Annotated in this window: 43 protein-coding genes, 4 tRNA genes and 1 pseudogene (2 of these 48 running past the window's edge); 29 read left to right on the top strand and 19 right to left on the bottom strand. The window is 65.3% G+C overall.

Annotated elements, in window-relative coordinates; all coding sequences use genetic code 11:
- The 4 genes from alaS to QRM89_RS03905 all read left to right on the top strand — a co-directional run.
- A protein-coding gene (gene alaS, locus QRM89_RS03920) for an alanine--tRNA ligase (RefSeq protein ID WP_285447328.1) crosses the window boundary here: on the top strand, window positions 1-1,977 show its 3' portion. Its footprint begins 672 nt before the window's first position; only the last 1,977 of its 2,649 coding nucleotides appear in the window; its start codon lies off the left edge, out of view; its stop codon occupies window positions 1,975-1,977.
- 141 nt (window positions 1,978-2,118) lie between these two features.
- The gene (gene csrA / locus QRM89_RS03915) at window positions 2,119-2,331 is read left to right on the top strand and encodes a carbon storage regulator CsrA (protein ID WP_042598908.1); all 213 of its coding nucleotides are present in this window, start codon (window positions 2,119-2,121) and stop codon (window positions 2,329-2,331) included.
- 85 nt (window positions 2,332-2,416) lie between these two features.
- Window positions 2,417-2,509 (top strand) — tRNA-Ser (locus tag QRM89_RS03910).
- Window positions 2,510-3,546: 1,037 nt separating this feature from the next.
- Window positions 3,547-5,514, top strand: a complete 1,968-nt coding sequence (locus QRM89_RS03905) for a methyl-accepting chemotaxis protein (RefSeq protein ID WP_285447327.1) — start codon at window positions 3,547-3,549, stop codon at window positions 5,512-5,514.
- A 679-nt stretch (window positions 5,515-6,193) separates the two neighbouring features.
- On the opposite strand, the gene QRM89_RS03900 is transcribed toward QRM89_RS03905, so the two are convergent.
- Entirely contained in the window at window positions 6,194-6,895 is a 702-nt protein-coding gene (locus QRM89_RS03900; protein WP_115555845.1) for a pirin family protein, read from the bottom strand.
- A 137-nt stretch (window positions 6,896-7,032) separates the two neighbouring features.
- Here QRM89_RS03900 and QRM89_RS03895 point away from each other — a divergent pair, with 137 nt between their 5' ends.
- Both QRM89_RS03895 and QRM89_RS03890 read left to right on the top strand, forming a co-directional pair.
- Window positions 7,033-7,977, top strand: coding sequence for a LysR substrate-binding domain-containing protein (locus tag QRM89_RS03895; RefSeq protein ID WP_285447326.1), 945 nt, complete (start codon window positions 7,033-7,035; stop codon window positions 7,975-7,977).
- A 44-nt stretch (window positions 7,978-8,021) separates the two neighbouring features.
- Window positions 8,022-9,014 (top strand): DedA family protein/thiosulfate sulfurtransferase GlpE, encoded by a 993-nt coding sequence (locus QRM89_RS03890; protein WP_076035903.1) that lies wholly within the window; start codon window positions 8,022-8,024, stop codon window positions 9,012-9,014.
- Window positions 9,015-9,078: 64 nt separating this feature from the next.
- On the opposite strand, the gene QRM89_RS03885 is transcribed toward QRM89_RS03890, so the two are convergent.
- The 9 genes from QRM89_RS03885 to QRM89_RS03845 all read right to left on the bottom strand — a co-directional run bounded on the left by QRM89_RS03885 (window position 9,079) and on the right by QRM89_RS03845 (window position 14,591).
- Window positions 9,079-9,155 (bottom strand) — tRNA-Arg (locus tag QRM89_RS03885).
- A gap of 96 nt (window positions 9,156-9,251) precedes the next feature.
- A tRNA-Arg gene (locus tag QRM89_RS03880) sits at window positions 9,252-9,328 on the bottom strand.
- A 68-nt stretch (window positions 9,329-9,396) separates the two neighbouring features.
- Window positions 9,397-10,248, bottom strand: a complete 852-nt coding sequence (locus QRM89_RS03875; RefSeq protein WP_285447325.1) for an alpha/beta fold hydrolase — start codon at window positions 10,246-10,248, stop codon at window positions 9,397-9,399.
- Window positions 10,239-11,054 carry a bifunctional hydroxymethylpyrimidine kinase/phosphomethylpyrimidine kinase gene (gene thiD, locus QRM89_RS03870; RefSeq protein WP_192884176.1) on the bottom strand — a complete coding sequence of 272 codons (816 nt, stop codon included), beginning with the start codon at window positions 11,052-11,054 and terminating at the stop codon, window positions 10,239-10,241. Before thiD ends, QRM89_RS03875 begins: the two co-directional genes overlap by 10 nt.
- A 66-nt stretch (window positions 11,055-11,120) precedes the next feature.
- The gene (locus QRM89_RS03865; protein WP_285447324.1) at window positions 11,121-11,600 is read right to left on the bottom strand and encodes a hypothetical protein; all 480 of its coding nucleotides are present in this window, start codon (window positions 11,598-11,600) and stop codon (window positions 11,121-11,123) included.
- Window positions 11,600-12,997, bottom strand: a complete 1,398-nt coding sequence (locus QRM89_RS03860; protein ID WP_011036911.1) for a PhoH family protein — start codon at window positions 12,995-12,997, stop codon at window positions 11,600-11,602. The genes QRM89_RS03865 and QRM89_RS03860 overlap by 1 nt, the downstream gene beginning before the upstream one ends.
- 82 nt (window positions 12,998-13,079) lie before the next feature.
- Window positions 13,080-13,562 (bottom strand): peroxiredoxin, encoded by a 483-nt coding sequence (locus QRM89_RS03855; RefSeq protein WP_042598916.1) that lies wholly within the window; start codon window positions 13,560-13,562, stop codon window positions 13,080-13,082.
- A 38-nt stretch (window positions 13,563-13,600) separates the two neighbouring features.
- Window positions 13,601-13,951: a ribonuclease E inhibitor RraB gene (locus QRM89_RS03850; RefSeq protein WP_016945239.1), complete on the bottom strand. Its 351-nt coding sequence runs from the start codon at window positions 13,949-13,951 to the stop codon at window positions 13,601-13,603.
- Window positions 13,952-13,964: 13 nt separating this feature from the next.
- Window positions 13,965-14,591 carry a glycine cleavage system protein R gene (locus QRM89_RS03845; RefSeq protein WP_011036914.1) on the bottom strand — a complete coding sequence of 209 codons (627 nt, stop codon included), beginning with the start codon at window positions 14,589-14,591 and terminating at the stop codon, window positions 13,965-13,967.
- Window positions 14,592-14,683: 92 nt separating this feature from the next.
- On the opposite strand from QRM89_RS03845, the gene dapA reads away from it, so the two are divergent.
- Together dapA and QRM89_RS03835 are read left to right on the top strand one after the other, a co-directional pair.
- Window positions 14,684-15,592 (top strand): 4-hydroxy-tetrahydrodipicolinate synthase, encoded by a 909-nt coding sequence (dapA, locus tag QRM89_RS03840; protein WP_119959792.1) that lies wholly within the window; start codon window positions 14,684-14,686, stop codon window positions 15,590-15,592.
- Window positions 15,593-15,608: 16 nt separating this feature from the next.
- Window positions 15,609-16,127: a hypothetical protein gene (locus tag QRM89_RS03835; protein WP_012438549.1), complete on the top strand. Its 519-nt coding sequence runs from the start codon at window positions 15,609-15,611 to the stop codon at window positions 16,125-16,127.
- Window positions 16,128-16,203: 76 nt separating this feature from the next.
- On the opposite strand, the gene fdxA is transcribed toward QRM89_RS03835, so the two are convergent.
- From fdxA to QRM89_RS03810, 5 genes are all read right to left on the bottom strand, one after another.
- Window positions 16,204-16,527 carry a ferredoxin FdxA gene (gene fdxA / locus QRM89_RS03830; protein ID WP_011036917.1) on the bottom strand — a complete coding sequence of 108 codons (324 nt, stop codon included), beginning with the start codon at window positions 16,525-16,527 and terminating at the stop codon, window positions 16,204-16,206.
- 216 nt (window positions 16,528-16,743) lie between these two features.
- Entirely contained in the window at window positions 16,744-17,622 is an 879-nt protein-coding gene (locus QRM89_RS03825; RefSeq protein ID WP_285447323.1) for a 2-dehydro-3-deoxygalactonokinase, read from the bottom strand.
- Complete coding sequence (locus tag QRM89_RS03820) at window positions 17,619-18,530, bottom strand: SMP-30/gluconolactonase/LRE family protein (protein ID WP_228943648.1); 912 nt, start codon at window positions 18,528-18,530, stop codon at window positions 17,619-17,621. Before QRM89_RS03820 ends, QRM89_RS03825 begins: the two co-directional genes overlap by 4 nt.
- Complete coding sequence (gene dgoD / locus QRM89_RS03815) at window positions 18,524-19,672, bottom strand: galactonate dehydratase (RefSeq protein ID WP_011036920.1); 1,149 nt, start codon at window positions 19,670-19,672, stop codon at window positions 18,524-18,526. Before dgoD ends, QRM89_RS03820 begins: the two co-directional genes overlap by 7 nt.
- Window positions 19,669-20,307 (bottom strand): 2-dehydro-3-deoxy-6-phosphogalactonate aldolase, encoded by a 639-nt coding sequence (locus tag QRM89_RS03810; protein ID WP_285447322.1) that lies wholly within the window; start codon window positions 20,305-20,307, stop codon window positions 19,669-19,671. The genes dgoD and QRM89_RS03810 overlap by 4 nt, the downstream gene beginning before the upstream one ends.
- A gap of 419 nt (window positions 20,308-20,726) precedes the next feature.
- On the opposite strand from QRM89_RS03810, the gene QRM89_RS03805 reads away from it, so the two are divergent.
- The 12 genes from QRM89_RS03805 to QRM89_RS03750 all read left to right on the top strand — a co-directional run bounded on the left by QRM89_RS03805 (window position 20,727) and on the right by QRM89_RS03750 (window position 45,729).
- On the top strand, window positions 20,727-21,698 hold the full coding sequence (locus QRM89_RS03805) for a LysR family transcriptional regulator (RefSeq protein ID WP_011036922.1): 972 nt from the start codon (window positions 20,727-20,729) through the stop codon (window positions 21,696-21,698).
- Between the two features lie 256 nt (window positions 21,699-21,954).
- Window positions 21,955-24,867, top strand: a complete 2,913-nt coding sequence (locus QRM89_RS03800; RefSeq protein WP_285447321.1) for a TonB-dependent receptor — start codon at window positions 21,955-21,957, stop codon at window positions 24,865-24,867.
- Window positions 24,868-25,204: 337 nt separating this feature from the next.
- On the top strand, window positions 25,205-27,928 hold the full coding sequence (locus tag QRM89_RS03795) for a TonB-dependent receptor (RefSeq protein WP_014507513.1): 2,724 nt from the start codon (window positions 25,205-25,207) through the stop codon (window positions 27,926-27,928).
- 111 nt (window positions 27,929-28,039) lie between these two features.
- A complete protein-coding gene (locus QRM89_RS03790; RefSeq protein WP_285447320.1) occupies window positions 28,040-30,295 on the top strand; it encodes a cellulase in 2,256 nt (751 codons plus the stop codon).
- 103 nt (window positions 30,296-30,398) lie between these two features.
- Window positions 30,399-32,312, top strand: coding sequence for a sialate O-acetylesterase (locus QRM89_RS03785; RefSeq protein ID WP_119959787.1), 1,914 nt, complete (start codon window positions 30,399-30,401; stop codon window positions 32,310-32,312).
- 83 nt (window positions 32,313-32,395) lie between these two features.
- Complete coding sequence (gene galD, locus QRM89_RS03780) at window positions 32,396-34,063, top strand: GH35 family beta-galactosidase GalD (protein ID WP_075287474.1); 1,668 nt, start codon at window positions 32,396-32,398, stop codon at window positions 34,061-34,063.
- A 103-nt stretch (window positions 34,064-34,166) separates the two neighbouring features.
- Window positions 34,167-37,070, top strand: a complete 2,904-nt coding sequence (locus QRM89_RS03775; RefSeq protein WP_285447319.1) for a TIM-barrel domain-containing protein — start codon at window positions 34,167-34,169, stop codon at window positions 37,068-37,070.
- Between the two features lie 91 nt (window positions 37,071-37,161).
- Window positions 37,162-39,525: a glycoside hydrolase family 95 protein gene (locus QRM89_RS03770; protein ID WP_285447318.1), complete on the top strand. Its 2,364-nt coding sequence runs from the start codon at window positions 37,162-37,164 to the stop codon at window positions 39,523-39,525.
- The gene (gene xylB / locus QRM89_RS03765) at window positions 39,522-41,015 is read left to right on the top strand and encodes a xylulokinase (RefSeq protein ID WP_273672808.1); all 1,494 of its coding nucleotides are present in this window, start codon (window positions 39,522-39,524) and stop codon (window positions 41,013-41,015) included. Before QRM89_RS03770 ends, xylB begins: the two co-directional genes overlap by 4 nt.
- Before the next feature lie 36 nt (window positions 41,016-41,051).
- Entirely contained in the window at window positions 41,052-42,392 is a 1,341-nt protein-coding gene (gene xylA / locus QRM89_RS03760; RefSeq protein ID WP_285447317.1) for a xylose isomerase, read from the top strand.
- Window positions 42,393-42,477: 85 nt separating this feature from the next.
- Window positions 42,478-43,905, top strand: a complete 1,428-nt coding sequence (locus QRM89_RS03755) for a sugar porter family MFS transporter (protein WP_014507521.1) — start codon at window positions 42,478-42,480, stop codon at window positions 43,903-43,905.
- A 321-nt stretch (window positions 43,906-44,226) separates the two neighbouring features.
- Window positions 44,227-45,729 (top strand): MASE1 domain-containing protein, encoded by a 1,503-nt coding sequence (locus tag QRM89_RS03750; RefSeq protein ID WP_042598929.1) that lies wholly within the window; start codon window positions 44,227-44,229, stop codon window positions 45,727-45,729.
- Here the strand turns inward: QRM89_RS03750 and QRM89_RS03745 are convergent.
- Together QRM89_RS03745 and QRM89_RS03740 are read right to left on the bottom strand one after the other, a co-directional pair.
- Window positions 45,713-46,147, bottom strand: coding sequence for a hypothetical protein (locus QRM89_RS03745; RefSeq protein ID WP_103701295.1), 435 nt, complete (start codon window positions 46,145-46,147; stop codon window positions 45,713-45,715). The two genes, QRM89_RS03750 and QRM89_RS03745, sit on opposite strands and share 17 nt — an antisense overlap.
- Before the next feature lie 449 nt (window positions 46,148-46,596).
- A complete protein-coding gene (locus tag QRM89_RS03740; RefSeq protein WP_103701296.1) occupies window positions 46,597-46,818 on the bottom strand; it encodes a hypothetical protein in 222 nt (73 codons plus the stop codon).
- A gap of 226 nt (window positions 46,819-47,044) precedes the next feature.
- On the opposite strand from QRM89_RS03740, the gene QRM89_RS03735 reads away from it, so the two are divergent.
- The gene (locus tag QRM89_RS03735; protein WP_285447316.1) at window positions 47,045-48,199 is read left to right on the top strand and encodes an N-acetylmuramoyl-L-alanine amidase; all 1,155 of its coding nucleotides are present in this window, start codon (window positions 47,045-47,047) and stop codon (window positions 48,197-48,199) included.
- 34 nt (window positions 48,200-48,233) lie between these two features.
- On the top strand, window positions 48,234-49,169 hold the full coding sequence (folE2, locus tag QRM89_RS03730; protein ID WP_285447315.1) for a GTP cyclohydrolase FolE2: 936 nt from the start codon (window positions 48,234-48,236) through the stop codon (window positions 49,167-49,169).
- A 385-nt stretch (window positions 49,170-49,554) separates the two neighbouring features.
- On the opposite strand, the gene QRM89_RS03725 is transcribed toward folE2, so the two are convergent.
- Window positions 49,555-49,629 (bottom strand) — tRNA-Glu (locus tag QRM89_RS03725).
- 47 nt (window positions 49,630-49,676) lie between these two features.
- Between QRM89_RS03725 and pcnB the strand changes: the two genes are divergently transcribed.
- The 7 genes and pseudogenes from pcnB to QRM89_RS03690 all read left to right on the top strand — a co-directional run bounded on the left by pcnB (window position 49,677) and on the right by QRM89_RS03690 (window position 55,878).
- The gene (gene pcnB, locus QRM89_RS03720; RefSeq protein ID WP_285447314.1) at window positions 49,677-51,044 is read left to right on the top strand and encodes a polynucleotide adenylyltransferase PcnB; all 1,368 of its coding nucleotides are present in this window, start codon (window positions 49,677-49,679) and stop codon (window positions 51,042-51,044) included.
- A 3-nt stretch (window positions 51,045-51,047) separates the two neighbouring features.
- Complete coding sequence (folK, locus tag QRM89_RS03715; protein WP_285447313.1) at window positions 51,048-51,533, top strand: 2-amino-4-hydroxy-6-hydroxymethyldihydropteridine diphosphokinase; 486 nt, start codon at window positions 51,048-51,050, stop codon at window positions 51,531-51,533.
- Window positions 51,534-51,568: 35 nt separating this feature from the next.
- On the top strand, window positions 51,569-52,384 hold the full coding sequence (gene panB, locus QRM89_RS03710; protein ID WP_042598935.1) for a 3-methyl-2-oxobutanoate hydroxymethyltransferase: 816 nt from the start codon (window positions 51,569-51,571) through the stop codon (window positions 52,382-52,384).
- The gene (gene panC / locus QRM89_RS03705; protein WP_076036829.1) at window positions 52,381-53,235 is read left to right on the top strand and encodes a pantoate--beta-alanine ligase; all 855 of its coding nucleotides are present in this window, start codon (window positions 52,381-52,383) and stop codon (window positions 53,233-53,235) included. Before panB ends, panC begins: the two co-directional genes overlap by 4 nt.
- A 107-nt stretch (window positions 53,236-53,342) precedes the next feature.
- Window positions 53,343-53,723, top strand: a complete 381-nt coding sequence (gene panD, locus QRM89_RS03700) for an aspartate 1-decarboxylase (RefSeq protein WP_042598937.1) — start codon at window positions 53,343-53,345, stop codon at window positions 53,721-53,723.
- Window positions 53,720-55,234, top strand: a complete 1,515-nt coding sequence (gene pgi / locus QRM89_RS03695; RefSeq protein WP_042598938.1) for a glucose-6-phosphate isomerase — start codon at window positions 53,720-53,722, stop codon at window positions 55,232-55,234. Before panD ends, pgi begins: the two co-directional genes overlap by 4 nt.
- A gap of 49 nt (window positions 55,235-55,283) precedes the next feature.
- Window positions 55,284-55,878, top strand: a pseudogene (locus tag QRM89_RS03690) (hypothetical protein).
- 55 nt (window positions 55,879-55,933) lie between these two features.
- Here QRM89_RS03690 and QRM89_RS03685 read toward each other — a convergent pair.
- A protein-coding gene (locus tag QRM89_RS03685; RefSeq protein ID WP_285447312.1) for an alkaline phosphatase PhoX crosses the window boundary here: on the bottom strand, window positions 55,934-57,671 show its 3' portion. Its footprint extends 218 nt past the window's final position; the window shows 1,738 of its 1,956 coding nt (coding positions 219-1,956); its start codon lies beyond the right edge, outside the window; it ends in the stop codon at window positions 55,934-55,936.

The raw sequence follows: 57,671 nt of genomic DNA, 5'->3' as shown, positions 1-57,671 counted from the left end.
CCAGACGGCACCTTGGTGCCGTTGCCGGCCCCGTGCGTGGATACCGGCATGGGTCTGGAGCGGCTGGCCGCCATCCTGCAGCACGTGCACACCAATTACGAAATCGACGTCTTCCAGGCGCTGATCGGTAAGGCCAGCGCGCTGACCGGCATTGCGGATCTGGAAAACAAGTCGCTGCGGGTGATCGCCGATCACATCCGCGCCTGTTCGTTCCTGATCGTGGATGGCGTGTTGCCGTCCAACGAAGGGCGTGGCTATGTGCTGCGCCGGATCATCCGTCGCGCGTTGCGGCATGGCTGGATGCTGGGCGTCCGCCAGCCGTTCTTCAGCAAGATGGTGCCCACGCTGGTCGGGCTGATGGGCGAGGCCTATCCCGAGCTGGTGGTCGCGCAGGAGACCGTGGCGCGTGCGTTGCTGGCCGAGGAAGAACGGTTTGCCGAGACGCTCGACGCCGGCATGAAGATCTTCGATGACGTCGCGTCGCGCTCGCAGGAGATCATTCCGGGCGCGGATGCGTTCCGTCTTTACGACACCTACGGCTTCCCGGTCGATCTCACCGCCGACATCGCACGTGAGCGCGGAATGCGCGTGGACATGGAGGGCTTCGAGTTCGCCATGGAGCGTCAGCGCGAAACCGCGCGCGCGGCAGGCAAGTTCGGTGGCGGCGTGGCGCTGCCTGCGGATCTGGTGGCCACCATGGCGCCGACCATGTTCCTCGGCTATGAAGCCCAGGACGCGGATGCGCTGAAGGTCGTCGCGCTGCTCAAGCAGGGGCGGCCGGTGGACCATGCCGAGGCCGGTGATGAGGTCATCGTGTTCACCGATCGCACGCCGTTCTACGCCGAATCTGGCGGCCAGGTCGGCGACAGCGGTCAGCTCAGCGGCACGGACGTCAGCATTGAGGTCGCCGACACACAAAAGTTCGCCGGCCAATTCCATGGGCATGTCGGACGTATCGCGGAGGGCGCGCTGAAACTTGGCGACGTGCTGTCCGGTGGTATCGATGTGCAGCGTCGTGGCAAGACCATCCTCAACCACTCGGCCACGCATCTGCTGCATGCCGCGTTGCGCGAGGTGCTGGGGACCCACGTGCAGCAAAAGGGCTCGCTGGTGGCGCCGGATCGCCTGCGCTTCGACTTCTCGCATTTCCAGCCGATCACTGCGGAAGAACTCGCAGTGATAGAGCGCAAGGTCAATGCGGAAGTGCGCACCAACCACAGCGTTGAAGTGCACAACATGGCCATGCAGGAGGCCCTGGACTTCGGTGCGATGGCGCTGTTTGGCGAAAAGTATGGCGAGCGCGTGCGCGTGCTCAAGATGGGCGGCTATTCGACCGAACTGTGCGGCGGCACCCATGTCAGCCGCACCGGTGACATCGGCTTGTTCAAGATCACCTCTGAAGGCGGCGTCTCTTCCGGCGTGCGCCGCATCGAAGCGGTGACAGGGCAGGGCGCACTGGACTACGTTGCTGAAGAGGAGCGTCGTCTGGGTGAGGCCGCAAGCCTGCTCGGCGGTAACAGCACCGAGATCGTCGACAAGGTGCGGGCGCTGACCGATCGCCAGAAGCGCCTGGAGCGCGAGCTGGAGTCGCTCAAAGCCAAGCTTGCATCCGGCGCGACCGCCGACCTCGGCGCCAGCGCGGTGGACGTGGCAGGCGTCAAGGTGATTGCGGTGCGCCTGGAGGGATTCGACGCCAAGGCGTTGCGCGAGGCCATGGATCGCCTGAAACAACAATTGGGCGACTCGGTGATCGTGCTGGCCGGCGCTGCAGGCGGCAAGGTCGCCCTGGTGGCCGGCGTGAACGGTAGCCCAACTGGCAAGGTGAAGGCAGGGGAACTCCTCGGCCATATCGCCAGTCAGATCGGGGGCAAGGGCGGTGGCCGTCCGGATCTCGCCCAGGGTGGTGGCGAGGACGGGCCCGCCCTTGCGACTGCGCTCCAAGGCGTGCCCTCCTGGGTCAAGCAACACTTGGGCTGAACACTTGTCCTGCCAAGCCTTGCTGGCTGGCAGGATGTCCCGCTACCATTTCTGGTCTTTATCCCCTTTACCTAGGGCGCGTCTCATTCAGGAGGCCGTCGATGCTGGTGGGATACCCGCCAGTTCCAGGAGATTTGCAAAATGTTGATCCTCACTCGCCGAGTAGGCGAAACCCTGATGATCGGCGACTCGGTCACCGTGACCGTGCTCGGCGTCAAGGGAAATCAGGTGCGCATTGGCATTACCGCGCCTAAGGATGTTGCCGTGCATCGCGAAGAAATCTATCAGCGCATCCAGCGCGGTGACGAGCCGGTTGCGTCCGGTGCGCATCACAACGACGATTCTTCGGACTGATCGATTCAAAAGGGTTTACGTTAGCCCCTCTTACCCGGTATTCTTCGCGGCCTGCCACGAGACACTGCGGCAGGATGCAAAAACTGGAGCGATGCCCGAGCGGCTGAAGGGGCTCCCCTGCTAAGGGAGTATAGGGTCAAAAACTCTATCGAGGGTTCGAATCCCTCTCGCTCCGCCAGTTCAAAAACACCCGCAAATCCCTGATTTGCGGGTGTTTTCTTTTGTGCGTTCGCCAAGTAGAAGATACTGCCCCACCTGCTCCGCGCGCTCGGATGCTCCGTATGGTTGCAGTGGTCAAGGTGATTGTCCAGGCGGGCGGCGCTACCCAACATCACACGTGCAGTGCGATCACTTGCAGGTGATGACCTTATCCACCCGCATGCAGTGTCTGAAGTCGCCTCGGCGCTACTTTCAGGTCTATGCAGGCATCTTGGAGTTGCGGATGGCGTGGTGTCGGCTGCTGTTGCCATGCATTGCTGTGCCGGTGTCGAACGGCATCAGCGCGTGCCGGCGTGCAATGCGGCTGTTCGCTGGGCCCTGGGTATGACCACGCATCGCCTGGCCTTGAGCGCAGGGCCGTTCCTTTTGGCTACATCCGGTGCTCGATCAGCTAAACAGCAAACGCAGCATCGTCAGGCGTTGCTTCTGCTGCACTTGCTCGCCGGCTGATATGGCTGAGATGCCTCCAATTGATGATGGTTTCGGTTTTTAGCGAAGGTCGCTTCGGAATTTCGGCGCAACAGTCTCTGCCCGCAGATTGAGGCTTCCAGCGCAGCTGGCACCGATTGGATGCGTTGCATGGTGGTCGCATCACAGGGTGCCGATGGTGTCTCAACCGCATCCGTGGCACATCACCGCGTCCGATGATCACGCGATCTATTTCCTTGGCGCCCACACAACGATAGTGCGATTGCCGGCTGATGTGGGTGCTTCGTCCTTGGAGCGATTTCATCGCGTTGCGAAGAGTGAACTCACAACGCCAGGGCGGCCTTTGCATGCGCGCCAGCCATGCAGGCCGTCGATGGATAGAAACAACTGATCGATAGGCGGTCGCGAGATAGCGCTACCTAAGCTTCTTCAGTGATGTGATCGGTCCAGAAGAGCCCGGTTTTCGCCTTAAATCATGCATAAACCTGCCTTCGTGCGCGCTCGGAAACGGTCAAGGATTCGATCGGTAAGCCGCTAAAGATGTGACCCACACCACGGAACGTTGGAATGCGCTTGCAGCCGCTTGTTGGACGTCTTACCTCTCTTTGGACCCGAGGGCTGCAGCACAAGGCCACCGCGATGGATCGGGTCATGGCCGTCATCGAGTTCGATCTGGAGGGCCGCATCCTGGATGCGAACCACAACTTCCTCGCCTTGATGGGCTATCGGCTGGAAGATGTGGTCGGCAAGCACCACCGCATGTTCGTGCACCCGAGCGAGCGCGACAGCGATGGGTACCGGCAGTTCTGGGACACGCTGCGGCGCGGCGACTTCCATGCCGGCCGCTATTGCCGCCTGGGCAACGGTGAGCGCGAGGTGTGGATCAACGCCTCCTATAACCCGCTGCTGGATCGCTCCGGTAAGCCGTATCGTGTGGTGAAGTACGCCACCGACATCACCGCGCAGGTGCGCCAGACCGCCGATTTCGAAGGCCGCATCGATGCGATCGACAAGGTGATGGCGGTGATCGAGTTTTCGCTGGATGGCACGGTGCTCGATGCCAATGCCAATTTTCTTGAGGTCATGGGCTACCGGCTGGACGAAATCCGTGGCCAGCACCACCGCCTGTTTGTCGAACCGGCGCAGCGGCAGTCGGCCGAATACCGCGTGTTCTGGGAAAAGCTCGGGCGTGGCGAATTCGATGCCGGGCGCTACAAGCGCGTGGGCAGGGACGGGCGTGAGGTCTGGATCCAGGCCTCCTACAACCCGGTGCTGGACGAGCGTGGGCGCCCTTACAAGGTCATCAAGTACGCCACCGACATCACGCGCCAGGTGGTGGAATCCGCCGATGCGGACGGCCGGATCCAGGCGATTGCCAAGGTGATGGGCGTGATCGAGTTCGACCTGGATGGCCGGGTACTGAGCGCCAATGACAACTTTCTGGCGATTCTCGGTTACCGCGCCGACGAGGCGATCGGCAAGCATCACAGCGTGTTCGTCGATGCTGCCTACAGCGCCTCGGAAGACTACCGTCAGTTCTGGGCCAAGCTGGCGCGCGGGCAGTTCGATGCGGGCCGGTATCGGCGCCTGCGCAAGGATGGCAGCACGGCCTGGATCCAGGCCTCCTACAACCCGATCCTGGATGTATCCGGGCGCCCATACAAAGTGGTGAAGTACGCCACCGACGTCACCGACCAGGTGCGCTCGGCCGAGCGTATGCGCGATCTGGTGCGGCAAACCATGGGCATCGCGCAGAACGTGCAGCGCGAGGCGCACCATATTTCGGCAAGCAATCAGGAATTGGTGAGCCGTGCGGCCAGCCAGTCCGATGCCGTGCAGCAGACCTCCACCAGCATCGAGCAACTGGCCGAGACGGTGCGCGCCAATTCGGAAAACGCCGGCGCTGCGCAACACATGGCCGAAGAGTCAGCCACTGTGGCGCGCAAGGGCGCGCACGTCATTGCCGAGGTCGTGCAAACCACTTCCAGCATTCGCAAGGCGACCGACCGCATCGGCCAGATCATCGAGGTGATCGACGGCATTGCCTTCCAGACCAACATCCTGGCGCTCAACGCGGCGGTGGAAGCTGCGCGTGCAGGCGAGCAGGGCAGGGGCTTTGCCGTGGTGGCGACCGAGGTGCGCAGCCTGGCGCAGCGCTGCAGCGTGTCTGCGCGCGAAATTCGCTCACTGATCGAAGACGCCACCAATCAGGTGGGCGATGGCTCACGCCTGGCCGAGCAGGCCGGCAAGGTGATGCAGGACATGGTCACCTCGGTGTTAAAGGTGACCGCGACCGTGGAGCAGATCGCCGCAGCCAGCCAGGTGCAGGCGCAGGATATTTCCACTGCCAATCAGGCGCTGCAGTCGATCGGTGTGCAGGCGCGTGATCAAGCGCAGATGGTCGACGATCTGGCGCGCTCTGCGCGTGTGCTGGAGGCCGATGCGGACGCGCTGTTCGCGCTGGTCAATGGCGACGAGGTCGGTCAGCCGCCGCAGGATACGCCCGCGGTGGAGGTGCTGGCACGGCGTGCGTGATGCGTGGCGGGCGTTGCTTGTGGGCGCTGACGGGTTTGCTTGCGCATAGGCTTGCGTGCCGGTGGTTGGATGAAGCGCGTGTGCTGGAGCAGTTGCAAGTGCGCTCGTTCTGCTGATCGACCGGTGTGCTCAGTGCTTGGCTAGCGAGTGATGCAACGCGCCGTGTGTGCAGCGCCGCGGCAGTGCGCTGTGCTCGTCGCCGTGTGGCGCGTGTGGTGCGATTTGTCCTAGTGGTGCAGACCTGAAGCGCCCAAATTGCAGGGCAAGCCTGCGCGAAGTGCACGCATGTATCTGCTGCCGTTCGCGGCGTGCCGCGGAATGATTCTCGAATAGCCGTGCGTTGATTCGGATTGCTTGTATCGCATCAAATCGCGGCAATTTCACTGCGCTTTGCCGTGTCGTCGCGCGGCTGATTACTGCAAGAAGCGCATTCCCGGCGGTTCTATCGCCGCTATCGCCGCCAGGCAGGCAAGGCTGCAGCGCAAAGGTGCGGCTCCGCGGCATGACACGGTGCCTACGCCACCTGTCATTCAATCAAGCAGGCATGTTCTAACGCCTGCTGCAGTCGAGGCAGCCGATGCCACAACAAAAACCCGCCAGTCGGCGGGTTTTTGCATTACTGGTGCGCAATCGCCGTGCACGTGACTCCGATGCATCAAGGCCACGCACTGCCAACCACTCACTGCGGCAGGTCGAACACCAGCACTTCGGCATCACGGGCATCGGCCAGCACGATCTCCGGCTCGCCCGTTACCTGCAAGGCATCACCGGCCGACAGCACCTGGCCGTTGACGGTCAGGCTGCCGCGCGCCACTTGCACGTAGCCGAGGCGGCCCTGGGCCAGCGGGTGCTGCAGGCGGCCTTCGCCGTCCAGGATGGTGGCGTACAGGCGCGCATCCTGGTGCAGCTTCAGCGAGCCACCGTCGCCGTCGGGCGAGGCGATCAGGCGCAAGGTGTTGCGCTTGCTGTCGGCGTCGAAATGCTTTTCTTCGTAGCTGGGCTCGATGCCGTTGCGCTCGGGCATCACCCAGATCTGCAGGAAGTGCACCGGGTCGCTGGCCGAGTGGTTGAACTCGCTGTGGGTGACGCCGCTGCCGGCGCTCATGCGCTGCACATCGCCGTAATGCAGGACCGATCCGGTGCCCATGCTGTCCTTGTGCTCCAGTGCGCCGTCCAGCACGTAGGAAATGATCTCCATGTCGCGGTGGGCATGCGTACCGAAACCTTCGCCCGCCTTTACCTTGTCTTCGTTGATCACGCGCAGCGGGCCGATGCCCATGTGGCGGGGATCGTGGTAGCTGGCGAAGGAGAAGGTATGGCGCGAGGACAGCCAGCCGTGCTCGGCGCGGCCACGGGTTTCGCTCTTGCGGACAGTCAACATGGTACTTCTCCTTGGAAAGATTCGAATGAGGCGGAAGGTGCGTTTTGCTTGCCCGTCCCGTTGATGCGTAGTTTGGAGAGGTGCCCCGGGTAAAAAAAGCGAGTAGATTTGACTGCTACCATCGAAAAAATCGAACAATGAAAATCAGCCTGGATGCGTTGCAGATCCTGGACGCGATCGACCGCCGTGGCTCCTTCACCGCTGCGGCGAAGGTGTTGTTCAAGGTGCCGTCAACGATTTCCTACACGGTCGCCAAGCTGGAGGAGGATCTGGGCGTGCAGTTGTTCGAGCGCGTTGGCCCCAAGGCCACGCCAACGCAGGCCGGCCGCGAGCTGTTACGTGAGGGGCGGCAATTGCTGCGCGCGGCGCAGGAGCTGGAAGTGCGGGTGCGGCGGGTCGCCTCCGGCTGGGAGTCGGAGTTCGCCATTGGCCTGGACGCGGTCCTGCCGGCGTCATTGCTGCTGCCGCAACTGCTGGACTTCTATTGCATCGCCGACAGCACCCGGTTGCGCGTGGTGAGCGAGTCGCTCTCCGGCAGCTGGGAGGCGTTGCTGGATCGACGCGTGGATCTGGTGGTTGCTGCTGGCGAGGGGCCGAGCGGTGGCGGTTATGTGGCCGAGCCGATCGGCTCGCTGCGGTTCGTGTTTGCAGTGGCCGCTACGCACCCGCTGGTGGACGCCGGAGTGCTGGGCGTGGCGGAGCTGGCCGAGCATCGCGCGATCGCGGCAGCGGACTCTGCGCGCCGGCTGCTGCCACGCACGGTGGGGCTGCTCTCCGGCCGCGACGTGCTCACCGTGCCTGACATGCAAACCAAATTGCAGCTGCAGTTGGCCGGGGCCGGCTATGGTTTCCTGCCCGAGCCGTACGCGCGCGGCGCATTGCAGGCCGGCGCCCTGCGCGCGCTTGCGGTGGAAACGCACAAGCCGGACGAGACGTTCTACCTGGCGTGGCGTCCGGGCGAGGAGGGCGAGGCGCTAAGTTGGTGGCGGCAGGCGCTGCGCAGCGAGGGGTTATTTGCGCGCTGGCTGGAGCAGCTGGCCGAAACGTATCGTTCCGTCCCCACCGGGCAGCCAGTAGCGTAGCGATAGGCGGATAATGGCCGCTCGCCGTCGCGCCAGGGTGTCGCATGCAAGGCTTGATCGAACAGTACGGATTGGCGCTGGTGTTCGCCAACGTGCTGGCGTTGTCGCTCGGTCTGCCGGTGCCGGCCATGCCGACCCTGGTACTGGTGGGCGCCGGCTATGCCTTGCACGGCGGCAGCGCCGCGTGGAGTGCCGCGCTGGCAGCACTGGCTGTTTCCGTATTCGCCAGCGTGCTGGGCGATCTGGTCTGGTATCTGGCCGGGCGCCGGTTCGGCAATCGCACCTTGCAGTCGCTGTGCCGGCTGTCGCTGTCGCGCGATACCTGCATGAAGAAGACCGAGCGTTTCTTCGGGCGCTGGGGCGTACGCGTGCTGGCGGTGGCCAAGTTCGTGCCTGGCCTGTCAATGGTGTCGGTGCCGATGGCGGGCGCGATGCAGGTGCGGCCAGGAGCATTCCTGCGCTACGACGCGTTTGGCGCGTTGCTGTGGGCCGCGGTGGGGCTTGGGTTGGGCGCGCTGTTCGCCGATCAGGTGCAGGACGTGCTGCACTTTCTCTCCACCCTGGGCTCGGGCGCCGTGCTGGTGGTGGCGTTGCTGTTGGCCGGTTATGTCGGCTGGCGCTGGTGGCGCCGCCATACGCTGCTGCGCTCGCTGGAGACCGCGCGCATTGCGGTCGAAGAGTTGGTGCCGATGCTCGCCGCCGACGAAGCGATGCGGCCGGCGGTGCTGGATATCCGCGCGCAGGGCTTTCGCGATCTGCAGCCGTACACGATTCCCGGTGCGGTGTTCGCCGATGAGCGCGAGCTGGCGCAGATCCTGGCAACGGTGCCGCGCGATCGCAGCGTGGTGATCTATTGCGCCTGCCCGGATGAAGTGTCCGCCGCCTGGTTGGCTGGGCGCTTGCGCGAGCGCGGGTATCGCGATGTGCGTCCGCTACTGGGTGGGCTGGATGCCTGGCGCGATGCGGGGCATCCGGTGGTGTCACTGGTGCCATTGGCCGCGCTTGCGCCGACCGGCGAAGCAGGCGCACTGGCCTGACGCACGGTCCACTGGATCTGATGGGCAAAAAAAACGACCAGCAAGCTGGTCGTTTTTCCAAGAATGGTGCGCCCGGAGAGATTCGAACTCCCGACCGCCTGGTTCGTAGCCAGGTACTCTATCCAACTGAGCTACGGGCGCATGTCTTGTTTGAGTGGTGCAGATCCGCCGCAATGCGATCGAACCTTTGTAACTAAAAAGACAGCGGTTGAAGGCTGTCTTATGTTGTTCTGAAGATGGTGCGCCCGGAGAGATTCGAACTCCCGACCGCCTGGTTCGTAGCCAGGTACTCTATCCAACTGAGCTACGGGCGCCTCGTCAGGAGCGGAATTATGCGGATGCCTGGCGCGTGCGTCAATCCCTTTGTGACGATCCTGTGGCGCTATCGATCGTGCAGCGACGTGCGTAATGCAGCGGCGACCGCGATGGGTGCGCGCATCCACGCGAAATGATCGCTGCGCACGCCCAGCGTTGCGTTGTCGAGCAGGCGCAGCGTCGCGGGCGCCTGCGGCATCTTGGCGCAAAGCGCGTGCAGCGCTGTAGCGGGGCCGAAGCGATCGTGTGCGAACACCACACCGTCGACCGGGCAGGTGACACTGGCCAGTGCCTGCTCCAGATCCCACGGTGCGCCCGCAGCGCGGTAGCGATTGCTGCGGCCGACGCGCGCCCAGTCGGCGATCAGGCTGCGCGCTTCGGTCCCCGCAAAGCGGAGCCGCCGCCCGTGCAGCACGCCTTGCACACGTGCCAGCCATGGCAGGAACCGGTACGCCAATGGCAGCCCATAACGCAGCGGTGACGGAAAGTTGCGCCAGTACGGCGAGCCGCTGGCGACCAGCCACAGGCGCGTCGCATTGCCCGGATGCAACGCGGCATGGCAGCAGGCCAGTTGCCCACCCAGGCTGTGGCCGCCCAGCAGCCGTGGCAGCGGCGGTGACTGCGCAGCGACAATGGCCTGGCTGGCCGGCAGATCATGTTCAAGCAGGGTGCGAAACCCCCAATCGTGGTGACGCGATGCACGCAAGGTGCTGCTGCCGTTGCCACGCCATTCGTGCACGAAGACCGCAATGCCGCGCTCGGCCAATGCCTGCGCGAAGGGCGCGTAATGCCGGGCCGCCACGCCCAATGCAGGTAACCACAACAGGCTGGCGATCGGCTGCGCAGGCGCGTAGTGCAGCAGCTGCCAGCCGTGCCCATCCGCCGCGGTGGCCGTATGTGCGGCGTTGATCAGTCCCATGCGTGCGGCGCGGCACCGAAGTGATCCAGCACCACTACATCGCTCTGGCCCGGACGCTGGCCGTTGGCAATTGCACGGGCCACATAATCGATCGCGGCCTCGCAGGCGTTGAGCAACGACAGGCCCTGACACAACTGCGCGGCAATGGCGGCAGAGAGGGTGCAGCCGGTGCCGTGTGCGTCCAGTTCCAGGCGCGGATGCATGAAGATTTCCTGCGCAACGCCGTCGTCGAACCGATCGATCACGCGCGTGCCTTCGCGCAAATGCCCGCCCTTGAGTAGCACGGCGTTGGCGCCCAGCTCCAGCAACGTAGCGGTCGCATGGTCGGCGGCATCGGGGGTGTCGATACGGCGGCCGGTGAGCAATTCGGCCTCGGGCGTATTGGGCGTGATCAAGCTCGCCAGCGGCAACAGGCGAGTGCGCAGTGCGTCCAATGCGGCGTCTTCGAGCAAACGCGCACCGCTGGTGGCCACCATCACCGGGTCGAGCACCACAAATGGCGGACGGTACTGTTCGAGCAGGTCGGCCACGCAGTGGATGACCTCGGCATTGGCCAGCATGCCGAGCTTGACCGCCTGGATCTGGAAATCGGCAAAGCAGGCATCGACCTGGGCGCGCAGGAATGCCAGGGGCGGCACGTGCACGGCGGTGACACCACGGGTGTGTTGCGCGGTCAGCGCGGTAATGGCGGACAGGCCGTGCACGCGATGCGCGGCGAAGGTCTTCAGGTCGGCCTGGATGCCGGCACCACCGCCGGAATCCGAACCGGCGATGGTCAATGCGGACAGCGTGCTGGGCGTGGTCATGCGGCGATTCTGCACTGCCGCGGCGCGACTGTGCAGACTCCCTTCAACGCGTTGCGCAGTGATCGATCAGGCGTCGCCGTTGATGGCGATTTCCGAAAACGCGCCGGTTTGCGGGTCGTACAACGCGCCCCAGAAGGCAGCGCCGCCATCACAGGCACCCACTGCGGTCGTGGCCGGTTTCAGTGATGGGCTGTCGGGCAGCTTGAACGCGTTGATGTAGATCAGCTCACGCCCATCGACGACCACGCCCACGTATTGCCGGTCGAAGTCACGCGGCTCGGCGATGGTGGGGGTGAGTGCGTCCTGGCGCGATTCCAGCAGTTCGATCTGCTGATGCGTCGGCGCCCAGTAGCCGGTGATCCTGCCCGGTTGGCGTGCCGGGCTGTCGCGCGAGCAGGTGTCCAGCACCTGATCGGCGATGGTCTGACGTGTGATCACCCACGACTGGCCGCTTTTCAGGTTGGTCGGCACGCTGGCCGGCTGCGTGGTTGCGCAGCCAGCCAGGGTGAGCAACGTCAGCGCCGCAGCGCTGCGCAGCGTGGGCATCACAGCACCTCCGAAGCGAAGTCGGCCAGCCGCGAACGCTCGCCGCGCCGCAGCGTGATGTGCGCGCTATGCGGCCAGGCCTTGAAGCGATCCACCGCGTAGGTGAGGCCCGAGGTGGTTTCGGTGAGGTAGGGCGTGTCGATCTGTTCGACGTTGCCCAGGCACACGATCTTGGTGCCGGGGCCGGCACGGGTGATCAGCGTCTTCATCTGCTTGGGCGTGAGGTTTTGCGCCTCATCCAGGATCAGATAACGCGACAGGAACGTGCGCCCACGCATGAAGTTCATCGAGCGGATCTTGATGCGGCTGGCGAGCAGGTCGTTGGTGGCCGCGCGGCCCCATGAGCCGCCGTCCTGGTTGTGGGTGAGCACTTCCAGGTTGTCGGTGAGCGCGCCCATCCACGGGGTCATCTTTTCTTCTTCGGTGCCTGGCAGGAAGCCGATGTCTTCGCCCACGCTCACCGTCGCGCGGGTCATGATGATCTCGCGGTAACGCTGCTGGTCCATCGTCTGCGCCAGGCCCGCGGCCAGCGCGAGCAGCGTCTTGCCGGTGCCGGCGGTGCCGAGCAGGGTGACGAAATCGATCTCCGGGTCCATCAGCGCATTGAGTGCGAAGTTCTGCTCGCGGTTGCGCGCGGCAATGCCCCAGACCGCATGCTGGGTGTGGCGGAAGTCATCCACCAGGCACAGCGTGGCCTTGCCGCCGCCGACCTTGGCCACGCGCAGTTCCACTTCGTCTTCGCCCGGCAGATACAGGTACTGATTGGGATACCAGTCTTCGTCGTCGGCCAGCACGATCTCGTAATGGGTGCGTCCGCGCTCGTTCCAGCTGCGCAGGTCCTCGTTGTGCTTTTGCCAGAAGTCTTCCGGCAGCTCGATCGCGCCGGTGAACAGCAGGCTGAAATCGTCCAGCGCGCGATCGTTCTGGTAGTCCTCGGCAACCAGGCCGCTGATGTAGGCCTTGATGCGCAGGTTGATGTCCTTGGACACCAGGATCACCGGCACATCGGGGTTTTCTTCGCGCAGCGCCAGCACCGAGGCGAGGATCTTGTTGTCCGGCAGCATCGCGCCGAAGGTGCGACCCGGCTCGATCGGGTGGATCTGGAAATACAGCCGGCCGATCGCGGCCTGGCCCTTGAGCTGGATGCCCTGCGGATGACTCAGCAGGATGCCGGCCTGGATCTGCTCGGCGTTGGTGTTCTCCAGCAATTCGTCCAGGAAGCGGCTGACCTGGCGCGCGTTGCGGCTGACTTCGGAGGTGCCTTTCTTGGCGTTGTCGAGTTCTTCGATCACCTGCATCGGCAGGAAGACATCGTGTTCTTCGAATTTGAACAGCGCGGTGGGATCGTGCATCAGCACGTTGGTGTCCAGCACGTAGATGCGCTTGCCTCGGGTCATTGGGTCTTCCAAGTGATGGAGCAGGGGCGAGCCATCACGCCTGCGCAGGCAGGGTGATGGAGGACGCGGGAAACGAGGGGTGTCACTGTTTGGCGTGCGCCTTTACTGCAGCCAGCACGGCGTCGGCATGGCCGGCCACCTTGACCTTGCGCCATTCCTGCACGACCTGCCCCTCGGGCGACAGCAGAAAGGTGCTGCGCTCGATGCCGAGCACCTGCTTGCCGTACATGTTCTTTTCCTTGATCACGTCGAAGGCGCGGCACAGCGCTTCATCGCTGTCGCTGATCAACGGAAACGTAAAGCCTTGCTTGGCGCAGAAGTTGTCGTGCGACTTCACCGAGTCGCGCGAGACGCCCAGGATCTTGGCGCCGGCCTTGTCGAATTCCGGCAGCAGCGCGTTGAAGTCCAGGCCTTCGGTGGTGCAGCCGGGCGTGCTGTCCTTGGGGTAGAAGTAGATCACCAGCCAGTGGCCGGCATGGGCACGCAAGGTGGTCTGGGTGCCGCCGGACAGCGACAGCGGCAGATCGAAGGTTGCAGCGGGCAGTTCCAGTACAGCGTCGGTCATCGTTGCTCAGCCTGAAGGGGAGAGGCGGTCGGTACCGATCAGGCCGGCCCGACGTCCATCCCATCATAAGCAGCCACATGGAAACGTTTGGCGAGTGCGTCGAACGCGGCATTGCGCTGATTCAGCGTTTCCAGGGTGTGGTGTTCTAGTTTGTCCACATGCAGGAAGTACGACTCTTCGTCGTCACCATCGTCCTCGTCGCGTTCGCCGAGAAAGATATCGATGACGCGGTAGCCGTCCTTGGTCAGTTGCTCGGCCAGCTGCTGCAGCGGTTGCTGCGCCGGATCGGCAAAGAAGTATTCCCAACGCAACGGGCCGTCCAGGTTCCAGTCGGTTTCCGAGCGGATGTGGTCGAACATCTGTTTCAGCGCGGACATCGCGATGGCCATGCGAACTCCTGTCTTAAAACTTCATCGGGTCCATGATCGCGTCGAGATTGAGGTGATCACAGAATTCCAGGAAATCATCGCGCAAGGCTGCGATGTGCATGTTGGCCGGCACGCCGATGGTCACCTGCGCAGAGAACATCTCCGCACCGGTCTGCATCGCGCGGTAGCGGGTGCTCTGCAGGTTCTCGATGGTGATGCCCTGGCGGTCGAAGAAATCGGCCAGCTGGAACAGGATGCCGGGCTTGTCTGCGGCGATCACCTCGACGATATACGGCAGCAGATTGGATTGCGCCTGCTTGGGGCCGGTGCGGTACCACACCAGCTTCAGGCCTTCTTCGCGTTCGAGCCGCGTCAGCATGGCTTCGAGCTTGGCAACCGAGTCCCAGGAGCCGGTGGCCAGCGCGGTGACCGAGACATCGCGCCCGACGGTGGCCAGGCGGGCGTCCACGAGATTGCAGCCGCTGTCGGCGATGCGGCGGGTGACGGGCAACAGGGGGGACTCCGGATGCGTCGTGTAGGCGTTGATCAGGAGGTGGTTTTCGGTCGGCGAAGGCCGGGGAGTCGAGTCAGTCAAAGGGGCTTCCGGCATTGCATCAGGCTGAATGGCCGCCCGGGCAGGCGCCCTGGCGGTGACCAGCATACTTGCCCGTGCTTTCGCGCCGCAAGTAACATGCAGGCGGCCACAACCCGCGTGCGCGCGGGCCTTTCCTGTCACGTAAGAGCAGCAGAATCTTGTCCCTTTCCGGCATCATCACCGCGCTGGCGACCCCTTTCGGGCCGGACGGCGCACTCGACCTGGATGCCTGGCGGCGGCTGCTGGAGCAGCAGCTGCACGGCGGTGTCCAGGGAATCGTGGTTGCCGGCTCGACCGGCGAAGCGGCGGCACTGAGCGACGACGAGTACGACACGCTCGTGCGTGCGGCCGTGGCGCAGGTGGCCGGCCGTGTGCCGGTGCTGGCTGGCACCGGGCTCTCCGGTACCGCAAAGACCATTGCGCAGACCCGCCGTGCCGCCGCGCTGGGCGCGCAGTACGCGCTGGTGGTGACGCCGCCTTACGTGCGGCCCACTCAGGCCGGCCTGCTGGCGCACTTCCAGGCGGTTGCCGACAACGGCGGCCTGCCGGTGGTGCTGTACAACGTGCCGGGCCGTACCGGCTGCGACCTGCTGCCGGAAACGGTCGCCGCGCTGGTGAGCCACCCGAACATCGTTGGCATCAAGGAAGCGCGCAGCGAACCGGAGCGGATTGCCGCGCTGGTGGCCTTGCGCAGCGACAGCTTCGTGGTGCTCAGCGGTGACGACGGCAGCGCCGCGCAGTCAATGCTGGCCGGCGCGGACGGCCTGGTGTCGGTGGCGTCCAACGCGCTGCCGTCGGCCTACCGCCGGCTCTGCGATCTGGCCCGTACCGGTCAGCACGAGGCCGCCAATGCCTGGGACACGCGTCTGAGCGAGTACCACAGCTTTTGCGGCATCGAATCCAATCCCATCCCCGTCAAGGCGCTGCTGCAGCGCGCCGGGATCGGCCACGGCCTGCGCTTGCCGTTGCTGCCACTTTCCGCGGCCCATCAGCCGGCCGCCGACCGCCTTGCCGCCAACGCAATTGCGTTGGAAGCGCTTTCCAGCCGCGAAATGCTCGCGGCCTGACCCAGGAGATCTATCGATGCGTCATTCCGTTTCCCCCGTCCGCGTGCTCTCGCTCGCGTTGCTGGCGACCGCCACTGTCGCCGCCACGAGCGGCTGCAGCTGGTTTCACAAGGGCGCGCGCGGCGACTATGCGCTGGCCCCGGAGGCACGTCCGCTGGAAGTGCCGCCGGATCTGAACCTGCCCGACACCTCCGGTGCCATGAAGGTGCCGACGCTCGCGTCCACCACCCAGCAGAACGCCAACACCCCGCCGTCGGCCAGCGCCAACAGCGGCTTTACCGTGCCGGGCGAACGCGATGCGGTGTTTGCCAAGGTGGGCGACGCGCTGGCCGATATCCCGGGCCTGACCATCGCCAGCAAGGCGCAGATGCTGGGCTCCTACGACGTCACCTACGAGGGCGCCAGCTTCCTGGTGCGCGTGGTCAAGGTCGAAGCCGGCAGCTACGTCTCGGCGGTTGATCCGCGCGGCATGCCTGCCACCGCGGCGGCGCCGGTGGCGTTGATCGCCTCGCTGAAGGGCAAGTTGGGCGGCTGAGGCCGGTTGGCAGTGCAGACAGCAAAACGGGCGCTCAGGGCGCCCGTTTTGTATTTGCGGCCGGCGGCGCTACGGATCAGCGCTGCAGCAGCGGCAATTTGTCCGGCTTGCCGTCCCACTCGGCGGCGTCGGGCAGCGGCTCCTGGCGCACGGTCAACACCGGCCAGGCCTTGGCCAGCTCGGCGTTGAGGGCAACGAAGGCTTCCTGTCCCGCCGGCACGTCGTCCTCGGGATAGATCGCGTTGGCCGGGCATTCGGGCTCGCACAGGGTGCAATCGATGCACTCATCCGGGTCGATGACCAGAAAGTTCGGGCCTGCGTGGAAACAATCCACCGGACAGACTTCGACGCAGTCGGTGTATTTGCACTTGATGCAGTTTTCGGTGACAACAAAAGGCATGGCAACTTCCGGCGTTAAGCCGCGCAATTCTAAAGCAGTCGCGTGGTGGGTGTGCGGGTGAGGCGTGATCTTGCAGTGATTTGGCGGTGCGGGGGCGGTTGGCGGTGCTGCCGCCTCGCGCTTTGCCGGCGCTCGGGGCGCGGGCATTAGGGCGAACGCGCGCTGGGGGCGCGCGGCCGGTGCCTTCTCGCCTCACGCGAGGAGGCGTTGCTCAGGTCAGGCAAGGCCGCGCTGTTGCGCGAGCGCGAACAGGCCGGCGGCGGCGAGGTCCTCCGGGTGCAGCTGGGAAGTCACGCCCAGGTGCTGTAACGCCAGTGCGTAGCGCTGGGCCAGGGCGGGGCTGCCGACCAGGTGCACTGCGCGGTGGTCGCCGCAGTGGTCGCGCAGTTCGTGGCCAATCAGCAGGCCCGAGAGGTAGGACGGCAGTGCCTGCGCGGGCAGACGCTCGAACAGCCCCAAGGTGCGGGTGCCGAACAGGTGATGGCTGAGCCCGCCGGGCTCGGCGCTGCGTGTCACCCCCTGCAGGAAGGCGCCCTCATCCAGGCTGCCGCCGTCGTCCTGCATCAGCTTGCCCAGGATGCTGTGCTGGCGGAGCAGGGCATACAGCTCGCCGGTCATGACGGTAGCAAAGCCGGTGAGCTGGCCGTGCGCCAGGCGGGCCCATTTGCTGTGGGTGCCGGGCAGGCAGGCAATGTGCTCGCCGTCGCCAAGCGCGGCGAGCAGGCCCACCAATTGGGTTTCTTCGCCGCGCATCACATCCGGAGTGCCGTCGTGTTCGCCGACGCTGACGCCGGGGACGAACCACAGCGTGCGGCCGGGGAGCAGGTCGTCGTAGCGCTGCATTGCCTGGGCCAGCGCCGCGGTGTCGGCCGGGCAGGGCAGGTAGGCCTGTTCGACCCAGCCATTGCGGCTGCCGATCATGCCCGACAGCAGTACCGGGCCGTCCCAGCCGGTGATGAGCGCTTCCAGCACGGCGTTGAAGCGGCCCTGGCAGGCCAGGATGCCGTCGGCGCCGCGGCGGTGGTCGCGCACCTGGCCATCGGGCCCGAGCAGATAACCGCGCAGGCTGCTGGTGCCCCAATCAATCGCGATCATGCGCTGGCCACCCGGCTTTCGGGCAGGCCGCGCACCGGCAGGTCGCAGACGTACAGACCGCCGGCCTGCGGGGTTTGTGCCAGCTCGGCATCGCTATGGTCCAGGCGCGAGCTGATCACGTGCAGACGGTCCAGTGCGGCGCCGCCGAAGGCACTGCAGGTGGGGTGCTTGACCGGCATCTGCACGATGCGCTCCACGCTGCCGTCCGGGCGATACCGCACCACGCGCCAGGCGCGCCATTGCGCATTCCACAGGTGGCCGGCGTTGTCGATGATGGAGCCATCCGGCTCGGCGTCGTCGCGGTCCAGGTTAGTGAACACGCGCGTGTTGCTGGTTTGCGCGGTGTCCGGGTCGTAATCGCAGCGCAGGATCTGCGGGCGCACCGAATCGCAGTAGTACAGCGTGCGGCCGTCCGGGCTGAAGCAGATCGAGTTGGGAATGGACACGCCCGGCAACGGCAGACGACGCAGCCCGTGGCGCAGCGAGAACTGGTACATCGCCCCGCGCGCGGCCTTGTCGTCGTGCTCGTCCATGGTGCCGAACACGAAGTTGCCATGGCGATCGGCGCGGCCGTCATTGCTGCGCGTGAGCGGGTTGTCGGCTTCGACATCGGCCAGATGGTCGAGCGGCAGCGTGTCGCCGTCGGCGTTGTCCGGGTCGGCGATGCAGATGGCCTTGGCCAGCGCGATCAGCACGCGGCCATCGTCCATCAGGCCGATGCAGCCCGGGCGGTCGGGAAGCGTCCAGAAGCGCGTCTGCGCGCTGCCGGGGTGATGCCGCCACAGGCGTTTTTCGCTGATGTCCACCCAGTACAGCGCTTCGCGCTGCTCGCACCACAGCACGCCTTCGCCATGTGTGCAGCGGCTGTCGACGGCCAGGACGGCGGTGTGGTCGGCGGTGCTCACCATTCGGCGATGCTGCCGTCGGCGTGACGCCACACCGGGTTGCGCCAGTCCGGCGGATTTTCGTTTGCGCGCTTGAGCATGTCTTCGTTGATCTCCACACCGAGCCCGGGCTTGGGCAGTGCGGCAATGCTGCCATCCACACAGTGAAAATCTTCTTTGTTGATGACGTAATCGAGCAGGTCGGCGCCTTCGTTGTAGTGGATGCCGATGCTCTGTTCCTGCAGCACCGCGTTGTGCGAGACGAAGTCCACGTGCAGGCAGGCGGCCAGCGCGATCGGGCCGAGCGGGCAGTGCGGTGCGAAGCCCACATCGTAGGCTTCGGCCATGGCCGCGATCTTGACGCACTCGGTGATGCCACCGGCATGCGACAGGTCCGGCTGCACCATGCCGATGCCGCCGGCACACAGCACGTTCTTGAACTCGAAGCGCGAGAACATGCGTTCGCCGGCAGCCAGCGGAATGCAGGTGCTCGCGGCCAGGCGCGGGTAGTACTCGGCCTGTTCGGCCAGCACCGGTTCTTCGACGAACAAGGGCTTGAACGGTTCGAGCTCGCGCAGCAGTGCCTTGGCCATCGGCGCGCCAACGCGGCCGTGGAAGTCGATGCCGAAATCGATGCTATTGCCGAAGGTCTCGCGGATTTCGGCCACCTTGACTACCGCCGCATCGACCGCACGCGCGCTGTCGATCAGCTTCATTTCCTCGGTGCCGTTGAACTTGAAGGTGTCAAAGCCCAGCGCACGGTAATCGTTGATCTGCGCGATGATTGCGCCCGGGCGGTCGCCGCCGACCCAGCGGTAGGTCTTCATGCGATCACGCACCAGCCCGCCCAGCAGTTCGTACACCGGCACGCCAAGCGCCTTGCCCTTGATGTCCCACAGCGCCTGGTCGATGCCGGCGATGGCGCTCATCAAAATAGCGCCGCCTCGGTAAAAGCCGGCGCGGTACATGGTCTGCCACAGGTCATTGATGCGGGCCGGATCCTTGCCGACCACGTAGCCGGCCAGCTCGTGCACGGCGGCTTCCACGCTGCGCGCACGGCCTTCGATGACCGGCTCGCCCCAGCCGGTGATGCCCTCGTCGGTTTCGACCTTGAGGAACAACCAGCGCGGTGCGGCGTGGTAGGTGGTGAGGCGGGTGATCTTCATCCTTGCAGTTCCTGGTAAGCCTGCACAAAGGCGCGTGCATGCGTCTGGGTTGTTTCGAGGGATTGGCCGGGTTTGTACAGTTCGCCGCCGATGCCGGCGCCGGCCGCGCCCTGCGCCATGAAGCCGGCCAGGGTCTGCGGGCTCACCCCGCCGACCACGTAAACCGGCACGTGGGTCGGCAGCACCGAGCGCAAGGCGCGCACATGCGCCGCGCCATAGGTGGCCGCGGGGAACAGCTTGAGGATCTGCGCGCCGGCGTCGATTGCATCGAAGGCTTCGCTGGCGGTGGCAAAGCCGGCCACCACGGTCAGCCCGCGCGACACCGCATGGCGGATCAGCGAGGGCTTGGTATTGGGGGTGACGATGAAACGCGCGCCGATCTCGGCCAGCGTGTCGACGTCTTCGTTGCGCAGCACGGTGCCGGCGCCGATCCAGGCGCGCGCGCCGTAGCGCTGCTGCGCCAGGGCAATGCTCTCGGCCCAGCGCGGCGAGTTGAGCGGGATCTCGATCGCGTCGAATCCGGCTTCGATCAAGGCACCGACATGCGCCAGCGTGTCTTCCGGGGTGATGCCACGCAGGATGGCGACCAGCGGCAGGGCGAACGGGTTGAACACGGGGGTGGTGGATGCAGTCATCGGGTTACTCGCACTAGAGCGGAATACAGCCATCGACGGCCAGACGGCCCTCGATGTCGGGGGAAGGGGTGCGGCTGCGCGATCGGGCAGGGCAGGCGGTGCGCGTTGCAGACCCGGGCACGGAGGCGGCGGCACGGCGCACACTACGGCTGCCCGGCGCGGCAATTGCCGCAAGCACGGGCGCAGGCCGGCTGCCTGCGGTTGGCCGGCAAGATGGCGTCATCGTCTTCCTCCTCGGCGGTCATGGCATCCGCGTGTTGCCGCCATCTGGCGGGCAACCACGACTGTTCTGGCCGCGCCCGGGAGGTAGGGGCTCCTGCTGCGGCGCTCGATAGCCTCGCGCGGGGAGATATGTGCTGCAAATGAAATTTTCGGCATATTCTATTCCTCCGACGAATACACGTCCGCGACGGCACCCCATGGCAAATTCCGGTACTCCCTGGTTCAACGCAGCCCGGCTCAAGACCCGCCAGCTGTTGTTGTTGTTGCATCTGCACGAACAGCGCTCGGTCCTGCGTGCGGCCGAGGCCGCCAGCATGACCCAGCCGGCCGCCTCCAAACTGCTGGCGGAAATGGAAGACATGCTCGGGGTGAAGCTGTTCGAGCGCCACGCGCGCGGCGTGGAGCCCACCTGGTACGGGCACGTGCTGATCCGCCGCGCCCGCGCGGCAATGTCGGAGATCGGCCGGGCGCAGGAAGAGATCGCCGCGTTGCGCGCCGGCCGCATGGGCCAGGCCTCGATCGGCACGGTGGTCAACCCGGGCACCAACCTGGTGCCGCAGGCCATCGCCGAGGTGAAACGCGAGTTCCCCGACATCCTGGTGCGGGTGGAGATGGACTACAGCCGGCCGCTGGTGGCCAAGCTGCTGGATGGGCAGCTGGACATCGTGATCGGCCGCATCCTGGGGCCGGAAGGGGTGGGCGAGCTGGAATTCGAGCCGTTGGCCGACGAGCCGCATTCGGTGATCGCCCGCGCCGGCCACCCGCTGGCCAGCCGCGCCAACCTGCAGCACGCCGATCTGGTCCGCCACGGCTGGATCCTGCCGCCGGCCGACAGCGTGCTGCGCGCGCGACTGGATTCGATGTTCATGGAGCACGGCGTGCAGACCCCGACCAATGCGATCGAGACCTCGTCGCTGCCGGTCACCTCCACGTTGCTGCGCGGCAGCGACATGCTGACCGCGTTGCCGGTGGAGTCGGTGGCGCCGCTGATCCAGGCCAAGTTGCTCACCGTGCTGCCGATCGAATTGGGTGTGCGGATGGAGTCGTTCGGCATCATCCGTCGGCGCGATTACATCCTGCCGCCCGGCGCCGAGCGCATTTTGCAGGCCCTGCGCAGCACCGCGCGTCGCCTGTACCCGGGCCTGCGCAGCCCGGAATCGCCTGTCTAAGCAGGCTCTTCCATTTCCATTCCTTTTCAGCATACCAGCCTGTGAATTTTTCATTGGCTGGCGCTAGACCGGACGCCTATACCTGTGTGTCAGATCGCACGCTGAAGCGCACGTGAAGTCGGGCAAGTGATCGGCGGCCAAGCCGCCATGTAGTGGGAAGCGGAACCGGGCCCCAGTGCCCAGGTCCCAACGATCACGCGACCCATTGGTCGCGACAACCAGTCTTCAGTCGTCTTGCGTCCTGGGAGGGATTCGGATGTACACATTTTCCAGCCATGCTTCGGCAGGCACGGGCGCGCGTGCGCGTCGTTTGGTTCGCCTGCGTCACTCGGCCATGGCCATCAGCATCGGCGTGCTGCTCGCGGCACCGGCCTATGCTCAGCAGGCGCCACTCACCAACGCTGGCGGCAGCGCGGTGGACCTGGACACGGTGGAAGTGCGCGGTGTGCGCGCCAGCCTGATCAAGTCGCAGGTGATCAAGCGCGACGCCACCCAGATCGTGGATTCGGTCAGTGCCGAAGACATCGGTGCCTTGCCCGACCGCAGCGTCACCGAAACCCTGCAGCGCGTCAGTGGCGTGACCATCGACCACTTTGCCGCCCGCAGCGACCCGGACCATTTCTCCGCCGAAGGCAGCGGCGTGATGATCCGTGGCCTGACCCAGGTGCGCGGTGAGCTCAACGGGCGCGACATCTTCAGCGCCGCCAGTGGCCGTGGCCTGAGCTTTGAAGACGTGCCGGCCGAACTGATGGCCGGCGTGGACGTGTACAAGAATCCCTCGGCCGAGATCATCGAAGGCGGGCTGGGCGGCACGGTCAATCTGCGCACGCGCATGCCGTTCGATAATCCAGGCCGCATCGTCGGTGGCAATGTCGATTACAACTACGGCGACATGAGCAAGAAGTACAAGCCGTCGGCCTCGTTCCTGTTCAGTGATCGCTGGAACACCGGCATCGGCGAAATGGGCTTCATGATCGACATCGCCCATTCGGAGCTGGCCACGCGCTCGGACGGCATCCAGGTCGAGCCCTATGTGCGCCGCACCGACGACGCGGTGCTGGCCGGTAGTGGTCGCAGCGAGGTCTATGTGCCGGGCGGGGTGAACTGGCGCCAGCTGGATTTCGAGCGCAAGCGCGACGGCATTGCCGCGGCCTTCCAGTGGAAGCCCAGCGATGCCACCGAGATCTATGCCCAGTTCCTGCGCTCACGGTATGAGATGAACTGGCAGGAGCGCGCGGCGTTCTTCAACGACAGCAACAACAGCATCACCCCGGCGCCGGGTACTACCTTCGACTACGACGATCGCGGCGCCTTCCTGCGCGGCTCGCCGGTGTCCAGCTCGTGGCGCGGCGCGCTCACCGGCGACGGCGTGCGCTTCAACACCGACAACCGCTATTCCGAACAACGCACCACCACCACCGATCTGTCGGTGGGCTTCAGCCACTTCTTCAACGACAACCTGCAGATCAAGGGCGACATGCAGCTGGTGCAGTCGGAGAACGAACAGCTGGATTTCACCGTGTTCAGCGCCACCTATCTGCCGGGGCTGACCTACGATGTCTCCGGCAAGTATCCCAGCGTGCAGATCGCCAACCCGGCGTTCACCCAGGACCCGTCCAACTACTTCTGGGCGGCGGCGATGGACCACCTGGGCAAGAACCGCGGGCGCCAGCTGTCCACGCGCGTGGATCTGGAATACACCTTCGATGACAGCAGCTGGCTGCGCTTTGCGCGCTTCGGCATGCGCGCCACCGACCGCAACCAGATCAACAAGAACTCCGGCTACAACTGGGGCGTGATCTCCGACAACTGGGCCGCCATTCCGGGCACCAGCAACGGGCTGGCCAACATGTCGGACTTCATGACCGACCAGTCGTCGTTGTTCACCTTTTCCAACTTCTTCCGGGGCGGGGTGAATGTGCCGACCACGCTGGTGGTGCCCAACAGTAGCCTGGTCAACAACTACGGCTCCGCCTCGCAGATGATCCAGCAGATCGTGGCGCTGCGCGGTTATGGCTGGGCACCGGACACCTATCAGCCGCAGGACACCAATCGCCAGTACGAGCGCACCCAGGCAGCGTATGCGGCGCTGTATTTCGGCAACGACGAAGCATGGGGCATTCCGGTGGACGGCAATGTCGGCGTGCGCGTAGTGCAGACCAAGACCCAGGCCGAAGGTTTTGGCCAGTTCCAGAACCTGGCAGGCCTGAACGTCTCGCCGGAGTTGCAGGCGCGCTACACCGGGCAGTACTTCGACAATAATTCGCAAGGCAGCTACACCAACGTGTTGCCCAGCCTGAATCTGCGCCTGCGTTTCAGCGACAGCCTGCAATGGCGTTTTGCCGCCTCCAAGGCAATGGCGCGCCCGGACTACACCCAGCTGCAGCCGTACGTGTTGCTCAATGTGGAAACCAACGACGCCGGCCAGGCGACCGACTTCGTTGGCACCGCCGGCAACCCGAACCTCAAGCCGATGGTGGCCAACCAGTTCGACACCGCGCTTGAGTGGTATTTCGACACCAGCGACATGCTCTACACCACGCTGTTCTACAAGAAGGTCAAGGACTACTTCTCCACCCAGACCCGCAGCGAGGTCTACGACAACCGCCCGTGGCTGGTGACCCGCCCATACAACATGGATGAAGGCACCATCCGCGGCGCCGAGTTCGGCTACACCCAGTTCTTCGACAGCCTGCCGGGCTGGCTGAACGGGTTTGGCATCAATGCCAATTTCACCTTCGTCGACAGCAAGGGCGGCGCCAACACCGCCACCGACCCGTACACCAACACCACGGTCACCGGTGTGGAGCTGCCGCTGGAGGGTTTGTCGCGGCGCAGCTATAACCTGGCGGGCATTTATGAGAAGGGGCCGCTGTCGCTGCGCCTAGCCTACAACTGGCGCTCGCGCTACCTGCTGACCACCAGCGACGCGGCCACCCGGTTGCCGACCTGGGCCGATGACTACGGCCAGCTCGATGGCTCGTTCTTCTACCGCTTCAACGACCATCTGCAGCTGGGCCTGCAGGCCAACAACCTGACCAACACCGTGACCAAGGTGCTGATGGGGCCGACCTCGTACGAGGGCGGCGAAGTGGATCCGCGGCTGTACACGCGTTCTTCGTTCGTCAACGACCGCCGTTACTCGCTGGTGCTGCGCATGAATTGGTAGTGCGCCGCGTCACGCGGCAAGTGTGCGCGGGCCTACAGGTGCAGGCCCGCGTTCTGACTGCCACGGCGTGAAGTCCGCAATGCCAGAGACAGCGGGTTTCTCCGGCTTGCTATAGTCGTTTTGAATACCTTTCCAGGAATATTTCATTGGTGTGGCATGACAGGCCCGCCCTATGCTCCCGCCGCAGCCGCTAGGTAAGCCTTGTTGGGATTACCGCGCATCCACCAGCCCAAGGCCCTTGCCGCGGCCGGATGTGGCAGCAACGACGACAGGGCAGGGCGTTCGCGCACCTGCCCGCCAAAAAATAAGCAGTACATGCGTCCTGGGAGGGAGCACCATGTCAGTGCAACATCGCCACATTCCGGCAGGCCGGGCTGTGGGTCAGCGTTCGATCCGTGAATTCCGCCGCTCCGTGATGGCCATCAGTGTGGCTACGCTGCTGAGCGCCCAGGCCTATGCGCAGGATGCGACCACCACTGCCGCACCGGCATCGGATGCGACCACCCAGCAGCTGGACACCGTGCAGGTCACCGGCACGCGCAGCAGCGTCACCAAGGCGCAGCTGGTCAAGCAGAACGCCGAGCAGATCGTCGACTCCATCGTCGCCGAAGACATCGGCAAGCTGCCCGACAACAACGTCGCCGAGGCGCTGCAGCGCATCTCCGGCATCCAGATTTCGCGCAACTACGGCGAAGGCAGCTCGATCGCCATCCGCGGCCTGACCCAGGTGCGCACCGAGCTCAATGGCCGTGACATCTTCACCGCCAATGACGGCCGTGGCCTGAGCTTCGAAGACGTGTCGGCCGAACTGCTCGGCGGCGTCAACGTGTACAAGAACCCGTCGGCCGACATGATCGAAGGTGGGCTGGGCGGCACCGTCGACCTGCGTACGCGCCTGCCGTTCGACTACGAAGGCCGCAAGATCGCCGGCAGCGTCCAGTACAACTATTACGACCTGGCCGACGACGGCAAGCCGGCGTTCTCGGGCCTGTTCAGCGATCGCTGGCAGACCGGCATCGGCGAGATCGGCATCCTGGTGAACTACTCGCAGCAAAAGAGCCCGTTCCGCCAGGACACCATCTCGATCGAGCCGTGGTACACCCAGACCGACCTGCCAGGCTACGAAGGCCAGGGCGTGTCGGTGCCGCACGGTGCCGGTATCAACACCACCATCGGTGAGCGCGAGCGCAAGACCGGCGCGTTTGCGATGCAATGGCGTCCGAACGATTCGGTCGAGGTCTACACGCAGGTGCTGCGTTCGGACTACGACTTCAGCTGGCACGATTACTCGTTCTTTGCGCTGACCGGCGCCAACCCGATGCAGGGCTTGCCCGGCATCCAGGTCAACGACCGCAACGAGTTCGTCAACGGCTCGTTCCAGAACGTGCCGACCGAATCCAACACCAGCCTGACCGAGCGTCACTCGGTGACCACCGATTACTCGCTGGGCGCCAAGTGGACGGTCAACGAGAAGCTGACCCTGAGCACCGACTTCCAGTATGTCGATGCCACCACCACCGGCACGCGCTACATCGTGGCGACCGGGCAGGACAGCAGCCCGCAGTTCAACGTCGACTTCCGTGGCGATCTGCCGCGCCTGTCGGTCACCGACGCCAGTGGCGCGGAAGGCTACCTGGCCGACGTCAACAACTATGACGGCTGGCGCTGGCACCTGGACAACAAGGACGACAACAAGGGCACCGAGTTCGCCTGGCGCGCCGACATGGACCTGGCGTTCGACAGCGACTTCGTGCGCAGCTTCAAGGCCGGCGTGCGCTACACCGATCGCGATGCCGAAACCAAGGGCAACGTGTACCGCTTCATGTGCATCAACGATTGCTCGGGCACACCGTTCTCGCAGTTTCCTAGCATCGGCGTGGTGACCAATCCGATCACCGATTTCTTCCGCGGTGAAAGCAGCACCTTCGGGCGCACGCTGACTGCATCGGATGCGGCAGTGGCGAACTACGAGCAGACCCTGGCGACCTTCGGCGGCACCCCGCTGGAATTTGCACCGAACAACATCAACACCCAGACCGAAAAGACCTACGCGGCCTACGGTGTGTTGCGCTTTGGCGTGGACAGCGATTCGATTCCGTTCGATGGCAACATCGGCGTGCGCGTGGTGCGCACCGAAGTCGGCTCCAACGGCGTGCGGACCGGTACCGATGCCGAGGGCGGTGGCCTGATTCCGGTGGCTGCGCAGCAGACCTACACCGACGTGCTGCCGAGCTTGAACCTGCGCTGGATGCTGAGCGACCAGCTGCAGTGGCGTTTTGCGGCCTCGCGCGGTATTTCGCGTCCAACCTTCGACCGTCTCAACCCGAACCTGAGCCTGAGCACCGGCACCTCGAACGGCGCTTCGACCTTCACCGGCACCGCGGGTAACCCGAGCCTGGAAGCGGTTAAGGCTGACCAGTTCGACACCGCGCTGGAGTGGTATTTCGGCCAGGGCTCGATGATGTACGGCACCTTGTTCTACAAGAAGGTTGAAGGCTTCATTGCCAACGCCGTCTTCAACGAGGTGTACGACGGCCAGGTGTGGCAGATCACCCGTCCGGTCAACGGCGATGCCGGCAAGATCCGCGGCGCGGAACTGGGCTACACGCAGTTCTTCGACTTCCTGCCGGGCTGGCTGAGCGGCTTCGGCCTGCAGACCAACTACACCTACGTCGACAGCGAGGCGCCGAGCCCGACGGCCACCGACACCAACGGCCAGTCGCTGACGGTGCCGCTGGAAGGCCTGTCCAAGAACAGCTACAACGCGATCCTCAGCTACGAAACGGCGCGCTTCCAGGGCCGTGTGGCCTACAACTGGCGCAGCGACTGGCTGGTGACCACCGCGGGCAACGGCACCGGCAACCTGCCGGTCTACAACAAGGGCTTCGGCCAGTTGGATGCCTCGCTGCGTTTCAACATCAATGATGTGTGGTCGATTTCGCTGGACGGCGTGAATCTGCTCGATACCCGTCGCGAAAGCTATCTGGGGACCGAGTCGCGCTACCGCGACTTTGTGATCAACGATCGTCGGTATGGCCTGACGTTGCGGGCCAGCCTGTAGAACGCGCCGTAGGAAGTGCGTCGCCGGTCCGGCGAGCTGTGCAGGCAGCTCGTTGGACTGGTGTTTTTCCTATCGACGGCGTTGCCGTCGATCGCGAGGGGAGCCGGAGGAATGATCGCAATGATCGATCCGCCTACTAAGCGCCGCACCACCACAACAGGAGCATGGCTGGCTGTCTTGAGCCTGCTGCTGTTGCTCTTTTCGACGCCCAGCGTGCGTGCGGCCGAGCCCGCCACGTCCGGGCCCTACCAGTGGCGCAGTGTTGCCATTGGCGGTGGCGGCTTTGTCACCGGTGTGTTGTTTCATCCCGCCGAACGTGGTCTGGCCTATGCGCGCACCGATGTGGGTGGCGCGTACCGGTGGGATGCGCAGGCGCAGCAGTGGACCGCGCTGACCGACTGGTTGGGCGCTGACGACTGGAACCTGATGGGCATCGACGCATTCGCCGTCGACCCCGCCGATGCCGATGCGCTGTATCTGGCGGCCGGCACCTACATGCACGAACGCGCCGGCACTGCCGCAGTGCTGCGCTCGTTCAACCGCGGCCGCACGTTCGAGCGCGCCGATCTGCCGTTCAAACTGGGTGGTAACCAGCTGGGCCGCGCCAATGGCGAGCGGCTGGCGGTGGACCCGCACGATGGCCGCGTGCTGCTGCTGGGCTCGCGCGATGCCGGCCTGTGGCGTAGCGACGATCGCGGCGCGCACTGGGCGAAGGTGGCGTCGTTTCCGGACGCCGCGCTGGCCGGTGCCACCGCACGCAATCATGTTGGGCGCGAGCAGGCGGTGGGGATCGCCTTTGTCGTGTTCGACGCAGCCAGTGGCAACACCGGCACGCCAACACCGCGCATCTACGTGGGCGTGTCCACCGAACAGACCAGCCTGTATGTGTCCGAAGATGCCGGCCGCAGTTGGGCGCCGGTGGCCGGGCAACCACGCGGCCTGCGCCCGAGCCACATGGCCGGCGGCAGCGATGGGCACTGGTATCTGAGCTATGGCGACCAGCCCGGGCCGGACCTGATGGCCGGGGGGGCTCTGTGGAAATTCACGCCGGCACAGGGGCGCTGGCGCGAGATCAGCCCGATTCCGCAGCCGGCCAGTGGCGATGGATTCGGCTGGGGCGCGGTGGCGGTGGATCCGCAACATCCGCAGGTGCTGCTGGCCAGTACCTTTCGCCGTCGCACGCCGCGCGACGAGCTGTATCGCAGCGTGGATGGTGGCAAGCACTGGACGCCGTTGTTGGCCGATGCGGTGTTCGACCACAGCGCCGCGCCGTGGACCGCACATGCCACGCCGCACTGGATGGGGGCGCTGGCGATCGATCCGTTCGACGGCAACCACGCGCTGTTCGTGACCGGCTACGGCATCTGGGCCTCGCGCAATCTGCAGGATTTCGCCGCACCGCAGCGCCCGCTGCAGTGGTGGTTCCAGGACCGTGGGCTGGAAGAAACCGTGCCGCTGGACCTGCTCAGCCCGATGGCCGGCGCGCATTTGCTCAGCGCACTTGGCGATATCGATGGCTTCCGGCATGACGACCTGGACCGCGCGCAGTTGCAGTACGCCGGCCCACGGCTGACCAATGGCGAAAGCATCGATGCCGCCGGCCAGGCGCCGCAGTGGGTGGTGCGCAGCGGCACCGTGCGCGATCGCCGCAGCAACGAAATCCGCGCGCTGTATTCGCGTGATGGCGGCAAGCAGTGGACGGCGTTTGCGAGTGAGCCGCCAGCCGGGCAGGGCGCCGGCAGCATTGCCATTGGGGCCGATGCGGCGCAGGTGGTGTGGGCACCGGCGCGCGGCGGCAATTGGCGTACGTCCGACTTCGGCGCGCAGTGGCAGCGTGTGGACGGCCTGCCGGACACCGCGCTGGTGGTGGCCGATCGGGTGGATGCACGGCGCTGGTATGCGGTGGATGTCGCCAGCGGGCAGCTGTACGAGAGCACTGATGCCGCGCGCAGTTTCCGTGCGACCGGTGTGCAGGTGGGCAGCCCGGCGCGCGATGAGCGCACCCGCCCGCAGCTGCGTCCGGACCCGTGGCGCGCAGGCGTGGTGTATCTGGCCAGCCCCGGCAAGGGTGTAATGCGCTGGCAGGGCGGCGCGCTGCAGGTGCTCTCACAGCCAGACGAAGCGCGCTCGCTCGGCATCGGCAAGGCGTTGCGTGCCGGTGCGCCGCCGGCGCTGTATCTGGCCGGGCGCGTGCAGGGCGTGGATGGCGTGTTCCGCTCCGACGATGGCGGCGTGCAGTGGCAACGCATCAACGATGACGCGCACCGCTTCGGGCGCCCGTACAGCGTGACCGGTGATCCGCGCATTGCCGGGCGTGTGTACTTCGCCACCGGCGGCCGCGGCATTTTCTACGGCGATCCGAGATGAGCAGTGCATGCCTGTCCGCGACGTCCTGCTGCTTTACCGTGTACGGCGCCGCCGGCCTGGCCGCTGCGGGCGCCGTGACACCGCCGACCCTGGAGATCACCGCATGACCCCGTCCCACATTTCCCGCGCCTGCCTGCTGGGTATGTTGTTGGCCAGCGGCAGCGCCGCCGCGCAACCGAGCCTGCCGTTGCTGTTTGCCGATGGCGCAGTGCTGCAGCGCGATGAGGCAATGCCGGTATGGGGCTGGGCCACGCCCGGCGCCGCAATCACGGTGAGTTTCGATGGCAAGCAGGCCACCGCCAAGACCGACGCGCAGGGGCAGTGGAAGGTTCGCTTGCCTGCACACACTGCCGGTGGCCCGTACGTGCTGAGCGTGCGTGGCGACGGCGGCGCGCTGCAGGTGCGCGATGTGCTGGTCGGCGATGTCTGGCTGGCCAGTGGGCAATCGAACATGGAATGGCCACTGGCCCAAGCCAGCGATGGCCCGCAGGCGGTGGCGGCGGCCAACGATGCGCAGCTGCGCCACTTCAAGGTGCCCAAGTCGTGGTCGGTGCAGCCGGAGGCCAAGCTCACCGGTGGCGACTGGAAAGCAGCCACGCCGGAGAACGCAGGTGCGTTTTCGGCGGTGGGCTATTTCTTTGCGAAAGAGTTGCGCGCCAGTACCGGCGTGCCGATCGGCATTGTCGACAGCACCTGGGGCGGCAGCGCGATCGAGGCGTGGATGGACGCCGCCTCGCTGGGCCTGAAGGCCGAGCAAAACCAGGGCGCGATCGAGGCGATCAAGCAGCGCGATGCGGCCGCCCAGGCCGCCACCAGCAAGCGCATCGGGCGCTGGCCCAAGGTGGAAGGCGACATCCCGCAGTGGCGCACGCCCGAATTCGATGACCGCGACTGGGACAGCATCCCGGTGACCCAGCAATGGGAACTCAGCGGCTATGAGGGCATGGACGGTATTGCCTGGTACCGCACCACCTTTACCCTGACCGCCGCCGAAGCCAAGGCCGGCGTGCAGCTGGGGGTTGGCCAGATCGACGATTCGGACATCACCTACGTCAATGGCCAGCAGGTGGGCCAGACCGAGAAACAGTGGAACCTGCCGCGCGTGTATGCAGTGCCGGCGGCGGCGCTGCGGGCCGGCGTCAACCAGATCGCGGTGCGCGTGGAAGACCTCAGTGGCGGTGGCGGCATGCACGGCCCGGACGAACAGCGCTTCGTGCAGATCGGCAGCACCCAGCGCGCCCTGGCGGGCTGGAAATTCCGCCCGGCGCAGGTGCGCGTGTCGCTGACCGACAACAAGAACCAGCTCCCCACGCTGCTCTACAACCAGATGATCCACCCGCTGCAGCCATTCCCGGTCAAGGGCGTGATCTGGTACCAGGGCGAAACCAACGCCACCGACACCGGTGCGGTGAAATACCGCGACCAGTTCGCCGCGATGATCCAGCAGTGGCGCGCCGAGCGCGGTGCCAAGCGGTTGCCGTTCCTGTGGGTGCAGCTGGCCAACTTCAAGGCCGGCGGCGACACCGGCGATCTGAGTCCGTGGGCGCTGCTGCGCGAATCGCAGTCCAAGACGCTGGCGCTGCCGGCGACCGGGCAGGCGGTGATCATCGACATCGGCAATCCCACCGACATCCACCCCACCAACAAGCGCGATGTAGGCCATCGCCTGGCGCTCGCTGCGCGGCATGTGGCCTACGGCGAAACGCTGGTGTACAGCGCGCCGGTGTTCGCCCGCGCCAGCTATGCCGATGGCCAGGCCAGCGTGCAGTTCGATCTGCAGGGCAGTGCCTTGCAGGTGCGCGGCGGCGGTACGTTGCAGGGCTTTGCGGTGGCCGGTGCGGACAAGCGGTTCCATCCGGCGCAGGCGCGCATCGCTGGCGACCGGGTGATCGTGCGCAGCGATGCGGTGGCCGCGCCGGTGGCAGTGCGCTACGGCTGGAGCGAAAACCCCGCCGACGCCAACCTGGTCAATCGCGAGCAATTGCCCGTTTCCCCCTTCCGAACCGATACCTGGTGACACGGAGTCCTATGTCCATGCATTCCCCTGTTGCACGCGTGATTCCCCGTTCGCTGGCCGGCCGTTGCCTGCGGCCATTGCTGTTGTCTTCCCTGGCGGTGGCGCTGGCCGCCTGCCAGTCCGGCGAGCCGGACAGCGCCGCCAAGCCGCAGGCCGCCGCAACGCCAGGCACCACGGCACCGGCCACGGCGCCTGCCGCCGCACCGGCGACGCAGACACCGATGCCGCAGTTCGTCAGCAAGGACGGCAAGCACGCCCTGATGGTGGACGGCGCGCCGTTCCTTATCCTCGGCGCGCAGGTCAACAATTCCAGCAACTATCCCGGCGTGATGGACAAGGTGTGGCCGGCGATGCAGGTGCTGGGCCCGAACACCGTGCAGGTGCCGATCGCCTGGGAGCAGGTAGAGCCGGAAGAAGGCAAGTTCGATTTCTCCTTCGTCGACACGTTGCTGGCGCAGGCGCGCGAGCACAAGGTGCGGCTGGTGCTGCTGTGGTTTGCCACCTGGAAGAACAATGGCCCGGCGTATGCGCCGCATTGGGTGAAGACCGACAACCAGCGCTTCCCGCGCGTGGTGACGCGTGAGGGCAAGGCAATCGGGTCGCTGTCGCCGCATGCGCAGGCCACGCTGGATGCCGACCGCAAGGCGTTCGTCGCCTTCATGCAGCATCTCAAGCAGGTCGACCCGCAGCACACGGTGATCATGATCCAGCCGGAAAACGAACCGGGCACCTACGGCAGCGTGCGCGACTTCTCGCCGATGGCGCAGAAGTTGTTCGACGGCCCGGTGCCGGACGAACTGCTCAAGCGCTTGAACAAGCAGCCGGGCAGCTGGGCGCAGGTGTTTGGCGCCGATGCCGACGAGATCTTCCACGCATGGTCGATCGGCCGTTACATCGATCAGGTGGCCGAAGCCGGCAAGCAAGCCTATCCGTTGCCGATGTACGTCAATGCAGCGTTGCGCGGGCCGTTCAATCCGGGCCAGCCCGGCCAGTACGCCAGCGGTGGCCCCACCGATAACGTGCTCGACGTGTGGAAGGCCGCCGGCCCGCATATCGACCTGCTGGCACCGGACATCTACATGCCCGAGTACCGCATGTACACCACGGTGCTGGAGCGCTACGCGCGCCCGGACAATGCCTTGTTCGTGGCCGAAACCGGCAACCGCCCGGAATACGCGCGTTACCTGTTCCCCACCCTGGGGCATGACGGCATCGGCTGGTCGGCGTTCGGCATGGATTACACGCGCTATTCCAACTATCCGCTGGGCGCCAAGCACGTCAACGAAGAAACCCTGGCGCCGTTTGCGCTGGGCTTCAAGCTGGTAAGCCTAGGCATGCGCCCGTTCGCGAAGGCTGCATCCGAAGGCAAGCTGCACGGCACCGCCGAAGAACCCGGCCAGGCCGTGCAGGAGCTCAAGCTCAACGACCGCTGGAGCGCCACCATCACCTACGGTGTGCCGCAGTTCTGGTTCAAGGGCGAGCCGCCGGGCAACCCCGAGCCGATCGGCGCGGCACTGATTGCCGAGCTGGGCCCGGACGAATTCCTGGTCACCGGCTACCACGTGCGCGTGACCCTGCACCCGGCCAGCGAAGCCACCGCCAACATGCTCTACGACCGCGTGGAAGAGGGCCAGTACGACGGTGACACCTGGCAGTTCCAGCGCAACTGGAATGGCGACCAGACCGACTACGGCGTCAATTTCTCCAGCGCACCGCAGCTGCTCAAGATCAAGCTGGCCACCTACAACTAAGTCCCGCACGCCGCGCAGTGCGTGGCGTGCGGTGCACCGCACATCCATCGAACCCAGTGCTGCCGCCCCCGCGGCAGTGTTTCGCCATTCAAAGGGAGTAAACATGCAAACCACCCACCATTCCGCCGGCCGTGCGCCCGCATCCCGACGTCGGCCGCTCGCGCAATGCGTGGCGCTGTCGTTGGCCTTGTTGGCCAATGCCGCGCATGCGCAGGAAGTGCGCAAGGCCGCCGACGGCGTCACCGTGATGCCGAGCGCCAAGGGTGCCGCAGCGGTGCGTCTGCAGGTGGTCGATGCCGGCATCATCCGCGTCAGTGCCGATCCCGATGGCGACTTCGCGCGCACGCCTAGCCTGATGCGCGTGCCGGTGCAGGGCGATACCGCCTTCCAAGTGGCCGAGCAGGGCGACAGCGTGCAGCTGAAGACCGGCAAGGTCACCGCCACCGTTTCCACCATCGATGGCCATGTGAGCTTCGCCGATGCCAATGGCAAGCCGGTGTTGTCCGAAGTGGCCGGCGGGCGCAGCTTTGCGCCGCTGAAAGTGGAAGGCAAGCAGTACCTGAGCGTGCGTCAGCGCTTCCAGTCGCCCGATGACGAAGGCTTGTACGGCTTCGGCCAGCACCAGCAGGGCTGGATGAACCAGAAGGGCCGCAACGTCGAGCTGCAGCAGAACAACATCGACATGGCGGTGCCGTACCTGGTGTCCAGCCGCAACTACGGCCTGCTGTGGGACAACAACTCGATCACCCGCCTGGGCGATCCGCGCGGCCTGCAGCCGCTGCCCAAGTCGCTCAAGTTGTACGACGCCAAGGGCAAGTCCGGTGCACTGACCGCGCGCTACGCCATCAATGGCAAGCAGGTGCTGGAACGCCGCGAGAGCGAAGTGAATTACCAGTACCTCAGCGACCTGACCAAGTTCCCGAAGAAGGCGATCACCAAGGACAAGGACAGCCGCATGCAGGTCACCTGGGAGGGCGAGATCGAAGCGCTCACCGGTGGCGAGCACACCTTCTCGCTGTACTCGAGCGAGTACGCCAAGCTGTACGTGGACGGCAAGCTGGTGATCGATCGCTGGCGCCAGAACTGGAACCCGTGGAATCACGAGTTCAAGCTGGATCTGGAGCCCGGCACGCGCCACACCGTCAAGATCGAATGGGATCTGATCGACCCCAGCTACATCGCGCTGCTGCACCGCGACCCGCTGCCCGCCACCGAAGCGAAGGATCTCTCGCTGTGGTCCGAAGCCGGACAGATGATCGACTACTACTTCGTCTCGGCTGACTCCTACGACCAGGCCGTGGCCGGTTACCGCGAACTCACCGGCAAGTCGGTGATGCTGCCGAAGTGGGCGTATGGCTTCTGGCAGAGCCGCGAGCGCTACAAGAGCCAGGACGAACTGGTGGGCGCAGTGGCCGAATACCGCAAGCGCAAGCTGTCGCTGGACAACATCGTGCTCGACTGGTCGTACTGGCCGGAAAACGCCTGGGGCTCGCATGATTTCGATCCGCAGCATTTCCCGGACCCGGACGGCATGGTCAAGGCCGTGCACGACATGCACGCGCAGATCATGATTTCGATCTGGCCCAAGTTCTATCCCACCACCGCCAACTACAAGGAACTGGACGCGGCGGGTTTCATGTTCAAGCGCAACGTCGAAGTCGGCGAGCTGGACTGGATCGGCAAGGGCTACAAGAACTCGTTCTACGACCCGTACTCCGAAAAGGCCCAGGCCATCTACTGGCGCCAGATCAACGAAAAGCTCAACAGCAAGGGTTTCGATGCGTGGTGGATGGACGCCGACGAGCCGGACGTGCATTCCAACCTGGATATCGGTGAGCGCAAGGCACGCACCACGCCGACCGCGTTGGGCCCTTCAACCGAGTTCTTCAATTCGTATCCGTTGCCGCACACGCACGGCGTGTACGTGGGTGACCGCGCGGCCGACGACAAGCGCGTGTTCATCCTCTCGCGCAAGGGCTATGCCGGCACGCAGCGCAATGCAGTGGCGGTATGGAGCGGCGACATCGTCTCGCGTTGGGACGACATGCACGACCAGATTTCCGCCGGCGTGAACATGGCGCTGTCGGGCCTGCCGAACTGGACCTTCGACATCGGCGGCTTTGCGGTGGAGAAGCGTTACGAAAACCAGGACCCGGCGCATCTGCCGGAATGGCGCGAGCTCAACACGCGGTGGTTCCAGTTCGGTGCGTTCGTGCCGATCTTCCGCTCGCATGGCCAGTTCCCGTACCGCGAGATCTGGAACATCGCCCCGGAAGGCACGCCGTTCTACGAGAGCATGGCCTACTACAACCGCCTGCGTTACGCCCTGCTGCCGTACATCTACAGCCTGGCCGGCGATACCTACCAGCGTGACGGCGTGATCATGCGCGGCATGATGATGGACTTCCCGGATGACGCGAAGGCACGCGACATCAACGACCAGTACCTGTTCGGCCCGGCATTCCTGGTCGCACCGGTGACCCGCTTCGGCGCGACCTCGCGGCAGGTGTATCTGCCGGCCGGCAGCAGCTGGCTGGATTTCGCCACCGGCAAGCGCTACGAGGGTGGCCAGACCATCGAGGCCGCCGCGCCGATCGAACGCATGCCGCTGTTCGTGCGTGCCGGCTCCATCGTGCCCACCGGCCCGGTGCAGGAGTACGTGGACCAGAAGCCGGATGCGCCGCTCACTGTGGTGGTCTACACCGGTGCCAATGGCCAGTTCTCGTTGTATGAGGACGACGGCAAGGGCTATGGCTACGAGAAGGGCGAGTTCAGCCGCATTCCGCTGAGCTGGGACCAGGCCAAGGGCGAGCTGCGCATCGGCCAGCGCGAAGGCAGTTGGACCGGCATGCAGGCCAAGCGCACCATCAATGTGCGTTTTGTCGACGGCCCGCGTGAGGACGCCGGTGCGCTGGAGCCCAAGGTGGACACCAGCATCCAGTACGACGGCAAGCCGGTCAGCGTGTTGCAGCGCAAGATTGCGTCCGGCAAAGCGCGTCGTCGATGATTGCAGGCTGTCTTTCCACGATGAGTGTGCAGATGCCGGAGCGCCGCAAGGCACACGCGCGCAGTTCCGGTGAAGCCGCGCGGTGGTCACCGTGCTGACACGCAGAGAACTCTGCAAGGCAACCGGGGCCGCAGTCGCGGTCCTGGGTGCCGCTCCGGCGTTGTCGCAGGCAGCTGGCGTTGCACCACTGCCTGCGGTCGCCCCTGACGATGCCTTGCACCTGTGGTATCGCGAGCCTGCCAATGAATGGGTGCAGGCCTTGCCGGTCGGCAACGGCCGGCTGGGCGCGATGGTGTGGGGCGGCATCGCCCACGAGCGTCTGCAACTCAACGAAGACACGCTGTATGCCGGTGGCCCGTACGACGCCACCAATCCGCAGGCGCTGGCGGCGTTGCCGCAGGTGCGCGCGCTGATCTTTGCCGGCCGCTATGCGGAAGCCGAGCAGCTGGCCGATGCCAAGCTGTTGTCGCGTCCGCTCAAGCAGATGCCGTACCAGCCGTTGGGCGATCTGTTACTGGATTTCGACCGTGCCGACGGCATCAGCGAGTACCGTCGCCAGCTCGATCTGGATACCGCAGTGGCCACCACCACGTTCCGCTCCGGCGGCGCGGTGCACCGGCGCGAGGTGTTCGTGTCCGCGCAGTCGCAGTGCATCGTGGTGCGTCTGTCCTGCGATCGGCCGGGTGGCATTTCGTTGCGGGTGGGCATCGACAGCCCGCAGAGCGGCGAGGTCACGGTGGAGCAGGGCAGCCTGCTGTTCAGTGGCCGCAATGGCAGCTTCGCCGGCATCGACGGCAAGCTGCGCTTTGCATTGCGCATGCTGCCGCAGGTCAAGGGTGGCAGCGTCAGCGCGGTGCGCGACCGTCTGCGTATCCAGGGTGCCGATGAAGTGGTGTTGCTGCTGACCGCGGCCACCAGCTACCAACGTTTCGATGCGGTGGAAGGCGACCCGCTCGCGCTCACCGCGGCAAGCCTGCAAAAAGCCGGCAAGCTCAGCTACGCCGCGTTGTTGCGCGCGCATCTGGCCGATCATCAGCGCCTGTTCCGGCGCGTGGCGATCGACCTGGGCAGCAGCGAAGCGGCCAGGCTTCCCACCGACGAGCGCGTGCAGCGCTTTGCCGAGGGCAACGACCCGGCACTGGCAGCGCTGTATCACCAGTACGGCCGCTATCTGCTGATCTGCAGCTCGCGGCCCGGCACTCAACCGGCCAACCTGCAGGGCATCTGGAATGACCTGATGCAGCCGCCGTGGGAGAGCAAGTACACCATCAACATCAACACCGAGATGAACTACTGGCCCAGCGAAGCCAATGCACTGCACGAGTGCGTGGAACCGCTGGAAGCCATGCTGTTCGATCTCGCCCGCACCGGTGCACACACCGCCCGTGCGCTGTACGACGCGCCCGGCTGGGTGGTCCACAACAACACCGATCTATGGCGCCAGGCCGGGCCGATCGACGGTGCGCAGTGGAGCCTGTGGCCGATGGGCGGGGTGTGGTTGCTGCAGCAGTTGTGGGACCGCTGGGACTACGGCCGCGACCGTGCGTATCTGGCCAAGATCTATCCCTTGTTCAAGGGGGCGGCAGAGTTCTTCGTCGCCACCCTGGTGCGCGACCCCGGCACCGGCGCGATGGTGACCAATCCATCGATGTCGCCGGAAAACCAGCACCCATTCGGGGCGGCGGTCTGCGCCGGCCCGACCATGGATGCGCAGCTGTTGCGCGACCTGTTCGCGCAGTGCATCGCGATGAGCAAGTTGCTTGACGTCGATGCCGCGTTGGCACAGCAGCTGGCCACGCTGCGCGAGCAATTGCCGCCCAACCGCATCGGCAAGGCGGGGCAGTTGCAGGAGTGGCAGCAGGACTGGGACATGCAGGCGCCGGAGATCCATCACCGCCACGTCTCGCATCTGTATGCCTTGCATCCCTCCAGCCAGATCAACCTGCGCGACACGCCCGAGCTGGCGGCTGCCGCGCGGCGTTCGCTGGAGATTCGCGGCGACAACGCCACCGGCTGGGGCATCGGCTGGCGCCTGAACCTGTGGGCGCGGCTGGCCGACGGCGAGCATGCGTACCGCATCCTGCAACTGCTGCTCTCGCCCGAGCGCACCTATCCAAACCTGTTCGACGCACACCCGCCGTTCCAGATCGATGGCAACTTCGGCGGCACCGCCGGCATTACCGAGATGCTGCTGCAAAGCTGGGGTGGCAGTGTGTTCCTGCTGCCGGCCTTGCCCAAGGCCTGGCCGCGCGGCAGCGTGCGCGGCCTGCGTGTGCGCGGCGGCGCCAGCGTGGATCTGGAATGGGATGCAGGTCGCTTGCAGCAGGCCCGTGTGCACAGCGATCGTGGCGGGCGCTATCAACTGTCCTATGCAGGGCAGACCCTGGACCTGCAACTGGGCGCCGGGCGCACCCAGCAGGTGGGCCTCAACAACAACCGATTGGTGAAGCAATGAGCGTGTACGTAGGACTGGATGTCGGCACACAGAGCGTCAAGCTGGTGGCCTACGATCCGCAGGAGCGCGCTGTGGTCGCCACCATCGGCGCGCCGATGGAATTGATCAGCCGCGACGATGGCACCCGCGAGCAGCAGGCGCAGTGGTGGATCGACGGTATCGTGCATTGCTTCGCGCAGCTCGATGCCGAGCTGCGTGCGCGCGTGCGCGGCATCTCGGTGTCCGGGCAGCAGCATGGCTTCGTGCCGGTGGCCGCCGATGGCAGCGTCACCGCGCCGGTGAAGCTGTGGTGCGACACCAGCACCGCGCTGGAATGCGACGAGATCATGGATGCGGTGGGCGGTGCGGCAGGCAGCGTGGCCACCGCCGGCAACCCGATCATGGCCGGCTACACGGCATCCAAATTGCCGTGGACGCGCAAGCATCGCCCCGAGGCCTATGCGGCGATGACCACGGTGATGTTGCCGCATGACTACGTGAACTTCTGGCTCACCGGCGAGCGCTTCACCGAAGTGGGTGATGCCTCCGGGACCGGTTGGCTGGATGTGCGCACCCGCCAGTGGTCCGAGCGCATGCTTGGCGCGATGGATGCGCAACGCGATCTGCGCGATGCCTTGCCGCCGCTGGTGGAGACCGGCGCGGTGTTCGCCCTGTCCGATGCGGCGGCTGAGGCGCTTGCCTTGCCGGCCGGCGTGCGCGTCACCACCGGTGGTGGCGACAACATGATGGCGGCGATCGGCACCGGCAATGTCGTGCCTGGCCGCCTGACCATGAGCCTGGGCACCTCCGGCACCTTGTTCGCCTACGCCGATCATCCGGTGGTGGACGACGACGCACGCTGGGCCGCGTTTTGCTCGTCCAGCGGTGGCTGGCTGCCGCTGATCTGCACCATGAACTGCACCGTCGCCACCGAAGCGGTGATGCGCATGTTCTCCATCACCCGCGCGCAGACCGAGGCCATGATCGCCGACACCGCGCCCGGTGCCGACGGGCTGGTGCTGTTGCCGTTCTTCAATGGCGAGCGCACACCCAATCTGCCGGATGCGCGTGGCTGCCTGTTCGGCATGGATCTGCACAACACCACGCCGGCGCATTTCTATCGCGCGGCGATGGAAGGGGCCACCTACAGCCTGCGTAATGGCTTCGATGCCTTTGTCGCCGCCGGCCTGCAGTTCGATACCATCCTGCTCACCGGCGGCGGCAGCAAGAGCGCGCAGTGGCGGCAGATGGTCGCCGACGTGTTCAACCTGCAGGTGGTCGTGCCGACCCAGCCAGAAGGCGCGGCGTTTGGTGCAGCACTGCAGGCGGTGTGGGCCTGCGACCGCGACGATGGCGGCCAAGCCGCGTTGTCGGAAGTGGTGCTGGAGCACCTGCAGATCGACGATGCATTGTCGGCGCGCCCGGATCCGCAACGCGTGGCCGCCTACCAGCAGCACTACCAGAACTTCCTCAAGCACCTGCACGTCGTCAGCCCGCTCTACGCCGGCTGATTCATCACTCCCCCAGTACCAAGGACCTCTCACCCCATGAGCAACACCGTTTTCATCGGCGCGAAAGAATATTTCCCCGGCATCGGCAAGATCGGCTTCGAAGGCCGTGATTCGGACAACCCGCTCGCGTTCAAGGTGTACGACGCCAACAAGCAGGTCGCCGGCAAGAGCATGGCCGAGCATCTGCGCTTTGCGGTTGCCTACTGGCACAGCTTCTGCGGCAATGGCGCCGATCCGTTCGGCCCGGGCACGCGCGCGTATCCGTGGGATGTAGGCAACACCGCGCTGGCGCGTGCCGAAGCCAAGTCCGATGCCGCGTTCGAATTCTTCACCAAGCTCGGCGTGCCGTACTACTGCTTCCACGACATCGATCTGGCGCCGGATGCGGACGACATCGGCGAGTACGAAAACAACCTCAAGCACATGGTGGGCATCGCCAAGCAGCGCCAGGCCGACACCGGCGTCAAGCTGCTGTGGGGCACCGCCAACCTGTTCTCGCACCCGCGCTACATGAATGGTGCCTCCACCAATCCGGACTTCAACGTCGTGGCGCGCGCTGCAGTGCAGGTCAAGGCCGCGATCGATGCCACGGTGGAGTTGGGCGGGGAAAACTACGTGTTCTGGGGCGGCCGCGAAGGTTATGCCTGCCTGCACAACACGCAGATGAAGCGCGAGCAGGACAACATGGCGCGCTTCCTCACCCTGGCGCGCGACTACGGCCGCGCGATCGGCTTCACCGGCAACTTCCTGATCGAGCCCAAGCCCATGGAGCCGATGAAGCACCAGTACGACTTCGACAGCGCCACGGTGATCGGCTTCCTGCGCCAGCACGGCCTGGACCAGGATTTCAAGCTCAATATCGAAGCCAACCACGCCACGCTGTCGGGCCACAGCTTCGAGCACGACCTGCAGGTGGCCAGCGACGCCGGCCTGCTTGGCAGCATCGATGCCAACCGCGGCAACCCGCAGAACGGCTGGGATACCGACCAGTTCCCGACCGACCTGTACGACACCGTCGGCGCGATGCTGGTGGTGCTGCGTCAGGGCGGGCTGGCCCCGGGCGGGCTGAACTTCGATGCTAAGGTGCGGCGTGAATCGTCCGACCCGCAGGACCTGTTCCTGGCCCACATCGGCGGCATGGACGCGTTCGCACGCGGTCTGGAAGTGGCCGATGCGCTGCTGACCTCCTCGCCGCTGGAAACCTGGCGCGCGCAGCGTTATGCCAGCTTCGACAGCGGCGCGGGCGCGGACTTTGCCAACGGCACCAGCACGCTGGCGGATCTTGCCAGGTACGCCGCCGGCAAGGGCGAGCCGACGCAAGTCAGCGGCCGCCAGGAAGCCTACGAGAACCTGATCAATCAGTACCTGACGCGTTGATGTCCCGTGGCCGGCGGCGCACTGCGTCGCCGGCCGATGGCGGTCACCCCCGTGACCGCTCCCTTGCATGTTTCCAGGTGAACCCATGTCCAGTGTCTCCATTGACGGCGCCCCCGATGCCGGCGAGAACACCCGTTTCATCATCCTGATCAGCTGCGTAGCCACGATCGGCGGCTTTCTGTTCGGCTTCGACAGTGGCGTGATCAATGGCACCGTCGACGGGCTCAAGCAGACCTTCCAGTCCAGTGCCGCCGAGACCGGCTTCGAAGTCGCCTCGATGCTGCTGGGGTGCGCCATCGGCGCCTTCTTTGCCGGCCGCCTGGCCGACCGCTGGGGCCGCCGTGCGGTCCTGATCATTTCCGCGGCGCTGTTCCTGCTCTCGGCCATCGGTGCCGGTGCCTCGCACAGCTCCGGCTTCTTTATCTTCGCCCGCGTGATGGGCGGCTTTGCGGTAGGCGCAGCCAGCGTCATTTCGCCGGCCTACATCGCCGAGGTTGCCTCCGCACGCTATCGCGGCCGGCTCGCCACCATGCAGCAGATCGCCATCATCAGCGGGCTGTTCTGCGCGTTTTTGAGCAACTACCTGCTGGCCAATGCCGCCGGTGCGTCGACCGAGCCGTTGTGGGCAGGGCAGGCGGCCTGGCGCTGGATGTTCTGGATGCAGGCCATCCCGTCGCTGTTGTTCCTGCTGCTGTTGCTGGTCATCCCCGAAAGCCCGCGCTACCTGGTGGTCAAGGGCCGTCGCGAGCAGGCGCTGGTGGTGCTCAAGCGGCTGTACGGTAACGCGGCCGCGCAGACCAAGCTGGGCGAAATCTCCGCCTCGATGTCGGCCGACCAGCACAAGCCCAAGTTCTCCGACCTGATCAGCAAGACCACCGGCAAGATCCGCCCGATCGTGTGGATCGGCGTCGGCCTGGCGGTGTTCCAGCAGCTGGTCGGCATCAACGTGGTGTTCTACTACGGCGCGGTGTTGTGGCAGGCGGTGGGCTTCTCCGAGCAGGACGCACTGCTGATCAACGTGCTCTCCGGCGGCCTCAGCATCGGTGCCTGTCTGGTCACGGTGATGCTGGTCGACAAGATCGGCCGCAAGCCGTTGCTGTGGATCGGCTCGGCCGGTATGGCGGTATCGCTGGCCCTGGTGACCTACGCCTTCGCCACGGCCTCGCTGGATCCCAACGGCAAGCTCGCCATGTCCGATGCCATGGGCATGCTCGCGCTGGTCGCCGCCAACGTCTACGTGGTGTTCTTCAATGCCTCGTGGGGCCCGGTGATGTGGGTGATGCTGGGCGAGATGTTCCCCAATCAGATCCGCGGTTCGGGCCTGGCGATTGCCGGTGCCGCGCAGTGGACCTCCAACTTCGCCATCACCGTCAGCTTCCCGATCCTGCTCGGCAGCATCGGTCTTGCCGGCGCCTACGGCATCTACACCGTTGCCGCCTTCATCTCGGTGTTCTTCGTGCTCAAGTATGTCTACGAGACGAAGGGCAAGGAGCTGGAGCAGATGGAGGGCTGATCACGGCGTTGTGCTGATATCAGCGTGAGAAACGCAAAAGGCCGCCGCATAGGCGGCCTTTTGCGTATGTGAATCGAACTGCGCGAGCCACACGGCTAGTGCCGTTCTCATGCGCACTGCAACCTAGCGCTAGCAGCGAGGAATCCCCAATCGCGGCACTTAAGGATGACATGCGGCAGTCTGTGAGCTGCTCCACGCTTGTCGCGCGGCGGATGCGTGCGTGTGGTACGCAGTCTTGCAATCTGTGCACTCCAGCTATACTCCGCACCTCAGTTCGATCCACACTAGGCCAAATTCGTCGACGAACCAGGGAGTGGTTGTATGGCAGTTGCTAAGGAGCTCGGAGAAGGTCTGCTGCTGAGCCTGTGTTATTGCATCGTCTTTCTGCTCGTGTGGCATCTGTCTGTCGACCAGTGGTATCTGCCCGCGGGATTAAGGGCGGTGACACTTTTGATGATGCCGTACCGGCGATGGCCCTTCTTGCTGGCCGGCGATGCCGCCGCAGTGCTGCTGTTGCGTGTGCCGATGCTCGACACCCGCGATTACGCACCGATCTGGGCCTACCTCAGCCCATTTTTGCTCGCGCCCGGATTGGCCCTGGCTGTCTCAGCCGTGCGCCGGCATACACCTGACCTGATCTACCGCAATGCGTCGCTGCTGCCGATGATGTTGGTCTTGGCTCTGTGGAATACGTTGTGCGGTATGGCACTGAACGCTGCGCTCGGTGGCCCGACAGTCAGCTCGCCAATCGAGATTTTGCTGCGTACCTGGATGGGCTCGTATCTGGGCATCCTGATGTTCCTGCTGCCGGCCCTGCTGTGGCAGCGGCGTACAGAGACCTACCTGCGCGATGACCTGGTGCGTGACAGTGCATTTGCCGGGCTGACCATGGCGGCCCTGTTCTGCACGGCCAACGTGGTGCCGGAGCCCTTATTGCGTCAGGTCTTGATGGCGGCCCTGATCGCGCCGGCGATTGTCCTGACCCTGCGTCACGGCTGGCGGGGTGCCGCCACCGGCGCGCTCATGGCGAACGTGATCGCGGCCTTGTCGCGCTCGGTGTATGGCCGCGCGGCGTACGACGCCGAATTGTTTAGTGTGCAATTGCTGCTGGCGGTGATTGCGACCGGCCTGTTCGTGCTGGGGTCGCGTCTAGCGCTTGCCTATGCGCAGTCCAGCAATCTTGCGCAAACGCCGTCGGAGGCGTTGCAGTTCGCGCAGGCGGGGTATCTCGCTGCGGAGCGCACGCTTCGCAATCGGGTGGTCGACTATTCCGATATCAATGTCCACATCAACCGCCTGCGCAAGGACTGCGTGGCCCAGCTGCGCGAGCGTGGCCACCATGCGGCGGCGATGGAGATCACCAGGGCGGGCGTGATCGAGTCGCAATTGCTGCATGAATACGTTGCTGGACTGTATCCGCTGGAGATCGAGACACACGGCCTCTACCAGGCGTTGCGCTCGCCGGCACTGTCACGGTTCTACGCGACCGAGATTCACCACGCGCTGCGCGGAAACTGCAGCCGCCTGTCGCTGGGGCTGCAATTGGCGGCCTACCGCTCAGCACTCAATGCGATTGAAATGTTGCCTACGGCGAAAAGACATCTGGTCCAGGCGCGTGCGTGGCGAAGCGGGGAGATGCAGGGCGTGGTGATCAGGATCTTTGCGGATGTCTCAGTGCTGGAGTCGTCGCGCCACGATTCTCCTGATGCCGAAGCCGAGCTGCGCACCCGTCTCAAAGCGCATGGCGGTAGATTGCGCCGCCGCCATGCGTCTGTCCTCAGCTTCCTGGTTGCAGAGCAGACGTCGGTTACTTCGTCCGTGTAACAACCCAGCGATCACCGGCCGCTTCGCTCACCAGGTGCACGGTGAAGCGGGGCGTCTGATAAATCAGTTGCGCATTCGTCGGAACGGTCAGCGAGGTCACCACCATCCTGCCGACATCTTTGCCCATCGGCAGGACCCACAGGATCTCACCTGCGCGACCGACGGCGCCGCGAACCACCCCTGTGGCGTCGTTGATCTGCAGGTAGAGCATGCCCTCACGCTCGAACTCATAAATCCGCCACGTGGGATCCACGGCAAGATTGGTTGCCTTCGGAGCAGATTCACCCAGGCCTGTCGCTGCCATCGTGGAGACGGTTCCGTCTCCTGGGCAACAGGCATTCGCCGTCCCGATGCCGAGCAGCAACGCGCCGGCGAGGGCACCCAGAGCCTTGACTGCGAGTTTTGCCTTCACTTCCATGACTTCGCCTTATCCCAAAGTGGGAAACATTTCGCCTGCGATTCAGGCCCGTCTAAGGTAAATCCTTCTTGGTACTTTCGTGAGTGACCAAGTCAAGGATCTGCTGATTTGCTGCCTGCTTAGAGAATGCTGGCGCTCCAGATCGTTTCTACGGAGGTCCAGCCAGACCAGTAATCCTGCGCGCAGCGATCTAGACCCCAAGCCCGTTCCTACGAAGGTGGCTAGGCTAGCTGCGTCTTTTCACGGGCGGTGCGCCGTATGGCTGACATCGGCCCGCTCTTGGGGCCTACTGCGGACGTCCTGCATGTGCATCTACGCTGACATCCATACGAGGCCGGCAGGCAGAGCAGCGCTTGCATCGCACGCGCGTGGCTATCGGGTTGCGTGAGACACGCAGCTGCGCAGCGCCGTTCTTGAGCATGTCTTGCCCGAGTGCATCCAGCGCCTCTTCACTGCGGCACCGACTCCATCCGTGCGCATTCAAACCAATGAATCACCTGTTGATGGTGCGGTTGACCCCAACGGCGCAGGAACTGCTGCGTGTGGTGATCGTGCGGATCACGGAGATTGGTCAGGCGTTGGGCGATGAAATCACGGGTCAATAACTGGTTGCAGTCGACTTCGATGCAATGCCTCCAGGCGGTATAGCTGTCGGGGAGAAGGGCGGACATCGGGAGCTCCGGAAACGGGGGAACATGAATGAAGGTTCGCGGCAGCGCGGGGCAGGGCTTGCGTCTGGCTGTTAAATGTTACTTTATAACACTTATTCCGGTGCGTAGTTATCATCTAAGTGCTGCTCCTTCCCTCGCATTGTCTGTGTCGTCCAAATCGTGTCGCTGGCCCTGGATTCCAGGCCGCGCGGCACCTTATTGGGCTGCACATAACGGAGCGGTCGCAATGAAGCGGCGCGATCTGTTGTGCACCGCAGGCGCCTCGTTGCTGCTCTCGCCGGTCCTCGGCTATGCGCAGAGCCTGCCCGTTGTGCAGGCGTGCGACCTGCAACAGGAAGGTGCGCTGCTGCGGCTGCGTCTCCAGATCAGTACGCAGGTTACCTACCGCCGCTTTACGTTGGCCGATCCTGCGCGGCTGGTGATCGATCTTGCGGGCGTGTCGACGCAAGCGCCACGGATCGGGCCGCTGCCGGACGGCACAGTGGTGACCGCCATTCGCAGCGGGCCGCATGCCGATGGCTTGCGCGTTGTTGTCGACCTGGCCCGGCCCGTCGATGCGGCCAACACCCGCTGGGACGGCACCGCGCTTCTGGTCGATCTGGCCGCTGCATCCAATGGCGCATCGCCGCCAGGGGCGGAGGTCGCCGCTGCACCGATCGCCGCGACACGCTCACGCCTGCGTCCCTACGTGATCGCCATCGATGCCGGGCACGGCGGCAAGGACCCGGGTGCGGTGAGTGCCGATGCACGCTATGAAAAACATGTCGCGATGGCCGTCGCCGGGCGGCTCCATCAACGCTTGGCGGCCGACCTGCGGTATCGGCCGACGATGATCCGCAGTGACGATCGCTTCGTGCCCTTGCACGAGCGCGTCATGATCGCGCACCGACACAACGCCGATCTGTTCGTGTCGATCCATGCCGATGCCGCGCCCAGCAGTGCCGCACGTGGCGCCTCGGTGTTCGCCTTGTCCCAAGGTGGCGCCAGCTCGGCATTGGCGCGCTGGATTGCCGATAGTGAGAACGCGGCCGATGACATGGGCGATAGCGCGCGCCGCCTGCGGGTGCCGAGTAATCCGGTGTTGTCACAGGTGCTGGCCGACCTGTCGCTCAGCGGCACCATTGCCAGTAGCCTGCAGTTCGGCAAGCTGATGCTCGATCGCCTGCAGCACGTCACACGACTGCATCAGGACCAGGTGGGTCAGGCCGGGTTTGCAGTGCTGAAATCGCCTGATATCCCTTCATTGCTGGTGGAAACCGGCTTCATGAGCAATCGCGACGATTGCAACCGGCTCTGTGGCGACGCGCATCAGGATGAACTGGCGCAGACGCTGCACGCCGGCATCGACGATTACTTCCTAGCATTTTCCGGTCGCGCCTGAGTGCGGCCGTCCCTTTCTTCTTTCATGGGTTTTCATGTCCGCCACGCTTCCCGATATCGCCGTCACCGAACCTTCCGCGCTGCATGCGCCCTTACGCTGGGTTGGCATGCAAGACATTGCGATTCCCGTGCGCCTGGACGAGGCCGAGCCGAGTGGCACGGTGGTTGCACGCGCGCAGGTGCAGGTCGATTTGCCGCGGCCCGAACTCAAGGGTATCCACATGTCACGGCTGTATCGCTTGCTGGATCGGCATCTGGAGCAACCGTTATCACCGGCAATGCTCTCGCAGTTGCTGCAGGCAATGATCGACAGCCATGCCGATTGCGGCAGCCGTGCGGCGCGGGTGGGTCTGGCCTTCGAAGTGATGTTGCGGATGCCGGCACTGCGCAGTGAGGGATTGGCCGGTTGGCGTGCCTATCCAGTGCGCATCGACGCACAGAGCAGGGCGGGGCGCAGTGAGATGCGTCTGCAGATCGATGTGCTGTATGCCTCGACTTGTCCGTGTTCGGCCGCGCTATCGCGTCAGTTGTTGAGCGAGGCCTTCGCGCAACAGCACGCCGGACAGACTGCAGTGCAGGTCGAAGATGTCGCGCAGTGGCTGCAACGCAACGGCTCGTATGCCACGCCACATAGCCAGCGCAGCGTGGCGCAAGTGCGCGTTGACTTGGTCGCGCGCGTGCAGCGTTTCGACATCCGCGAGTTGGTGGTCTTGTGCGAGAGCGCATTGGCCACGCCGGTACAGGCAGCGGTGCGGCGGATTGATGAGCAGGCATTTGCACGCTTGAACGGTGCCAACCTGATGTACGTGGAAGATGCCGCGCGCCGGCTCCGCAAGGAGTTGGCGGAGCGCTATGCCTCATTTCATGTAGCGGTCCGCCATTTCGAAAGCCTGCACGCCCACGATGCGGTTGCCGAAACTGGCAGTGATGCAGACGTCTTCCACATGATTGCCGAGTCGAAGGACCACTGACGTGCGCTGCAGGCATCGACGGCAATTCTTGCCAGGCGCGTGTTGTCTACGCGCTTGGTCAGGCACACCGCATTGCATCTGACTGAGGCGGAATGACCTGCGCGCGCACCGGTCCGCACGCGGTGATCGGCGTTGGCTGCGCTGGAGCGGCGTGGTCCTTGCTCAGCGCGGTTGAACACCTCTCACGCAGTACGGTGTGGCGTGTGCTGCGCAGGCGGCCTCGGCAATCGGCGCAGCGGCCGCCATCGCAGCGGTTGCTGCATAACGGCCGCGACCACACCTGCGCGGCCCACACGCTGCCCCGGATTCAATCGCCTGCATTCCGGGCCCACAACGCAAAAGCCCCGCAATCGCGGGGCCTTGGCGTGTCTGCAGAGGACGAAGTTGGCGCTCCCTAGGGGGCTCGAACCCCTGTTTTAGCCTTGAGAGGGCCACGTCCTAACCGCTAGACGAAGGGAGCGTTTGGTGCGAGCTGTGCAGCGCGCTAGTATAGTGAGGTAAAAGCCGTTGGGCAATCCTGAAACACGAAACGGAAGCGCCACCATCGAACCTTCAGTTACATCCCCGTTCACGCTGCGCGTCATCCCACGCGACCAGCACACCATCTCGCGCAAGGACATCAGCCCCAACGCGTTGCGCGTGCTGTACCGCCTGCGCGAATCCGGCTTTGGCGCCTATCTGGTTGGTGGTGCGGTGCGCGACCTGCTGGTCGGCGGCCACCCCAAGGACTTCGACGTGGCCACCAGCGCCACGCCGGAGGAAGTCAAGGCGCTGTTCCGCAATTGCCGCCTGATCGGCCGCCGCTTCCGCCTGGCGCATGTGGTGTTCGGCCGCGAGATCATCGAGGTCGCCACCTTCCGCGCCAATATCGATGACGGCAGCGGTGACCGCGAGTTGGATAACGGCCGCCTGGTGCGCGACAACGTCTACGGCACCATCGAAGACGATGCGATCCGCCGCGACTTCACCTGCAACGCGCTGTATTACGCGATCGAGGATTTCTCGGTGCGCGATTACTGCGGAGGCTTCGAAGACGTGCAGGCGCGCTTGATGAAGTTGATCGGCGACCCGGAGCTGCGCTACCAGGAAGATCCGGTGCGCATGCTGCGCGCGGTGCGGCTGGCGGCCAAGTTGAACTTCGACATCCAAGCCGGCACCGCCGAGCCGATCCCACGCCTGGCCGGGCTGTTGTCCGAAGCAGCGCCCGCGCGTCTGTTCGAGGAAATTCTCAAGCTGTTCCTGTCCGGGCACGGCGTGGCCAGTTTCGAGGGCCTGGAGCGTTACGGCCTGCTCGGCGCGCTGTTCCCCGAAAGTGCAGCGGCGCTCAAGTCCAACCGGAGCGGTGCATTGCGCGCGATGGTGCTGGAAGGCCTGCGCAACACCGATGCACGCGTGGCCAACGATGAGCCGGTCTCGCCAGCGTTCCTGTTCGCGCTGCTGCTGTGGCCGGCGTTCTGCCGCACCCTGATGGGGCTGCAGGCGCAGGGCGTGCAGCCGGAAGACGCACAGCGTCGCGCCGCCGATCGGGTGACCTTGCACCAGCTGGAGCGGGTGGCCTTGCCGCGTCGCTTCTCGCTGCCGATGCAGGAGATCTGGCTGCTGCAGACCCGGTTCTCCTCGCGCCAGCGCAAGCGCGTATTCCGCACCTTGTCGCACCCGCGCTTCCGGGCCGCGTTCGACTTCCTGGTGCTGCGCCAGTTCGCCTCGGCCGACCATGCCGCCGATGTCGAGTTCTGGCGCGATGCGCAGCAGTCTTCCGGCCAGGAGCTGGTGGACGCGATCGAGAACGCGCAGGCCGATCACGATGGGGATGAGTCGGCACCGCGCAAGCGCCGCCGCCGCCGCCGTCGTACCGGCGCCGCCGCAGGCGAGTAGGGCGTGCTGACCGCCTTTGTCGGCCTGGGCGCCAACCTGGGCCAGGCCGAGGCCACCGTGCGCGCGGCCATCGTCGCGCTGGGCACGCTGCCGCAGTCGTCGGTCACCGCCGCCTCGCGGCTGTACCGCACGCCGGCCTGGGGCCGCGAGGACCAGCCCGACTTCATCAATGCCGTGGCCGCCGTGCGCACTGCGCTGGCGCCGCTGGCGCTGCTGGACGGGCTGCTGGCGATCGAACAGACATTCGGCCGCGACCGTCGCGACGGCGAGCGCTGGGGCCCGCGCACCCTGGATCTGGATGTGTTGCTGTATGCCGAGCAGGTGATCGACCTGCCGCGTCTGCAGGTGCCGCACCCGCACCTGCATGCCCGCGCGTTCGCGCTGGTGCCGTTGGCCGAGCTCGCCCCGGAGGCGATCATTCCAGGTCATGGAACAGTGCGACACGCCCTCCAAGGCGTCGATGGCTGTGGGCTGGAGCCGATTGGGTAGATAATGGCCGGCTTATCACCCCACGTAATGAGTTCATGAGCAGCCACGCCGACAGCAAGCCCTGGACCGTGCCCGCCTTGGCGCAGGCCAAGCGCGACGGTCGAAAACTGGTCATGTTGACCGCCTACGACGCCGGGTTTGCGCGCACCTTCGACGCCAATGGCGTGGACCTGATCCTGGTGGGCGACTCGCTGGGCATGGTGGTGCAGGGGCACGATTCCACGCTGCCAGTGACCACGGCCGACATGGTCTATCACACCGCCGCGGTGGCCCGCGTGCTGGAACGCGCGTTGCTGGTGGCCGACTTGTCGTTCCAGGCCGATGCCACGCCGGAACGTGCGCTCGATGCCGCCACCCAGCTGCTGCAGGCGGGTGCGGAGATGGTCAAGATCGAAGGCGCCGGGCACAAGCTCGACGTGATCCGCTACCTGGTTGAGCGCGAAATCCCGGTGTGTTCGCACCTGGGGCTCACGCCGCAATCGGTGCTGCGCTTCGGCGGCTACAAGGTGCAAGGCCGTGGCGAAGCCGGCGAACAGCTGCGTCGCGACGCCCAGGCCGCGGTCGATGCCGGTGCCAGCCTGATCGTGCTCGAATGCGTGCCGACGCCGATCGCAGCGCAGATCAGCGCCGAGTTGCGCGTGCCCACGATCGGCATCGGTGCCGGCCCCGGCTGCGATGGCCAGGTGCTGGTGATGCACGACATGCTAGGCCTGGACAGCGGCCATCGCCGTCCCAAGTTCGTCAAGGATTTCCTCGCCGAAGGCGGCTCGGTGGCGGGCGCCGTGCAGGCCTACGCGCAGGCCGTGCGCGATGGCAGCTTTCCCGACGCCGAGCACGCGTACGCCGCATGATCCAGACCCTTACCGATCTGTCGGCGCTGCGCGCACTGGTCACCGGCTGGAAGCGCGAGGGGCTGCGCGTGGCGCTGGTGCCCACCATGGGCAACCTGCACGCCGGGCACTATTCGCTGGTGATGCTGGCGCGCCAGTACGCCGACCGCGTGGTCTCCAGCGTGTTCGTCAATCCGACCCAGTTCGGCCCCAATGAAGATTTCGCACGCTACCCGCGTACGCCCGAAGCCGACATGCGTGGGCTGGAGGATGCCGGGTGCGACGCGCTGTGGTTGCCGGACGTGGACACCATGTATCCGCTCGGGACCGCGCTGGCCACACCGATTCACGCACCCGGTGTCAGCGACGTGCTCGAAGGCGTCTGCCGGCCGGGCCACTTCGATGGCGTCTGCACGGTGGTGGCACGTCTGTTCAATCAGGTGCAGCCGGACGTGGCTGCCTTCGGCAAGAAGGATTATCAGCAGCTGGCGGTGATCCGGCAGATGGTGGCCGACCTGGCGTTTCCGATCGAAATCCTGGGCGGCAGCATCGTGCGCGAGGCCGATGGCCTGGCGATGAGCTCGCGCAATCAGTATCTGTCGGCCGACGATCGCCCGATCTCGGCACAGATCCGCAAGGTGCTGCTGCAGATGCGCGACAGCCATGCCGCCGGCGTGCCGCGCCTGCAGGTCGAGGCGGCGGCAACCCAGGCACTGGAAGCGGTGGGTTTCCGTGTCGACTACACCGCGCTACGCCTGCCTGATCTGAGCGAGCCCGACGACGGTTTGGGCGCCCCGGCAGCCGGCCCACGCGTGGCGCTGATCGCTGCCCGGATCGGCAGCACCCGGCTGATCGACAACCTGGAATTCTGAGGCCGCGCGCGCGGCCGGGCTGAAGCCCTCACGACCGGCTGCGCTGCTGGCCGGTCGATGCCTGCGCTTTCCGCTAAAATGCCGGCTTTCCTTTGCGTTGTAGCCACATGCACCTGTCCCTGCTGAAAGCCAAGATCCACCGCGCCACCGTCACCCACTCCGAGCTCAACTACGAGGGCTCGATCGCCATCGACGGCCTGCTGCTGGAAGCGACCGGCATCCGCGAATTCGAACAGGTCCACATCTGGGACGTCACCAATGGTGCGCGTTTCAGCACCTATGCCATCCGTGCCGAAGAAGGCAGCGGCATCATCTCGCTCAACGGCGGCGCAGCGCGTCACGTGCAGGTGGGCGATCTGATCATCGTGGCCGCGTTCGCCAGCATGAGCGAAGACGAAGCCAAGACCTTCAAGCCCAATCTGGTATATGTGGACGCGCACAACGCGATCTCCCACACCAACCACAGCATCCCCACTCAGGCCGCATGACACATACCAACGGATTCGACGCGCTTCACGCCCACGCCCAGCGCCTGCGCGGCGCTGCCATCCCCGCATTGCTTGCCGCAGAGCCCCAGCGGCCCACGCAGTACGCCCGGCAAGTCGGTCCGTTGTATTTCAACTTCGCGCGGCAGAAATACGACCGCGCCGCGCTCGATGCGCTGTTTGCAATCGCACGCGAGCGCGACCTGGCAGGCGCGTTCCAGCGGCTGTTCCGTGGCGAGCAGGTCAATGTCACCGAACAGCGCGCCGCCCTGCACACCGCGCTGCGTGGTGATCTCACCGATGCACCGGTCGCATCCGATGCATACGCCACCGCCGCCGAAGTCCGGCAGCGCATGGGCGCGCTGATCCAGCAGCTGGAAGGTACCGACGTCACCGACATTGTCAGCGTCGGCATCGGTGGTTCGGATCTGGGCCCGCGTCTGGTGGCCGATGCATTGCGTGCACCGTCCGGTGCGCGTTTCCGGGTGCATTTCGTTTCCAATGTCGATGGCGCGGCGATGCAGCGCACCCTGGCAACGCTGGACCCGGCACGGACCGCCGGCATCCTGATTTCCAAGACTTTCGGCACCCAGGAAACCCTGCTCAACGGCAGCATCCTGCATGCGTGGCTGGGTGGCAGTGAGCGCCTGTACGCAGTCAGCGCAAATCCCGAACGTGCCGCCAAGGCGTTCGACATTGCGCCAAGCCGCGTGCTGCCGATGTGGGACTGGGTGGGCGGCCGCTATTCGCTGTGGTCGGCGGTCGGTTTCCCGATTGCCCTGGCGATCGGTTTCGAGCGTTTTGAACAACTGCTCGACGGTGCTGCGCAGTTCGACGCGCATGCGCTCAACACGCCGCTGGAAGAAAACGTGGCAGTGCTGCACGGGCTGACCGCGGTGTGGAACCGCAACCTGCTCGGTAGCGCCACGCATGCAGTGATGACCTACGACCAGCGCCTGGCCTTGCTGCCGGCCTACCTGCAGCAGCTGGTGATGGAGAGCCTGGGCAAGCGCGTCAAGCTGGATGGCTCGGCCGTGGACAGTGACACCGTGGCGGTGTGGTGGGGCGGTGCCGGCACCGACGTACAGCACAGCTTCTTCCAGGCGCTGCACCAGGGCACCAGCGTGGTGCCGGCCGATTTCATCGGCACCGTGCACAACGACGACCCGTACGCAGAAAACCATGTCGCGCTGATGGCCAACGTGCTGGCGCAGACCGAGGCCCTGGCCAATGGCCAGGACAGCAGCGACCCGCACCGCAGTTATCCCGGCGGTCGCCCAAGCACGGTGATCCTGCTCGATGCACTCACTCCGCAGGCGCTGGGTGCGCTGATCTCGATGTACGAGCACAGCGTATACGTACAGTCGGTGATGTGGGGCATCAACGCGTTCGACCAGTTCGGTGTCGAGTTGGGCAAGCAATTGGCCAGCCAATTGCTGCCAGCCCTGAAGGGCGAGGCCGCCGATGTGGCCGACCCGGTCACGCGCGAGCTGTTAGCCAAGCTGCGCGGCTAAGCGCGGCAGCAATCGTCGGTGTGTTGAGTGACGGGGCCTTCGGGCCCCGTTGCGTTTAAGCCATTCGCTGCTGGGCAGCCTGCTGCAGGAGGATGGCGCCACCTGGTTCAACCCGGACGCCTTCACCCGGCAATGGGTGGAGCAGGGTTGGGCGCTGGACGAGGCCAATGCGCAGGCTTGGCAGGAAGGCGTGCGGCGGCTGCGCCGTGCAATGGACGAGGGCCACGACTATGTCTTCGAAACCACGCTGGGGCGCGCAGACGATCCCGCGTCTGTTGCTCGACGCCTGTGCGCAGCACCGCGTCGCCGTGTGGTTTTGCGGCTTGTCGAGCGTGGAGCTGCATTTGCAACGCGTCGCGGCGCGGGTGGCCGCAGGTGGTCATGCCATTGCCGAGCACAAGATCCGCGAGCGCTTCGATGCATCGCGCGCCAACCTGATTACGTTGTTGCCGCATCTGGCGGTGCTGCATGTGTACGACAACAGCGCGCCGACCGATGCGGCCGGGCAGGTGGAACCGCTGCTGGTACTGGAGCTGGATCACGCCGGGCTGCATTACCCGACCACCGCCGAGCAACTGGCGCAGGTGCCGGACTGGGCAAAACCCATTGTGATGACGGCACTGGAGGCGTGCGGCGTGTCGTGATGGCATGTCCGCTCGCAACGCCTTTCGGTCGCTGCGAGCGGCACGCCAGACGGGCTTACGCCTTGCTCAACTGCACCGCCACCGGGTCACCGGTGAGATAGCCAACTGCAGCGCCGAAGCGATCCTTGTAGTTGGCGCGCACCAGCGGATCCAGCGTGGCCTTGACGGTGTCGTGCAGCGGGCTTTCCCAGTCGCCGGGATGCTGGAAATTGCTCATGACATAGGTCCAGCCATGGATCTGGTCAACCGCGTGCAGGCCGGTGGATTCGGCGCCGGCCGGCACCGAGAGCAGGCGCGTCAGCGTGCCGCTGTCGACGTTGTAGGCCCACAGGAAATTGTTGACGTGCAGGCTGCTGTCTTCGCCAATGAACAGCGTGCGCAGCGACTCGGAGAACTTGAGGTTGTCCGGATTCGCCAGCCGGTTCGGGTCGGCCAGGTTGCCCAGCCCGTCGGCCTGCGCGAGGTCGTGGCCGGTCAGCGCGGCAGGCGCGGCCATGTCGATCGGCACCCATTCGCTGTGAATCGGCATGCCCTTGGTGTCGCGGCGCCCGCCACGCAGGTTGAGCGCATACACCGCGCCGGACTGCGGGCCCTCCACCTTCACGTCGCCCGAGCCGTTGAGCATGCTGGTGACGATGTAGGACATCGCCATGTAGGCGATCTTGTCGCGCGCGTTGACGGTGGTGCCTTCGAGCTTGGTGAAGCCCAGGCTGCCGCCGGCCAATGCGGCATAGCGATGCGTTTCCAGATAGGTGGCCGCCTTCTCCATGCCCGGCTTGATGCGGATCCAGTTGTAGGTGCCGTTGAAGGGGATCTTGGTGAACGTGGCATCGCCCGGGTCGCTCAGGTGCACGTCGAGAATGTCGGCGGCGGTGAGGCGGTTGGCGAGGGCTTCGATCTCGGCGCTGGTGGCATGGCCCAGTTTGATCCAGCTCAAGGTGGCCGCGCCCGGGCCGACGCCGGAGGTCTGGTGCCACTTGCCGACGTAGAGCGTGCCGGCCGACAGGTCGGCCTCGCGATCGGCGATGAACATGAAAAGCCCGCCATTGGTGGCGTCGTCGCCCATCAGCACGGTGCGCTTGTCCGGCATCACCTGCACCAGCTCGTGCGAGATGCGGCCCAGGCAATAGTGCTTGCGCACGCTCCCCGTTCCGTCCGGATGCACGGTGATCTCCGGCAGGTGGCCGTAGTGGTACGGGTTGGCGCGTTCCGGGTCGCCATACAGATGCGTGCTGTAGCTGCGGAACTGGGTATTGCCGGCCAGCGCGGTGGCGTCGGGTTCGTACTCTTCGCTGGACAGATGCGTATTCCACGGCGACAGGCTGGCGCCGCAGGTGGTCCACAGGCCGTGGACGGGGGCGGTGTCGACGTTGTGGTATTTCACCAGTGACAGCTTGCCGGTCGCCGGGTCCTGGTCGAGCGTGAGCACGGCGATCGGTGCGGGCAGGTGGCGGTTGGTGTCGTTGCCGGCCTGGTCGCGGGTGGTGTATTCGAACTGCACCACCGCAAACACCGTGTTGCCTTTGACGCCTGCGACCTTGGCATTGGGCAGGGTGAGCAGCGACGACCCATCCGGGCAATCGGAAAAGAACGGCCGCTCGGCACCGGGTTTGGAGCGGTCGATGATGGGGCGATGCTGGATGTCGTAATAGCCGCCGGCTAGCACGGTGCCGCCGTGACCATCGGGCACCTGGTCGCCGGTGACGAAGAACGGGTGATAGGCCAGGGCGTAGCGCTGGCTGCTGCCGTCATGCCGGGCCACGGTGAGTGCCGAGCCGACGGTGGTGGTGGCC

It is taken from the genome of Xanthomonas sp. LMC-A-07 (genome assembly GCF_030208825.1).
GTDB lineage: Bacteria > Pseudomonadota > Gammaproteobacteria > Xanthomonadales > Xanthomonadaceae > Xanthomonas > Xanthomonas campestris.
Note: the sequence above shows the minus strand (reverse complement) of the source record. Positions and strands in the feature narration are given on the sequence as shown.

Bases quoted from the DNA above. Each gene is read 5' to 3' on its own strand.
- csrA (WP_042598908.1), top strand. From the start codon at position 2,119: ATGTTGATCCTCACTCGCCGAGTAGGCGAAACCCTGATGATCGGCGAC.
- QRM89_RS03905 (WP_285447327.1), top strand. From the start codon at position 3,547: ATGCGCTTGCAGCCGCTTGTTGGACGTCTTACCTCTCTTTGGACCCGA.
- QRM89_RS03900 (WP_115555845.1), bottom strand. From the start codon at position 6,895: ATGTTGACTGTCCGCAAGAGCGAAACCCGTGGCCGCGCCGAGCACGGC.
- QRM89_RS03895 (WP_285447326.1), top strand. From the start codon at position 7,033: ATGAAAATCAGCCTGGATGCGTTGCAGATCCTGGACGCGATCGACCGC.
- QRM89_RS03890 (WP_076035903.1), top strand. From the start codon at position 8,022: ATGCAAGGCTTGATCGAACAGTACGGATTGGCGCTGGTGTTCGCCAAC.
- QRM89_RS03875 (WP_285447325.1), bottom strand. From the start codon at position 10,248: ATGGGACTGATCAACGCCGCACATACGGCCACCGCGGCGGATGGGCAC.
- thiD (WP_192884176.1), bottom strand. From the start codon at position 11,054: ATGACCACGCCCAGCACGCTGTCCGCATTGACCATCGCCGGTTCGGAT.
- QRM89_RS03865 (WP_285447324.1), bottom strand. From the start codon at position 11,600: ATGCCCACGCTGCGCAGCGCTGCGGCGCTGACGTTGCTCACCCTGGCT.
- QRM89_RS03860 (WP_011036911.1), bottom strand. From the start codon at position 12,997: ATGACCCGAGGCAAGCGCATCTACGTGCTGGACACCAACGTGCTGATG.
- QRM89_RS03855 (WP_042598916.1), bottom strand. From the start codon at position 13,562: ATGACCGACGCTGTACTGGAACTGCCCGCTGCAACCTTCGATCTGCCG.
- QRM89_RS03850 (WP_016945239.1), bottom strand. From the start codon at position 13,951: ATGGCCATCGCGATGTCCGCGCTGAAACAGATGTTCGACCACATCCGC.
- QRM89_RS03845 (WP_011036914.1), bottom strand. From the start codon at position 14,591: ATGCTGGTCACCGCCAGGGCGCCTGCCCGGGCGGCCATTCAGCCTGAT.
- QRM89_RS03835 (WP_012438549.1), top strand. From the start codon at position 15,609: ATGCGTCATTCCGTTTCCCCCGTCCGCGTGCTCTCGCTCGCGTTGCTG.
- fdxA (WP_011036917.1), bottom strand. From the start codon at position 16,527: ATGCCTTTTGTTGTCACCGAAAACTGCATCAAGTGCAAATACACCGAC.
- QRM89_RS03825 (WP_285447323.1), bottom strand. From the start codon at position 17,622: ATGATCGCGATTGATTGGGGCACCAGCAGCCTGCGCGGTTATCTGCTC.
- QRM89_RS03820 (WP_228943648.1), bottom strand. From the start codon at position 18,530: ATGGTGAGCACCGCCGACCACACCGCCGTCCTGGCCGTCGACAGCCGC.
- dgoD (WP_011036920.1), bottom strand. From the start codon at position 19,672: ATGAAGATCACCCGCCTCACCACCTACCACGCCGCACCGCGCTGGTTG.
- QRM89_RS03810 (WP_285447322.1), bottom strand. From the start codon at position 20,307: ATGACTGCATCCACCACCCCCGTGTTCAACCCGTTCGCCCTGCCGCTG.
- QRM89_RS03805 (WP_011036922.1), top strand. From the start codon at position 20,727: ATGGCAAATTCCGGTACTCCCTGGTTCAACGCAGCCCGGCTCAAGACC.
- QRM89_RS03800 (WP_285447321.1), top strand. From the start codon at position 21,955: ATGTACACATTTTCCAGCCATGCTTCGGCAGGCACGGGCGCGCGTGCG.
- QRM89_RS03795 (WP_014507513.1), top strand. From the start codon at position 25,205: ATGTCAGTGCAACATCGCCACATTCCGGCAGGCCGGGCTGTGGGTCAG.
- QRM89_RS03790 (WP_285447320.1), top strand. From the start codon at position 28,040: ATGATCGCAATGATCGATCCGCCTACTAAGCGCCGCACCACCACAACA.
- QRM89_RS03785 (WP_119959787.1), top strand. From the start codon at position 30,399: ATGACCCCGTCCCACATTTCCCGCGCCTGCCTGCTGGGTATGTTGTTG.
- QRM89_RS03775 (WP_285447319.1), top strand. From the start codon at position 34,167: ATGCAAACCACCCACCATTCCGCCGGCCGTGCGCCCGCATCCCGACGT.
- xylB (WP_273672808.1), top strand. From the start codon at position 39,522: ATGAGCGTGTACGTAGGACTGGATGTCGGCACACAGAGCGTCAAGCTG.
- xylA (WP_285447317.1), top strand. From the start codon at position 41,052: ATGAGCAACACCGTTTTCATCGGCGCGAAAGAATATTTCCCCGGCATC.
- QRM89_RS03755 (WP_014507521.1), top strand. From the start codon at position 42,478: ATGTCCAGTGTCTCCATTGACGGCGCCCCCGATGCCGGCGAGAACACC.
- QRM89_RS03750 (WP_042598929.1), top strand. From the start codon at position 44,227: ATGGCAGTTGCTAAGGAGCTCGGAGAAGGTCTGCTGCTGAGCCTGTGT.
- QRM89_RS03745 (WP_103701295.1), bottom strand. From the start codon at position 46,147: ATGGAAGTGAAGGCAAAACTCGCAGTCAAGGCTCTGGGTGCCCTCGCC.
- QRM89_RS03740 (WP_103701296.1), bottom strand. From the start codon at position 46,818: ATGTCCGCCCTTCTCCCCGACAGCTATACCGCCTGGAGGCATTGCATC.
- QRM89_RS03735 (WP_285447316.1), top strand. From the start codon at position 47,045: ATGAAGCGGCGCGATCTGTTGTGCACCGCAGGCGCCTCGTTGCTGCTC.
- folE2 (WP_285447315.1), top strand. From the start codon at position 48,234: ATGTCCGCCACGCTTCCCGATATCGCCGTCACCGAACCTTCCGCGCTG.
- panB (WP_042598935.1), top strand. From the start codon at position 51,569: ATGAGCAGCCACGCCGACAGCAAGCCCTGGACCGTGCCCGCCTTGGCG.
- panC (WP_076036829.1), top strand. From the start codon at position 52,381: ATGATCCAGACCCTTACCGATCTGTCGGCGCTGCGCGCACTGGTCACC.
- panD (WP_042598937.1), top strand. From the start codon at position 53,343: ATGCACCTGTCCCTGCTGAAAGCCAAGATCCACCGCGCCACCGTCACC.
- pgi (WP_042598938.1), top strand. From the start codon at position 53,720: ATGACACATACCAACGGATTCGACGCGCTTCACGCCCACGCCCAGCGC.